Source organism: Allobaculum sp. JKK-2023 (assembly GCF_034745455.1).
Lineage (GTDB): Bacteria > Bacillota_I > Bacilli_A > Erysipelotrichales > Erysipelotrichaceae > Allobaculum.
Map to the genome: position 1 here is coordinate 1,499,459 of NZ_JAYERV010000003.1, position 57,671 is coordinate 1,557,129.

Consider the following 57,671-nt stretch of genomic DNA (forward strand, 5'->3'; position numbering starts at 1 on the left):
AAAAGACGTCAATCTTTTCGTTGAGTTCCGCCGGGGTATCAAAATAGAAGCCGGTTTCGTCCTCGTCAAGCAGTTCCGTTAATACCTCATCGCGCCGGCCAAAGACCATCTTGCCAGCCGCCATCGCTTCCAGATAGGTCATCCCCTGCGTTTCCGATAACGAGGCCGAAACAAAGGCATCAAAAGCGGCGTAGTAAAGACCAATCTCGTCAGGAGCAGCAGCCCCTAAAAAGTGAACCCGGTCTGTGCCATGCATGCTTTCCGTCAGATTGCGGTAGAACTCCTCATCCGGTCCGCCGCCGACAATTGCCAGGTGAACATGCGGATTGGGATTCTGAACAATTGCTTCAATCGGAATTTCAAGCGATTTTTCCTTGGCCAGGCGGCCAACAAACAACAAAATCAGATCTTCTGGATCTGCACTGACCTGCCCACGGATCTGATGGACCCGCTCGCTTTGCGGATCCACATTCATGAACTTATCCAGATCCAGTCCGGTTGGCACGACATAAATTGGAGCGAGCACTCCATAGTCAATCAGCGCTTCCTTGGTTTTCTGGCTGGGCGCTACGACAGCCTGCGCATTGTTGCACACCGCCCGGCTCGCCGCCTTGATGGCATCCTTCGATACCCGGTCAAACCCTTCAAATCCTCTTGGATTGATGTAATGCGTGTAGTCCGTATACATCGTGTGATAGGTATCAACCAGCGGAATATTCATGGAATTGGCCAGATATTGTCCATACAGACCCACGCCAAAGTTTGTCTGTAAATGGATCACATCCAGATTCATCTCTTCAATATAGCTGCCCGCCCCGACATTAATGGGCGAAGACACTTTATAGCCATAAAAACTTTTGAGTTTAATCCCTGGAAGCCGCAAGACACCATCTTCAAATTTAATGCCGGTTCCGGCATGGTTGGTAATCACATAAACTGTATGGCCTGCTTTTTCCAGAGCGTTTTTCAGGGTGACTGTGGAACTGACAACCCCATTGATATCTGGAAGATACGTATCCGTAACTAACCCGATATTCATCCTGTCCCCTCCTTTTCTGGATCCTTCTCGGATGGAAAAGCCTGTTTTGGCTTTGATTTCCACTTTTTTCAATCCACTGCATCCGAACTCAAAAAAGTGGAAATCCAGACGCACCTGACTTTTTGGGCGAAGATCAGACCAGATCAGCCGCCAAAAAGACAGTCCGCCTTTATTATGCCTGTTTTCCGGGTGGCTGGCATAAATGATCGTTTCTTTGCGTTCTCTTTCAAATCGATCCTGCACTTCCAGCAAGCCATCCCTCATTGTGCGATGAAAAAGGCAGTATCTTATTATAATAAAATCTCGGAATAAACCAAAAGACAAAAAAGACGGCCAAGCTCCCGGCTCAGGAAGCTTGGCCGCTTTAAAAATTTGAATGCGGTTTTGAAGGGGGAGCCGACTCTGGCCCAGCCAGCTGGTGAACCACTTCATCATCCAAAGGCACCATAGGCGTAATCGAATGAATCTTGCCCGCCTGTGCGCTTTGTGAAGCGGATATAGAGCGTTTTGGAACATCCGGCAAAGGCTCTTTGGGCTTCTGTCCATCTTCTTTGGAGTCTTCATGATTTTTAAATAACAAGAAAACTAAAGCACCAACCAGAACCGGTAAATAATAGGACGAAAAACGCCACAACAGTAAAACAGCACCAGTCAGACGACCCAGCATGTTCTGGAAGAGCATCGTAAAGAAGACTTCCGTTCCGCCCGTTGCCCCTGGCAGCGGGACAAAGCAATTTGCCATCGTCACAAACGAGGACAAAGCCAGGGTATCAACCAGCTGGACAAACTTAAGCTTGATGCCAAGGGCAAGCGAAACAGCAAATGGCAGGGCAAAATACAAAGTCAGCCGGACAAAGTTAAGCAGGACCAGCTGCAGGATCATTTTTTTATCTGTTGAGAGCTTTTTGCTTTCGGCAGTAAAGCTGGTTACCTGAGCCACCCAGGTATGCTTCTGTCGTTCCGGGTCTTTCAGAATGTGGAGGCGGCCTAAAAATTTCACTGCCCATCCCGCCAGTTTAATGTAAAACTTAGGAAACAAGGCGATGGTATACAGGGCCAGAATGACCACAACGTTGATCAGATAGCCCACAAAGACAATCCAGAACCAGGCACTGACATTCACGTAGTGGGTAAAGCGCAGAATAAATAACAGAGTGACATAGAGCATCATCGTCGTCTGATAGATGATGAAATCCGCCCACAGCAGGCTGATCCCATCGGACATATCAATCCCCTGCTTTTTTAACACGTAGGCCTGGCCAAACTGACCGCCCGTAGAAGAAGGAGTAATGCCCGCAAAAAACGTTCCGACAAAGGCGACGATGATACCGTCTTTGAGGCTGTACTGCTTCTGGTATCGTTTGCCAAGCAGAGTATAGCCCGCTCCGATCACCACATTAATGGCCAGCCCCCAGGCCAGAATGACCAGTAAGGAGAAGAAATTCATCTGGCTGATGGCGTGCATGATTGCTCCAAAGTTATCGCGCAAGGCGAAATACATGGCAATCACCGTCACGGTCACAATCAGCACAACATTCCAGAAATATTTTTTATTGCTCGAGTTCATTGGTGGTTTCCTTTAAGGAGCCATCGGCCAAAGCCCATTTTTCCTTGAATTTTTCTTCCCAGGCTTCGACATAGAACTTCTTCCACATTTCCAGAACGTGTTCACGTGAATAGAAATTCGACAGATCTGTACTTTTAGAAGACCAGAACTTATACATCTCCGGGTCATTTTTCAGCCCTTCCAGCAAAGAGTGGAATTCTTCATTGGAATTGCCGCGCAGATAATCATCAAACAGAATATCGCGATACAGATCCAGATCTCTTGTCACCAGTGGAATCCCTAAGTTGACGGCTTCAAGGATCGTCATTGGAAACAGTTCGTTATAGCTTGGAATAAACAGCACATCGCACATGTTATAGATCGAAACCATATCATCGCGATCGACAATGCCGGTAAAGGTAACGTTGGCAGGGGGATTGTCCATGATTGCCTTGAGCTGTTCATAGCCTTCAGTCATCGGACCAAAAGAGAAACCGCCGGCCCAGACAAAGTGCGCATCTGGCATCGATTTCGCTGTTTCGACAAAATCCAGCACTCCCTTGCGGGTCTGGACCTGCCCACAGCCTAAAATCACAAATGCATCCCGGTCGATTCCATATTTATCCCGCCATTCATTGCGGGCGTCTTTGCCAAGCGGATGGAATTTTTCTTTGGAGACGAAATTGGGAATATAGTAAATTTTCTTGCGGTCGATATCGTACTTCACCAGTTCATTGATAAAAGATGGATTTACTACAACCAGCCGATCCGCTGAGTTGTAGAAATTAATGATATATTTCTGGGCCGCCGGAAACAGAATCTTTGGAATTTTCAAAGAACCTTCCAGCGTGTCCGGCAGAAAGTGACAATACGCGATGTTGACCGCATGCTTATCTTTGATTCGCAAAAGGAATGCGGGGTCAATGGTATGAAAATGCTGGATATCCGGATCGGATGTCCATTTATTGATTTCGACATCAAACAGTTCGGGGGCTCCGGTTTTGACCAGGTTCACCTGTTCGTGATAGGCACTGCCTACTCCCTGGCCTGCAACTGAATCAGCACTGGAAAACATCGTAATCAACAATTTGTCATGTTTGTTCATATCCTCAACCTCCGGACAAGTATAGCATAGACAGAATAGTACCATCTGCCGTTCAGAACCAAAGAACATTCAGAGAACAGTTTCGAAAGTTTTGCTTAAGTCAGCCTTTAAACCGGCGCTTTGTTTCCAGATAGCTGCCTGTTTCTCTGCATGTTCTTCGGTAAACCTATTGTGAGACGAATAAAGCCGGCTTTCGCCGGCCATACTCAAGAAAGTTTTTAAAGAAAGGGAATATGATTGAGAAGCGAGCTGTATTTCTGCTCACCTGTAGTCTATCATCGCCCCTTGCAAAACCGTCGCTTTATGCCTGATTGATCAAGCGGGGCACTTTCTGCTCCCGACAAATCCAGTCAGGTCTTTTTTCATTTTCTGCCTGTAAAACAAGGAATGTATCCGCTTAGGATTGAGACCAACTCGCAATCCAGGCCAGAACCTCTTCATTCTGTCCTGTCTTCTTCTCATCTTGATTCAATCTGTCCCTTGGATCTGCCAAAACATCGGCAAGCTTCAAATCCGACTTTCGGTTCAGGATAACCGGGATGAACTGGTACAGGCATCTTGATGATCACTTTCAATGAACTGACAGGCATTGTAAGGCAGAATTTCTGATCAATCCAGTTTTTGTTCTCATGATTTTCAGGCTTTCAGAATTTGAAGGTCATTCTTATGCACTTAAAGCGCTGCCTGCCAGCATCACGTTTCAACGGATTTTAACAGTTCTGCCAAAAATCTCACTCCATTCAATCGATGAGTTCTTTCCTAAACGCAGGAAAGGGAGCCCCGAAGGACTCCCTTTACCGCATAGAAAGGAATTTGATTATGAAGTGAGCTTTATCTTCTGGCTCCTTAAGGTGAATTCGCGGCGGGCCTGGAACCTCGAATTCGTTTAAGGCTTTGCTCGACCTTATAGTATCAGACCCGGTCTTCGAATTTGTGAGCAGAAAATGTGAAATACCGCAACTTTCTAAACGTTTTCTTACCACTCCGCGCTTTTTATAAAGATTTTCTTGACTATCCGCGCATATTCAGCATGAACCATCAACTTGAACCTTCTTACGATGATCGAATGCCCGGACCATTGCCCCAAAGCAGGCCTTTGACTTTGAAAGCAGCACCTGTTGATTCATCGTTTTCGTTCCGGCATGTGGCTGCCAGGCCATGAAGTTTTGTTCGCCATCCACCATCATCCATCCAGACAAACAGACCAACAGACAAAAAGCGATCATCCGAAGACAATCGCTTTTGCAGATTCATTTTTTCAATCTGATACTTATGTTTCTGATGGGTTTGATCTGATGCGTCAGAGATCCGCTATCCTTCAAAGAACATCAGTCCCTGTTCACTCTGGGCTTTCAGGGTTTTGATCAGCTCTTGATCGGTATCCACTAAATCTTTGAACACCAGAGCCGCCAGAGCTGTTGGAACACTTGCTCCCATCACAAACAGAGTTTTTTTCATCAGACCGCGTTTTTCCAGTACAAGCCAGGCTTCCCGGGCAACGCTGCTGGTCGAGATATCGCAAAGCAGCAACAAGGAGTCATGATTATAAACGGTGTTGCACACCGAATCAAAGTTGCGACGGAACTCCATCAGATTACTGCCGTCGAGCGCAAACGTATTTTCGTCAGCCTCCCGCTGCGAAACAACCAGGGCACTTTCCAGTAAAGCAGGGCCAAAATTACCTTCACCGAAAAGAACCAGTTTTCTCATTTTCCCTCCCGCTCTCTGCGTGCTGCCGCGCGTCTTTCTTTCCGTGAACGGAACGTTTCTTTACGATTCCGTTTCCATTCCACTAACAGCGCATCCACTTTCAGGGCTGTTGCCTTGGCAACCGGAAGTTCTTGAGCCTGGTTTAACAGGATGTAGCTAGATTTAAACCAGCCTTTTCCGATATTCACCCCGCGGATGTTTTTAAACTTGAGAATCTGGTCTTCATAGACCAGGGCGTCTGGTGAAGAGATCAGAACGCTGTCCATCAAGGCTTCACCAGCCATCGCAAACGCAAAGATTCCAAGACCGATGTAAACAACAGCCTGGGAAATCCGGGTATTGACATCAAAGTTTTCAGAAGATGGCGATACTAACAGCCAGATGCCAAGTGCAACGCAGAAGGCCAGCATCAAAAGATACAGCCAGGTGCGTGTCTGCCCATTCTTGATGACTTCTGCATCTGGATGGGTTTCCAGAAACTGCTCGCGCAGTTTTTTTGCTTTAAAATAGGTTGACCAGTTTGTGTATCCGGTGTAGCCGCCCATGCCAACCAGAAGAAGTGCGATCACCCAATAAAAAATACTCATAAATCTTCAGTTCTCCCTTCTTCAGCCAGTCCATGCCGGCTCTGGCTGCTCAATCTCTTCAGTAGTTTTCCTTTGTCATTCTAACAGAGATTTCTCTCGCTAGTTTACCGGAAAAGGAAGCCGATTTCGTATCCTGGACAAAAATCACATGAATTTTTATCGGAGCAGGTAATTTGTTGCCTGCAAAAACAAGTTTGGAAGAAAACGCCAAGTTTTAGGGCATCTTTTTTATTCTGTTTCTTTACCTGATTTAATTTCCTGCCTCAACCTCTTCCTTATTTTTATTTCTCTCCATTCCCTTCTCCATCCTCTGTCCTTTTTGGTTTTTACATTCACGCTCAGAAAGTTCAGTCTACAGTCAAAGTCCGGTCAGATAAACAGCTCGAAAAAGGTCAAACTGCATCCATTTTCAGTCATCGCACAGTCAGAAATCTGTTAAAGTTTTCGAATCGGCATAAACTGTAGCCAGCATGAAATTTAGAAATTAGAAAGCAGGATTGTCATCGACTATGGAAGAACGTTTTGCTTACATCAAAGATCGCCTCAATCAGAAAAACCGCTTTTTGAGATCTGCCAGGCTGCGGATTGCGGATATTGAACAGGATCACGTCATCGTCAAACTGGATGCCGGTCCCGATGAACTCAACATCTACGGCATGGTTCACGGCGGCGTCTATTTCACACTGGCGGATACCGCTGCAGGTGTGTGCGCACTGACCAATGGTGAAGATGTGGTGACCCTCGATTCCTCCATGAACTTTGTCCATGCCGGAAAACCAGGAACGCTGACCGCCCACGCCCGAACAGTGCATGGCGGAAAAACAACTGGCGTCTATCAGGTGGAAATCTTTGATGAGGACAATGTTCTTCTGGCCACCGCCCTCTTTACGATGTACTTCTTTCGCCACAGCAAGCCCCACGCCTGATCATTGGGACCTGCAAAGAAAAGGACTGGGAATCCCAGTCCTTTTCTTTATGTAGAATAGCCGCCTGAACTACAGGTCAGCTTCCTTGCTCAGTTATTTCAGCGGCTGTATTGGGGTTTCAAACAAATCTTCGTCCAGCAGGCTTTCTTCTTTTGCCTGGTCAGCCAGTTTCTTGAACTCTTCTGCTTTTGCGCAGGCATCTTCTGCTTCCAAAGCAGGTTTGCCTTCTGCCTTATCCAGTTTGGCTTCATCTTTTTGCAGCTCATGTTCATTGCGCTCTAAGACATGCTCTTCATGATCCAGCTCGACTTTGCGGATTTCTTTTTCAACGAAATTTGTTCCTGGATTGTCTGTGTGTTCTTCGATCAGTTCTTTTTCTGTTTCAATTTCATTTTTATGATGGTCGATTTCGGCCTGGAGTTCACTTTCGTGAAGTTCATGGAAAATTTCTGACATCTTTGATCCTCTTTCTTGAATCGGGATGACCGCTGGATTCTGGATTCAGCTTCAATCCAAAATCCGGCAGCTCCACATTCTTAAATCTCGAATGACTCTGTCTTTATTATGAAAGAAGTCCGAAATCAGAAGTCAGCACATGCTCAAAGATCACCATCTTCCTTTTTTGCTTCCTTCTCTGTTCTTTTCGTTGTTCTCTTCTCTTTTCCAGTGTAGAAAAAACGTAAAACCAGTGAAAATTGAACAACAATCTTTCCAAATCCAGTTTCATCGACCCACATCAAATCCATACCCAAAGCACAATCAAGTCATGATTTGATCTCATCCTGTCTTACAAAGCTTGAAAATTAATCACGTTCTTTTAAAATGATTTTCGAGGATCATCGAAGTGCTTTTTACAAATCAACCTTACTTACAGAGTATTTCGCCTTTTCCGCTTTCATGCCAGACAATTTTTGGGCATGCAGCTTGTCCTTCGGCATTTTAAGCGAAATTGACATCCTTCCCACTAAAATCTAAGATAGATTTGATTCACTTTAATTGTTCTGAAATAAACTGAAGTCGTAGATTTCAGTTTGCTGATTTCAGAGCATCAGAAAGGATATTAACCACATGAAACTTGCAAAGAAATTCCTCTCGGTTGCAGCTGTACTGGCGATGGGGACTTGCGTATATACGGTTCCGGTTTTTGCGGAAGACCAAGCCTCGAATGTTCAACCTACCCCTGTAGAAGAAGAAACTGGAGACGGTAATATTAACCAAAATCCTGGTTCTGGCAATGGTAACGGTAACGGTGGCTCTGAGAACCCTGGTTCTGGTAACGATAACGGTAGCTCTGAGAACCCTGGTTCTGGTAACGATAACGGTAGCCCTGAGAACCCTGATTCTGGCAATGGTAACGATGGCTCTGAGAATGAGGAGCCGCCCACTATCGACCTTAAAAATTATGTCACTTACGGCACCACCTCAATTACCTATAAGAACAATCAAGTTAGAGTAGAAATGATCATTAAAAATGAATTACCTGCTGATCTGATTTACGAAGTAACTTGGCCTAGCGGAACTAGAAAACTATTACAACCTTCCATCTCCTTTAACGGTACTCCTATTACTAATTTTGATACAAAAAACCTTACTTATTCAGAAGAAACAGCAACTATCGAAGAAGAAACAGCAACTCCTGATTCGGAAATCGATGAGTTCTTTTTCGAAAATGAGACTGAATCGGTAAAAACACGTAAAGGAATTCGTATCACAATTGGAAAAGATGACCTTACTCCAAAAAGTGAGAAAGACAATAATCTAGTTCTGACTTACAATCTTGAAAGTAGCGATAATTCGTCTACTCAGCCATTTGAATTAAGTTCCAAACTTTATCTTGCTGGTCATGTCAAAGAGGGTGAAACAGAAGTAGTTAACAAGGACATCACTGTTAATGCGATTGGAGAGTATGAATACAATTCCTACTATGACGGAGCCGCCAATACCCTCACTCTTAATATGACAGTTCCAGAAGCAGTCTATACTGGTAATGATGACTTATCTATGATGATTGGAACTCTGGTTGGAGTTCTTCCAAATAGCGATATTTTACAAGGCATTCAAAGCTTAAAAATTGGTAAGAAAACATTCACAGACGAAGCCTCCATCAAGAAATTTACCCAAACAAGTCTTGATGATTCTCCTCTTCTGGAAGATTTAGATCTGTCCTCTCTTATTCCTAAAGCTACGCTTCTGAAAATCACCTCCGATCAGATTGCGGAAAACATGAATAAGGACAATGACACAATCACAATTGTATTCAAAACAGGAGAAGTTCCTTCTAACGCTACAGTCTGTGCCTACTCTTGGACAAGTAGCCTTCGTGGTAAAGAAGCCTATACATCTCCTATCAAAAACTACACTATTACTGGCGTTTACAATGCAGACTTAAATACTTGGACAGTAGGCGTTCAGCCTTCAAGCACTGTGGTAGCAGACTCCCAAAAGAAAACAGTTATTACAATTACCTCTAATCCAAATGTGATGACTAAACTGGATAGTCTGGTTATTGGTACTACAGAAGTTCTCAACGATACAACCGGTGAATCCACTGACAAGACCACTCAATCTTCTGAAGATTCTTCTACAGCTTCTTCCGAAAACTCTACTCAGCCGTCTTCTTCCAATGAAGCTGGTGAAACTTTTACAGCCGATCTTAAAAAGATTTCCAACGGTTATGCGATCACCGTGTCCAATGCTAATCTGCAAGATCTCAAAAGCAGTGACTGGATCAAAGCCCAGTTTTCCGTTGAAGAGAACTTTGATACTTCCAAGATGGAAGTAACCGCTGAAAGCGGTGATTACAAATCTGGAACTTATGAAAAAGAAATCAAAGCAGAAATTGGTGATACCAACAATGCGACTTTCAAAGGTTCTCATGATTACGACAGCTCCAAACAGACTTGGACGGTCAACCTGGCAATGACTGGCAGACCAGACAAACTGGATCTGACATTCACCCAGACTGAAGGTACTGCTCTTGGCAAACCCACCTCCATTACTGTGGATGGCAAAGCCGTATCTCCAACTGTCAATACGAAGATGTCTGGTTCAACGATGAGTGAATGCACCGTTGACTTCCGTAAAGAAGATCTCGATCTGATCAAGGCTGACTCTAAAGTTACGCTTGTCTTCCCGATCGATGGTTCCAAAGAACAGTCGGAACGAATCTTAATGAACGTTGATCTTGGATCCTCCAGCAAGGATTTAAGTGCGAAGTTCACAGTTAAGAAATCGTCCACTCCTTCTTCTTCCAGCAATGTAAACACTGCAACCGAAACGAACATGAACACCATCATCATCGTCATGGTTGTTGCTCTGGCAGCCTTTGCGATCTTCGGTGTTCTAGCATTCAAAAAGAAGAAAACAAAATAAACAGGCCATAAGTCGCAAATTTGAAGCCGGTTTTCAAAAGCTGGATCTCAGGCAGATCCGGCTTTTTGTTTGCCAATGTGTTTAAAAATATGAGATATGTCAGCTATTGTCGATTTTGGCATTGAAAGTCTTGCCTAGTTATCCTGAAAGTTAACCCGTAAAAAAAGCCTCAAGTCCGAATGCAGCATCTGCATTAGACTTGAGGCTTTTTGTTAATAACATATAGATTCAAGAATGGATCGAGATCTGGTTTGATCGGCCTGATCAATCAAATCTCAAATTCAGAGGCCCAACGGCGCCAGTCAGGCATTGCCTTATCCATATATTCTTCATGAAGTTTCTGGTTTCCAAGGTCAATCAGCCGACACAAGGCGCTGGCTGCGCAATATTCAACACATCCTTCAGGGAACTGGGACAGAGTCGGGTTGATGGAAATCATGCCGGTTTCCAGGTCAACCGAAGTCGGTGTTGGCAGATATTCGACCAGCTGGATTGTTGGCATCTTCTCTGGCAATTCTTCAAAGCGGGTGAGGTAGTAGTTGAGGTAACTCTCAAAGACAACCTGGGTTCGAGCTTCCAGCTCCTTTGTAATGGCTTTGACCATTTCAATAATTTCTCCGCCATCTTCCGGAACTGTAATCACACATTCCCGATTCTCGAAATCGACCCGATAGTAAGGCTTATACCACTCCCCAACTTTGTAGTGCAGGGGATAAAGCTGTCCAAAAAACAGGACACCATCAGAATCATCCATCGTTTTGAGCACCCACATGCTCAGCAGGCGGTCGTTGGCAATTCTGGCCTGCTCATAAACCGCTTCAATCTGAGGCCGTAAAGTTTCAACGGCCTGGTCAGTCTGCTCAAGATCAAAATCTTCTGGAACTGTAATATGAATGGACAGATCGGCACGCGCTTCAATGGACAAGTTCACTTCCTTAAACATGGAGCGGTGAATAAAGAGTTCAATGGGCTGACCATGGATCTTAAAGGGCTTCATATAAACTTCAGCAGCGCTCTGGTCTGTCAGAAATTCATCTTTCAAACCATGATCATCCGCCAGATCGTCATCGAAGATATCATCTACATCTATTTCGTACTGTTCTATGTCTTTTTTAGTCATAATTTAATCAATCTTTAGTGTTTTATCACATATTGAAGGTTGTTTTCAAAACATTATTTCTGGTCTTTCAGATAATTGTTTTCTGTTCGCGGATGGCCAGTTATAATATAGACCTCAGCGTCTGACCACTGGAAACAGACCATTTAAATGGCAATGAAAACCCACAATTTTCATTGCCATCTGATCCCTTCCAGAGTGCTGAGAGCGTCCTTCCCCTCTTGGAGACGCTGACCGTGAGGCCTTGAGCAATCCAGCTGGGAACGGAGAACTCACCAGGCCCTGGTCATTGGTCGTACCTATTTTCCTGAATCCAGGCGTGTACTCTGCCCTGCTTTTCGATTGTCGCCAACAAGGCGGTTCGAAAAAGCAGTTGGCCTGCGGTTCAGGAATTTTTCATTCTGTGGCAGTCACTGGCTACACTTGGCTGGAATAGATCGATATCTGAGACAGATTTCCTGTCCCAAAGATACATAGGCGTACAGTGTACCCAAACTTATGTCAGAATTCAAAAACAATTCTCAATTTATGCAAATGATAGAATGAAACAGTCTGTATTCAGAGAATGTTAGAGCTTACAGGATAGTATTTCTTCATCAAATTTATATCTGTATTTCCTTAATCAGATTATATTCAATCTTATATTCGATTCATCTCCGAATTCCGTCTTCTTTTGCGCGTGCTTGTTCCGTTCTGTTTTCGGCTTATTTTCAGATTCCTTCTACACTGATCCTTTTTCAAACCAGAAGATAGTTCCACTATTGGATCCACGTCTTTCAAGCCGGACCAAAAACCAATGTCATTTAGCTAGAAAAATATGACTTTAAACTTTGTCTCAAAATTGAAGACAAAGTGAATGATCGAGACTGAATCCGGTCCTCATCCATTCATATGCACCAAATAAGCACAAAATATATTGATTAATCTGGATGTATTCGTCCAAATAGGTGCACTAAAAACAACTCTTTGATAAGAGCTGCTTTTAAGAAATTAACAAGCACATAACATTCATTAAATGCGCGTATAACGCACTTATCGGTAAGTGAACCATATCAAACGATTGGGATGGAGATTTCGTTTGAAGCTCCTCTCTGGTCGAACAGGTAGTTTTTCTCTGAGCAGCTCCTCAGTCAGAGCCTGAAACTCCGCTTTTGTAATTTGACGAATCGTTCGATTCTTCGTCCACTTCGGGGTGAACGTGTTCCTGATAGCCCGTATCGCCTTAGTTGTATTGATTTGGTATTCATAAGTTGTCTGATTCTCTTCTTTATTATCTGATTGAGATGATTCAAGAACACACTTTTTGATCTCGGAAACCAGATTGTAGAAGATAAGGGATGAATAAATCTCCTGAATGATGTATTCTGCTTTTATCGAGTGGATACGTTTCATTCCTATTCCATATTTAAGCCAGGAGAAACTCTGCTCGATTCGCCACCTTAGGTGGTAAATAAATCCAAGAGCCTCCGGAGGAAATTCTGCTTCATCCAGATTGGTAATCAGTCCTTCCCAGACGTTGTCGCCAATCTCGATAGCTACCACCCTGCAGTCAAAATCAATAAATTCAGATTCTGGATCAATCTGTCTCATTGATTTTTTGACCAGGTATTTCATCTGGGGGTTTTCTTTTTCTCTTTTTCTTTGGTGGTGGGTAAGAATGCGGCTGATCTGCTGGTCTTCTGTATGGTCAAGCTCTGTATAAGTCAGGCAGCTATACTCTCGTTCTTTCATACGTATGAGGTATTTGTGCCCTAAGGATTCAATAAGCTTACATAATGGGTAAGAGAAATACCCTCTGTCCATGACAAAGAGAAATGTCTCGCCAGGATAAGCTTCATGAATCTCCTTGACCATTTTCATAGCAGCGCCCCGTTCGTCTTTGGACCTCTGGTCTTGAGTGACGATGGCTAAAAATTTGTCATTAAGTACGTCATAGGCTGCGTTAACGTGAATACCGGCCCGGATAATGTTTTCCTTGTTCTTGGTATAAATGATGTAGTCAGGTTCATCTTCATTTGGCGCAACAGGTTCATTGGTTCCGTCAAAAGCGATTACCCTGTGTTCTTTATATTTTTTATCCATGGAATAAAGTGCCAATGTGGTTTTGTGCAGTGCTGAAAATACGCTGACTGGAGTTTTGGTTTTTGTCTGAACAAGTGCTGAAGCAGATGGTCTTACACTGCCCATGCCGAAATAGTTCATGGACAAATCAGAGAGTGTTGCCCCATTCCCGATAATGGATGTATTCAGGAAATGGAATAAGTTTATTTTTGATGATCGATAATGACTGCGTGAGAAAGCTCCTGTTTCAGAAGCAAGAATCTTCTCCTGTTTGTAGGCAAATTCCTCAAGGGATTTCATGAATTTTTGATAAATCGCGGACGGCGAAGTAACTTTAGTTGCCATATTTTCCTCCTTATAAAGTTATGTTTTCAACGTGATAAGGATTAAATTAGATAATTATGAAGTTATTGTCAAAGTTAATTTTCGTTAAACCAGAAAACATAAAATCCACCATCTGTACACGGATGGTGGACAAAAACTAAGCTAAATGACATTGGACCAAAAACTTTAAATCATTCCATTCTGTCAAAAATAGAATGTCCTGCAATAGGCGACTCTACATTCTCTTTTAAAAAGTCCATTTTTTTAAAAAGCCTGTTCTTTGGATTGGAACGATTCCATTCATTCCAGTCGATGCAATCCAGAAAGAATCGTATGCTTCTGCTTTCCTGGATTGGTTACAAAAGAGAGTTCTTTCAAAAAAGCCAATTCAAAAGAAGTTCAAAACAAACTCAACAGGAAACAGCTGCGAGATTCCTGGTCTGACAGATCTGGAACGCTGGCTGGCCAAAAGCAGGCAACGAAAAAAGACTGATCCCCACCGATCAGCCTTTTTCCGTATTGTAAATTGTTAGTTGTGTTCGCTTCTCTCTCGAAGCGAGTGACACTTAGCATCCAAGTTCTTTACGTTTTTCCTGGATCAGTGTGTCTAGATCATTGAGCGTTTGGCAGTCATCCAGCGACTTGATGAAACTCTTCGTGATTTCTAGTGATGTAGAACGAGCCAGGCTTTCTCCCATGTACTCTGTCTGGGAAATAATTGGCCGGAAAGTTCTAGTCAGTGCGTTTTTGTGATATCCAAATCCAGCAACTTCGATAAAGCCGATTGTCTGAAGTTTTTTCAGAACGATCTGAATCGTATTGCGGCTCAGGTCTGGTGAAGCTGTCAGGATGTCAAACGCGGAGAGTGGCTGGTCACTCTTCCATAAAACGTTCATGATCTGGGTTTCTCGTTTTGTGAGGCCGGTCTCTTTCATCGTACTCTTTTGTCCCCCTTGTAAAAATCGAATTCCTGTTGCAATAAATATTCCGCCTCTATTATTCTAGTTAGAAACTGGCAAATCGACAACAGATTGCCCCAAATGATGTATCGAAAAGTCCGGAGTTTTAGGAGTTTGATGGATTATCTGTACTTTTTTCCACTTCCTTGGTACCAAATGACAAATAAGGCGCCAATAAAATCTTGCCAGTTCCCCTGAAAGTGTTCACAAAGCCTTCACCCGAAAGCGCTGTGGAGACCATGGTCTTTCCCGAATTTTCAACGGTAAATTCCAAAGAGCTTGACCAGGCAATGGCAAAATTGCCATCCACTTTGAGCACATCATCTTCCAGTTCAATGAGAACAAGTGTCTCTTTCGGACAAGGAACTCGCAAAGCCGCAAAGCCCTGGCCCTTGAGCGCCATGGAAAACAGGCCCTCATTGCCAAGCGCCGTGGATGAGACATTGCTTCGCATGACAGTAGATTGCTGAACATCGGCACTGCAGGCCAGAAAAAGCCCCTTTTCAATGACAATGCCTTCCTGCCAGTCCTGCAGATTCACCAGCATGATGTCTTCATCAACCGGTTCCAGAACCAGCGTTCCACTGCCAGAATATTTCGGCGCAATGCAGCTCTGGCCGGTGGTCTTGCCGCGGATCTGCTTGCCAAGATAGCCAAACAGACCATTGGCATCACTGACCATCTTGCACTCGCCAGCCATCCACTGCATCATCCCGGCTGCAACCAGGACAGCGGACTGATTGAGCTGGCAGATCAGCTGTCGTTTACGATCCATCAGCAGGCCCGCATAGTAGGACTCCATCATCGCCCCGGGGCGGTTTTCGAGGTTTGGAGCCAGGTTTCTCAGGTGGGTGATCACCGTAAATGGGCCGAGTTCAGCACTGACTTCAACGTTGTCACTGCTTTTCAGGTTATAAATCCGATACATTCTTACCCTCACTTTCTTTTGAGTATATTTGAGAATTCACGTTGTGTTTCATTTTTTTGGATTCTGGATGCAAATCGGCAGCGTTTTTTAACTTATATCTGCTTTTTTCGAATTCATTAAACACCAGCCGCGTTTTTTTGGGTCGTCCTGAATTGAAAAGAAGCCCTCCAGCAGGAGCTTTCTTCCAGTCGGACGCTTCGGTCAAGCCGAATCCTTTCTATCTTAACCCAATCTTTATAAGATTGTTCAAGAATCCGTTTTCTTATTGTTCCTTCTCTTCGATTCTTCCCATTGGATTGAAGAGGCCGCAAACCTGACAGCGCTTTTTTGGACAATCCGGATTGCTTTCCGGCCTCTTTGTGCCTATGATGGCAATATTGCGAACAGAAAGGAAGAAAACTCATTATGAATTATGGACAGATAAAGAAATTTGATATTGCTGATGGCAATGGAGTGCGTGTCTCCCTGTTCGTCTCTGGCTGCTCCAACCACTGTCATGGATGCTTCCAGCCTGAAACCTGGGACTTCAACTATGGACAGCCTTATACGAAAGAAACCGAAAAAGAAATTTTCGAGGCTTTACGCCCTGCTTTTATTGAAGGACTGACCATTCTTGGCGGCGATCCTTTTGAAATTGCCAACCAGAGTGAAGTTGCAAACTTAGTTTCCATGGTCCGTCGCGAACTTCCAAATAAAGATATCTGGATGTACACCGGCTATATTCTGGATCAGGATCTGCTGGATGGCGGTCGAATGCACACCCCCTATACCGACACCATTTTAGAAAATATTGACGTTCTGGTCGATGGGCCATTCGTAGAATCCTTAAAAGATCTTTCTTTAAAATTCTGCGGTTCCAGCAACCAACGCCTGATCAATGTTCCTGCTTCTTTAGAAAAACAGGAAGTTGTTCTTTTCAATCCAGACTTTTTCAAATCTGACGACGAGTAGTGCTGACATCAGCGACTTTCCCTGCCGATGAAATGAGGTGCAGTCAATGATCCGTGACTTTAATGTCAGAGAGTTCAGAATCGTCCGCCACGGAATGGATGATGCTCGTGAACTCTTAGAGATGGGCGAACCGAAAAGCGCGCTGGCGGCCTTGAGAGAGCCTAAAAAGATTCTGGAAAGGAAGATTAACAACATCAGAATCCTGGCCATTCTGCTCATTGAGGAGGCCGAAATTCTTATTGCGCTGCGTCGCTTTTCCAAAGCAGAAGCCGATCTGGATCGGGCATTGGAAGTTCTGGACGCTATTGATGACCATGAATCCACAATCCGCGAAAAGATTGCTGATTTGTATAACCGTCTGAAAGACTGACGATCTATTTATTCCTGTCGATCTGCAATCCAGCATAGAACCCCTCCAGTTGAGCGGCCGACATTTCTTTGCCAGCATAGAGGAGTTTCTCCATCTCAATCTTAAACTTCGAAACGCCTCAGCCAATTTTTGGTTCTCTGAAAAAAGTGGCAGGTAGCTCTGCCCCGAGACCTTGCGGGAATTTATCGCAGAGGCGAAACAGCTCCGCTCCCCAATCCATGCAGTATATCCTCGATAGATATGAAAAACTCAATAGCAGAAAGTAAGCGGTCACGGTGCTGACCGCTTTATTTGTAATTTTTTGCGTACTCCTTGCATAAATCCCTCAAAGCGGATTTGCTATAAGTAAGAAAGTTAGAATTTACTATTTTCAAACCTCAAAGCAAAGGAGATGATCGTATGCTGGCCGAATTACGTCAAAAATCCCAGATCACAATTCCAAAGGAAATCATCGTTAAACTCGGTCTGTCCGAAGGCGATAAACTGGACATCTTCGAGAAGGACGGTTTCATCTGCATTATGCCGGTGGTTGTCTACCCCAAAAAATATTTAAGCAAACTTAAAGAAGAAATTGGGGAGATAAAAGCAAAAATCGCATCCGGAGAGCAGCCTGTCTTTGACAGCGTGGACGCCATGTTTGACAAATTGGAGGCAGAATGACGGCGTATGAGTTTACCTTTACGCCTCGTTTTCAAAAGCACTTTAAGGATCTGACCGCACAGAAGAAGAAGCAGCTTAAAAACAAGCTAAAGCTTCTGGCCGAAAATCCTTCCCATCCATCGCTGCGCACCAAACGCATCCAGGGAACCACGACATATTAAAGCAGTTTTAAGCAACAGGGGGGGACGCTCTGACAGTGTGCCGCCTTTTGCTGCCTTTCTTTTGTCTGGAAGGCTTTTTTTCTACTAGCTGACAATGGTCAGTGCTTATTGGGCTGGCTGCAGCATCTCTTTAGCAAGCAGATCCTGCCCGTAGTTCAGACGATTCCAGACCGCATTGGTGTCCCGGTCGGCTCCAGCTCAACCTTAAATATCGAAACGCCTTGACCAATTTTTCCCAAATTCAGAAAATCAGCCAAGACATTTTTCTTTTCGATTAATCAAGTTGGTGTCAACCGTGGCTCTTATGCAAACAATGTGTTTAGTTATCATCACTATTATCGACGGCAGCAATTGCCGCTAAGCCCGATAACCCAAAATGCGATAGGCAAACTCATCTCGAATTAGGTATTGTTATTGAATCAACAATATGAATGATGCAAGCTTATTCATTCGCCAGGATTATTAGTTTTAAAAACCACATTTGCGTAAGATCCTCAACAGTTCCTGCTCATCGCTATAGAATTCATTTTTTGAAGAGTGCATCAAAGACCGGAAAGGTCAGCTCAAAGATTTCTTACTTCTTTTAAATGCTGTCTGATCAGAGGACATCCGAATCAAAATATCCCTTTTCATAAAGCCATTCGAGCATATCCGAAAATAAACGAGCTTTTCCGTCTTGACTTTCAATATGTTCCCGGAAGATATATTCTTTTCCATCTTCACCACACTCATATAGTGCCTTTGCTGTTTCAGTACAATCTGTGATCAATGGTCCTATGTCAAGATTTAGTACAACTAAAATAGAGGTTTCTTATCAGTAGAAGCCCTAACTATTTTTTTCTGCGGCTTTCCTTTAGCCTTATTTGTTCGTTTTCCGTTTCGCCTATCGGCGACCAGCCTCTGCGGCTGGACCGCAGCTCGCTCCGGTGAGGTGTGTGGGACTTTCACTCGTCGCTTGCTCGATGACCATCGTCGCACATTCGGTCTACGGCTGAAAAGGGCCGCTGTCGCTTAAACCCTTGTCAGCCTACGACCGCCTGTGCACTCAGGTCTTCCATCGAGCGAAGCGACGGTGAAAGTCTTTCAAGCTATCTATGATGCCGTATGACAGCTCACGTTCTTGAGCGGCTGCGCCTTTCGAGAACTGGATCCTGGCAACGCGGCTATCATCCTCCACTATCCGTTTTTTCTGCGGATGCAGTTTTCTGTTTTTCATTTGTAAGTGGTTGTGCATTAGAACTTGCCTTCATCTGCTCAAAGGTGTTTGGAGACAGGTAATTGCAGTGGCTATGAATTCGTACCGGGTTATAGAAACTCTCGATATACTGATCGCATAAGCGATAGACCTGCCAGTAATTTTCCAGCTCAAATCGGTTAAGCCACTCTCTTTTGATTAGAGAATGGAAGGATTCAATGCAGGCATTATCGTAAGGGTACCCTTTTTTGGAGTAGCTGCGAATCATATCGGAAGTCAGATTCTGATAGTGGCTGCAGGTAAAATGGATACCCTGGTCTGTATGCAATACAATTGGCCGATCGGATTTTCGCCTGATTTTAGCCGTTTCCAGCGCTTCCAGAACATCTTCAGCCTCCATGGTTCTGGATAACTTCCAGGCAATAATCTTTCTTGAAAAGAGGTCCATGATACAGGTTAAATAGACAAACCCTTCCTGTCGGGTGTGAATATAGGTAATATCAGTACACCAGACCGCATTTGGTTGATCAGGATTGAACTTTTGCTTCAGAATGTTTCTGAGCTTTTGATCCGTTCCTGGGATAATTGAAGGCCGCTGTGGCTTTTTTATCCATTGTGCCCGGATACCCATCTCTTTCATATAGGTACCGACGGTTCGATCTGTAATCGTGTAGCCTTGCCTGCGTAGAAGAACTCCAATCTTCGGGGCACCGTAATTTTGGTGACTCTGATCATATATTTTTTGTATTTGTTTTTTCACATCTTCTTTACGTATCGCCTGATTACTGGGTTTTCGATTGAGGCAGGCATAATAACCAGATCTGGAGAGGCCGAGTAGTTTAAGCACTCTGGCCACGGAGAAGTCTTCTCCTTTTTCGCTTTCTTCGTGTACCAGGCTATAGAGCGTGGAGTTTAATTTCCCAGAATGCTTATAGCTTTTTTTAAGATCTTTAGCGCCTCAAGAGCATCTTTGAGTTCCCTTTGGAGACGGGCATTTTCCTTTTCAACTGGATTGGTATAATGACCAGATCCAATAAATTCCGGTTCACCATCCTCTGAGCGTTTGGCCCGTGTCTTGAATCGACTCAAAGTGCTCAGCCCAATTCCAAGGTTGTCTGCGCATTCTTTCATCGTCAGATCGGGATGGTCTTTAACATATTGAAGAGCGTCTCTTCGCTGCTCTTCAGTAATTTGTTTCCGTTTGTTTGCCATAGAAATACTCTCCTGTTCGTTTCGAATTGTAACTCTATGACATAGAACCGGTTAGGAATAAACTCTATTCGGTTTGTCCACTAATTATTCTAACTTCACAAAGTAAATCGACTATTTTTTAGATTGGATTCATTCAAATTTAAGAGTTCTATCGTTTTTTGAGCTCGCTCATTCTCTCCGAATATATTTCCAGAGCTATCCCAGGAAAAATTGCTTTCACAGTCTTCTTCTAACGGAGATACATAGTTTACCGTTATTGATTTTCTATCTTTATATTTTCCGCAAGTTGTCAATGAGTTACAGGAGGCAACAATATTCTGATATCTCATAGATTCCTCTGGATAATCTGTTCGAGATTTTAAATGTTCATTGTGAGATGATCCATCTTTAATCTCTCTGGAACAATAGCAGCATAATCCACCTTGCTCTTCAATCAATGAAGAATGGAGTATTTGCCGGGCTTCCTTGCCATGTTTTATTCTGTCCAGTTCTCTGTATTGAATTCCAGGATTCTTTTTTATCAACTTTTCCCACTCTTCTGGTGGCTTACTTTTTATGATTCTTTTCATAGATAATTTTTTCCCGTCGAATTAAGCCAGTTAGATGAATCACCTGACTATAATTATTCCCAACAACCTCTTTAATTTTACCCAAGATCTTCTCAGCTTCATCGAACTGATTTTTATGAACAGAATTTTCAACCTGTTGAACCAGTTTACTAAATTCTGGATTAACAGAATCCGTGTTCATAAATTCGCGAAGAATATAATCTGAACTGAATCCATCGAGTCTGTTGATCTTTTCAGGCTGAACTTCAAAATCTGTATCAACAGACAATAGATATATATTAAAATCGTCGCTGACTTCTCCGAGAACCTGAGGAGAATGGGTTGTGATTAAGAACTGAATATTCGGAAATGTCTTTTTTAAAACAGGAAGAATCATTCGCTGCCAGGTTGGATGCATATGAAGTTCAATTTCATCAATGAGTACGATTCCTCTTCCTTCAAGCGGATTGCTGCGCTTCTGGTTAGCCAGAGCCATTCTTCGCGCTAAATCTCCAATAAGGGCAATCGTACATTTCTCTCCATCCGAAAGCTGGTCAACACTAAACTCTTCCCCGCCTTTTGTTACAACCATTCTTAGAGGCTGTCGGCGAACATGTAAGTTGCTAAAATCAGGCAGCATATTTTCAATAGCTGTCCTGACGCATTCCAATGATTTATCGCGATGGTTTAAATCGCCGTATTCCCTGATCAATTCAGCTTCATAGTCTTCTTGATTCCGAAACCATTCAAAGAACGTCCGAAAGTCAAGTTCATTCTCAATTGCTCTTTGAAGAGCAGTCCATTTATCAAATTCATGTTTATTTCTGATTCTTAATGGAATATCCAATACAGATCGATTTGTGCCATAGTTGACAAAAATGGGTATATCCTGATCTTCTTCGTCATACAAATCAAGATATCCATCGATGAATTTGTCATACATCTTTTTATTTGATTCAACGACTGCATTTTTTCCTGGTTTCTTTTTGGTGTATCCTTTTTTTAAAGTGAAGTACTGATTATTCAGAAGAAAGTCTCCCTGGATACTCATTTTATCTGAACCAAAATGAACCAAATCTTCATTTAACGATTTAAAAGCCGTTCCTTGTGCTGGGTTCATTCGATTCAACCAGCCCCAGCTAAGGAAACAGACCGCATTTAAAACAGAAGATTTTCCTGTTCCATTTTCCCCAAAAAACACACAGGATTTACCATCAATATTCAAGTCAAGATGGGTAAAGCTTTTAAAGTTTTCAAGTATTAAGCGCTGAATTTTCATAAAAATCACCATATCACTATATTTAAAGCAATCCTAATCTTCTATAGATAGATTCCGCTCAATTGGAACCTATCTAGCCGCCATTTATTTTAACCTGGATCTGGCGTAAACTTTTCCGATTTAAGGCCTGTGAACAGCAGAGAAGAAAAACAGGAATCGCGACTGCAGCTTCTGAGGCCAATTCACTTTTCTACCTTTGATCCAATCAAGCTGAATACTTCTTCTCTTTCTTCAGCTTAATGATATTCAAATCATTAGAAATTACAATCTCATCCATTCTCTTGGCATACAAAGACTACATCCACTTTTTATCATTCATAATCAACGAAATAACCTAAGGAACTGCAAAGAAACAAAATCCCATCCCCTCAGTCGTTTTATTGGGGATTAATATCAAGAAATTCCTAATCTCATTTCTCTGAACAGCAATTCTTTTCATAAAACCATAGGGGACAAGCGAAGCCGATTCATCTTCACTTTAAAAGAAATGCTTTATCCTTCCAGATTGATACGACAAAACCGATGCAGCAAAAAGCCGATGAGTGAATGGATTTTCCATCCAGATTCATCTCATCGGCTTTTCAGGATTCTGAATCGATTTTAGTCAATAGCAGTAACTGCATAACCAGCATCGGTTACAGCATGAGCTAATGCTTTGGCATCCAGATCTTTTCCCTCGACAGTTGCAGTGCCATTAGCCAGATCAACTTTGACGGAGTCAACACCGGCAACAGATGCAAGGGCTTTTTCAACGCGGGCCTGGCAGTGCGCGCAGGACATTCCAGCAATTTCCAGAGTCATGGTTTGGTCTCCTCCTTTCTGTTCTTCGTGGTTCATTTCAAATAAAGCTTTCTCAATTGAAGCCAGCTCGACAGCAGACTGCCCGCAGACTTCAAGGGTATGTTTTTCAAGGTCGACCCAGATCCAGGAAATGGATGGTTTTTTCATGCTTTCAACCAGCTTGCGCCATTTTTCAATATCGGCCTTGCAAAGATCCGCATTGAGATTGAGTATCTGACACTGATCGCCGACTTCAACTTCATAGCCGGCATCATCAATGGCTTTTACAAACGCCTCTTTGGCAATCGGCTTCACGCTTTCCACATAGGCGGTTCCCGGATGCAGGACCACTTTGATACAGGTCACGCCATCCAGACCTTTCAAAGCCTGCAAGACATGATTGACGCAATGCATGCAGCTCATGCCATTGACATTAAACATCGTAATGGCCTTGGCTGGTTCAAGAGCCTGGGCAAAGTAAGAAGCACTTTCAGCCGGGGCATCCTGAGCGGTTTGGCTGCTGGAACCCGTGCCGGCTGGAGCATTGAGATCTGCCGGGTTTGGAACCGGGTTGGATTGGGAATAGAGAATCAATGGCTTTTTCTTGAGACCGGCAGGAATTGGTTCTTGCTGAGACTCTTTGATCGGTTTGACAGCCTGGCCGCGTTTGGGTTCAGCAGCCGGGTTGAGATGCGGGGCATCCGTCCGACGGCTGGTGTATGGCTCAGACTGATTCTGATCCAAAGCCTGACTGGCAGCCGCTGCCTCTTTCTGGTCCGGATCTTTCAGGCTTTCAAAGGTGACCTGGGCAGCCTGAGCGGCACTGTCTGTGACTTCAGCCTTGGCCGGCTTGAAGAAGCGCAGGCGTAAGGCGTTCAGGCAGACAGTAATGGACGAGAACGACATGGCAGCCGATCCAAACATTGGGTTGAGCAGCCAGCCAAAGAACGGATAGTACAGGCCAGCAGCAAGAGGAATTCCCAGAATGTTGTAGAAGAAGGCCCAGAACAGGTTTTCTTTAATATTGCGGATGGTCGCTTTGGAAAGCGAAATCGCAGTGACGACGTCCATCAGGTTGTTTTTCATCAGGACAATATCAGCAGCATCAATGGCAATATCGGTACCGGCACCAATCGCAATGCCGACATCGGCACGCATCAGGGCTGGCGCATCGTTGATGCCATCGCCAACCATAACCGTCTTGCGGCCTTCCTTTTGCAGTTGGCGGACCACAGATTCCTTATCCGCGGGCAGAACGTCCGCAATGACATCCGATAAATCCAGTTTCGAGGCAATGGCCTGCGCCGTCTGGGCATTGTCACCAGTTAACATAATGACTTCAATGCCTTCCTTGCGAAGCATGCTGATGGCCTGGCGCGAGGTTTCACGGACCTCATCTGCGACACTGATCAGACCGGTCAGTTTACCATTGATCGCAAAGTAAAGGGGTGTACCGCCAGCTTTGGCTGCCTTCTGGGCCCGCTGGGTGATGTAGGCGCTGATGCCAATGCCCTGTTCTTTCATGAAAGCAGGGTTGCCGGCCGTAATGGTCAGGCCATCTACATCGGCCTTCAGCCCACGGCCGCCAAAGGCTTCAAAATTCGAAACCGGAAGCAGCTGAAGATCTAAAACCTTTGCTTCTTCCAGAATGGCTTTGGCCAATGGATGTTCAGATCCGGATTCAGCCGAAGCGGCTAATCGCAGGAATTCTTTTTCGTTTAAAGCGGAGTTAAAGAGCGTAATCGAAGCAACCGCGGGTTTGCCTTTGGTGATGGTGCCAGTCTTGTCGAGAACAACCGTATTGATCTTCGCCAGCTCTTCCAGAGCGGAAGCCGATTTGACCAGAATTCCATTCTGGGCGGCTTTACCCGTTGCCACCATAATGGCAAGCGGGGTGGCCAGGCCCAGCGCACATGGGCAGGAAATAACCAGGACCGAAATCGCGCAGTTCAGCGCAAAGCCAAAACTCTGGCCGGCAATCAGCCAGCCGATCAGGGTCAGGGCTGCAAGAACCAGGACCGTTGGAACAAACACCGCCGAGACCCGGTCTGCCAGTCTGGCAATCGGCGCTTTGGAGTTGCCGGCTTCATCCACCAGCGAAATGATCTGCGAAAGAGTTGTATCATTGCCGACTTTGGTGGCGCGGAAAATAAAGGAACCATTCAGGTTGGTCGTTGCGGACATGACTTCATCGCCCGCTTTTTTATCGACTGGAATCGACTCACCGGTTAAGGCCGCCTGATCGACTGTACCGCTGCCAGAAACAACAACCCCATCGACGGGAATGGTCGCTCCCGGAACAATTTTAATTAACGTACCCGTCTGGACAGCATCCACTGGCGTCTGGGCAAATTCTCCATCCGCCTGCTGGACAAGAGCTGTTTTTGGAGCGAGCTTGACCAGCTTGGCCAGCGCATCGCCAGTTTTGGTTTTGGAGCGGGCTTCCAGATATTTACCTAAGGAAACCAGCGTAACGATCATGGCGGCTCCTTCAAAATAGAGAGCATCCATGGCCGAGTGAATCATCTGATGGTCCATGATGCCATAGCCATAGGCCATTTTCAGCAGTCCATAGAAACCATAGACAAAGGAGACAGAAGAACCCAAAGCAACCAGCGTGTCCATGTTCGGATTGCCATGGAACAGCGTCTTAAAGCCATGCGTGAAAAAATCCCGCTGGATAAACAGAATAATTGTGGCTAAAAACAGCTGAATAATACCATCGACCATCATCCAGTCCATGGACATCAGAAAACTGAAGACACCCATCATCGGCAGCATTGAAAAACACATCAGAATGGCCAGCAGAATCAGCGAGCTGACCAGAACTTTCTTTTTATGTTTCATCTCGTCCTGCATCCGCTTCGAACGCATTTCGTAGTCATTGGCGGCTTCACTTTGGTTTGCGGCATTTTCAATGTTCGTGACCGGTGTTTTAAGCGCGGCATCATAGCCAGCCTGTTCAACCGCCTGAATGATCTTTGCCGCATTGACTTTGGCTGGATCGTATTCCACTTTCATGGATTCAGAAAGCAGCGATACGTCGGCTTCACTGACTCCCGGCAGTTTCGAAACTGCCCGTTCGACAGCAGCCTGGCAGGCTGCACAAGTCATCCCCATCACATTAAATGTCTGGGTTTCAGTATCCACATACGTTTCGACTGTCTGTTTTTCCATATCAACCTTCCTTTCCTATTTCATTCTTCTGAAGACTTTCATCCTTCTGAAGACGTTTTTTAACTTTTCAAAGACCTGATCTATCGCTTCAGGCCCCTCAAAAGGGTTCAGAAACCATAAGTTGGCTCAGGCTTACTTTCCATTATAGTCAACTTTGCAGGTTTTCGCTTTGGAGCGTTCTTCCTCATTTCTTTTGCCGGTCCGTCACTGGACGGCAATTACTGAACGACACCTTGCCACAACAAAAGCCAGCCATATGTCCGTCAGGAAAAAGAAAGAAAAAGAAGAGGAACTTTGCGATTCGATCATCCGGGATTGACCTCTTTTCTTCAATTCTTACGCCCAGTTCTTATCAGGCAGATTCTGCCCGTCTGCATAGAAAAAGCGAGATCTTTCTTCGTATCTTCAGAAGAAAGATCTCGCTGTTGTATTTTTCGTTTTATCGATCGTTTTTCTGGATTTTCCAAATTATCGATCGTTTTTCTGGATTTTCCAAAATTCCCAGAAAAGACATGCCGCCCATTTTTCGATGCCTAAAGTCTTTTTACAAAAAACCAGCCATCTTCAGGCTGCCATTAATTAGCGTTGGAGATGACCACTTTAATCCGGCTCCACAGATCGGCAATGATCTTACGAGCCTTGGCATTGTATTCGAAGACTTCATCGTTGGCATAGCCCGTGCGCGGGATATAAGAATCAATGCCCGCAAATTCGGTATTGGCCAGTTCTTCTTCCGCTTCTTTGTTGGTTGCGGTATAGCCGACATAGGAAGAGTTGAGCATCTGGGCTTCATAACCAGCCGCATAGTTGATAAAGGCATAGGCCAGTTCTGGATTTGGCGCACTCTTTGGAATACACATCGCATCAGTCCAGAGGTTGGTTCCTTCATTGGGCAGGAAGTAACCCATCTGGTCGTTTTCCTGAATGACATAGGTGGCATCCCCGGAATAGATCAGGCCGAGTGCCTTACGGGCATTGGCCATGTGGTCGATGATTTCATCAGTGACAATTTCCGGCTCCATCGTCGTACCGACTTGGGCCAGCCAGTCGTAAGCAGCCTGCAGCTCCTGTTCATTATCCGTGTTCATGGAATAGCCAAGATTTTTCAGGGCCGTCATGAACTGGTCACGCTCAGAGTCATACATGAAAATATCGCCTTTGTATTTTGGATCCTGGAAAACCGCCCAGCCTTCCCGTTCAAGATCTTCAAGCGGAACTTTTTCCTTATCGTAAACGATCCCCACAGTGCCCCAGAAATACGGAACGGAATACTGGTTGCCCGGATCATAGGCCAGATTGAGAACTTTGTCATCGAGCTGAACCAGAGCTTCATCGACTCTGGCCGGATCCAGTTTAGTCAGCAGATCTTCCTGAATCAGGCGCTGAATCATGTAGTCCGAAGGAATCAGCACATCAAAGGCTTCGCCGTTGGCAACCTTGATATACATCTGCTCATTGGAATCAAAGTTATCCACAATGACTTGCGCACCCGTCTGCTCTTCAAAGCCGGCAAGCATTTCATCAGAAATATACTCGCCCGGCAGATACAGATGCAGCGTCTGGCCGGCAAACGCCTGGCTGCCGCCATCGGGTCTGAAAAACACCAGAAGCAAAGCCATCGCCGCAATGATCGAACCGATGGTGATGTTGCGGGCTGAATGGTTGGTGGCTTTTGGCACGTAGTCTGGATCGGCTTCGCGCTTTCTGGCTATTTTCTGGCGGATGACGGGGACAATATTAACCAGAAGCAAAATCACAGTGATCAGTAAAACAAGCAGCGTGGAAATCGCGTTGATTGAGGGATTGACACGCTTGGCCATGGTGTACACCATGATCGACAGGTTCTTGACCCCTTTACCGGTCGCAAAATACGAAATGATAAAGTCATCAAAACTCATCGTAAAGGCAATCAGGGCTCCCGAAACAACGCCCGGCATGATTTCCGGGACGATGACTTTGGTCAGGGTCTGGAAAGGAGTCGCTCCAAGGTCCATCGCCGCATCGGCCAGGTTCGGATCGAGCTGACGGATTTTCGGGGTAACCGAAAGCATGACATACGGGATACAGAACGCAATATGAGCCAGAAGCAGCGTCATGAATCCCCGCTCGATATGGAACGTAATAAACAAAAGCATCAGGCCGATGGCGGTCACGATATCTGGATTCATCATTGGCAGATCGTTGATCTGGGTGACGTAAGCCTTGACCAGCTTGCGGGAATAATTGAGCCCGATGGCGGTCAGCGTCCCGATGATGGTTGAAATCAAAGTTGCAAGCACCGCAATGACAATGGTGACGTAAAGCGAGTCCATCATGTCATGGGAAGCAAACATCTGCGCATACCAGCGCATGGAAAAGCCGGTGAAACTGGTCAGTGATTTTGAGCTGTTAAACGAGAAAACCACCATGAAAACAATGGGCAGGTAGAAGAAGATGATCGTTAAAATCGTCATGATCATACCGACTGGACGTTTTTTCTTCATGCATTCTTCTCCTTCTGGCTGGCCTTGCGGTCAGCCTTGCGAACCAGGGACATCAGCAGCATCATGATCATGGCCATGATGACAGAAATTGCCGAACCGAAATTCCATTCGCCAACGGTAATGAACTGGTTTTCAATGACGTTACCAATCAAGAACCATCCGCCGCCGCCCAACAGTTTCGGGATAAAGAAAGCCGAAATAGCAGGCAAAAAGACCAGCGTAATTCCAGAAATAACGCCTGGAATCGACAAGGGGAAAATGACTCTCCAGAATGTCTGGAAAGGCGACGCCCCCAGATCACTGGCTGCTTCTTCCAGGGATGGATCCATCTTGGTCAGCGAAGAGTGAATCTGCAAAATCATGTAAGGCAGATAGTTGTAGACCATGCCAATCAGAACCGCTGCCTGGGTATAGAGGATTTCGGCATCCTTGATACCAAACCAGCCAAGCACAATTGAGAGCGGTCCGCCTTTGGACAGAATGCCAATCCAGGCATAGGTGCGCACCAGCATGTTGATCCACATCGGCAGCGTAATCGCCAGAACCATCAGATTCTGCGTCTTTTTCGAGCAGCGGCTGATCCAGTAGGCGATTGGATAGCCAAGCAGCAGACAGATGGCCGTGGTTTCGATCGCGATGGTCAGCGAGCGCCACAAAATCAATAAGAAGTCCGGATCCGTAAAGAAGCGGATGTAGTTATCTAAAGTAAAACGAAACGTCGTAACTTCGTTGCCAGGCTGAATGAGCGAGTAAAACACGATCAAAAGCATCGGCAATAAAAGCATGCCAGTTCCCCAGATCAGATATGGGATGGCAAGACGGCGCCAGGTCTTCATGAGATAAAGCCCTCTTTTTCCATGACATGGATATCTTCAGGTTTGAAGTCCAGACCGACTTCCACACCTTCTTTGACATTGGCCGTGGTGTGAACCTTGAATTCACGACCGGTTGTCCAGAATGTAATCGGGTAAATCCCGGTTTCGATATTTTCCGGATCAAAGTCATAAGTCACAGTCAGATTGACACTCTGATCTTCGTTATCGAGCTTCCAGCCCTGCGCGTTGGCCCAGGTCTTCAGATCGGTATCAAGCGCAATGGATTCCTCAATTTCGTCTTTGGATTTAAAGAAGTCAAATGCGGACACGCCTTCGTTTTTCTTCTGGTTGCGGACAACCTGCTGGTCGACCACCTGAATGGTCTTGGTAATCGACAGATTGTTCTGGGTTGTAAAGGTGATCGTATAGGTACCGATCTTGTCTTCAAGGTTGGTTTCCACTTTTTCGATCGACAGCTGTTCATCGGTTTCATCATTCCAGGCCTGGGCATCCGCACGGGCGATCAGATCTTTTTCCTCGATGCCTTCCATGTCTTCAACATCCAGATAGAAGCTGTTGCCGGAAATATGGATATGGCCGTCATCGACCTGGTTGGCGCTTTCTTCGGTGATATGCATATTGACCGTTACATGGGTGCCCGGAACCGTTTCGACGATGACTTCATTGAGCATGCCTTTAAATAACACACTTTCGACCGTTCCATTCAGTTTGCCCTGGTTGTAAGGAACCAGGTTGATATCTTCAGGGCGAATCACCACATCGACCGGTTCATTGGTTCTGAATCCCTTATCAATACATTCAAAGTCGGTTTCATCAAAGCGAACGAGTTCATCTTTGACCATGATGCCGGGAATAATATTGGATTCCCCAATAAAGCTGGCCACATAGGCGTTGGCCGGTTCATTGTAAATTTCGGTTGGGGAGCCGACCTGCTGAATTTCGCCCTCTTTCATGACGACGATCTTGTCGGACATGGTCAGCGCTTCTTCCTGGTCGTGGGTAACGAAAATAAAAGTAATGCCGACTTCCTGCTGAATCCGTTTCAGTTCGTACTGCATTTCCTTGCGCAGCTTTAAATCCAGCGCGCCAAGGGGTTCATCGAGCAGGAGCACATTGGGTTCATTGACCAGTGCGCGGGCAATGGCCACCCGCTGCTGCTGTCCGCCAGAAAGCTGGGTGATTTCTCGTTTTTCATAGCCCTCCAGACCAATCAGGCGAAGCATACGCATGACTTTCTGTTCAATGATGTCATCCGACACCTTCTTGAGTCGAAGACCGAACGCGATGTTTTCATACACGTTCATATTTGGAAACAGTGCATACTTCTGGAACACTGTATTCAACTCACGTTTGTAAGGGGGAAGTTTGGTAATGTCCTTACCGTCAACCAGAATTTCTCCTTCATCCTGGTCAAGAAAACCGCCCAGAATGCGAAGCAGGGTTGTCTTTCCGCATCCGGAAGGCCCAAGCAGAGTGACAAACTCGTTTTCATAAATGTCCAGATCAATTCCCTTCAGGATAATCTGGTCATCAAAGCTTTTCTGGACGTTTCGAAACTGAATCAGCTTCTTTTTTTCGTTTTCCATCCTCAATTCCTTTCCAGAGCCTGCCGGCTAGAAAACCGGCGGCGTCGAAATCCACAGCAGCTGCGCATTGCTTTTGCCGGTATTGACGATCTGATGACTCAAGGAGCCATCCATATAAAAAGTCTCGCCGGCATGAACAGTTGCGCTGGTGCTGTTTTCAAATTCAATCCGGACAGTGCCGCGAAGGACATATCCGAACTCCTGACCATCGTGATTGGAAACTTTCATGGATCTGCCTTTTACAGGCAGCCGCAGCAGGATCGGTTCCATCTCGTTTTTCTGCGCATTGGGAACAATCCAGCTGATTGAATATTCATCCTGCTCATCTTCAAAAAAATCGTCCTTGCCAAACACGATCCGCTCGTCGCTTTCCTCCTGGAAAAACTCTGCCAGGCTGGTCCCGAGGGCCTCGAGAATGTTTTCGAGCGTCGTGATGGAGGGGGAGGTCAGATTTCGTTCGAGCTGAGAAAGAAAGCCTTTGGTCAGTTCACTGCGGCTGGCCAGCTCTTCCAGAGTCAGGCCGCTGGTTTTGCGCAGTTTCCGTATTTTTGCACCAATATCCACAGGTCCCTCCGTTTAGTATCACTAAACAAACGATAATCTTTAAATAAACGCAATGCTTATTATATCGATCGCGCCGCAGGGATCAATTGAAAGGACAGAATTTGGCAAAGTTGTCCTTTCTGAGGCCTGCCATTCTTCAAAAGTGTTGCTTTTGCGCTCCAATGTCAGGCATTTTCTGTTTGCCCGTTCTATCGCCTGACTTGACAGGAACAAAATCCGGCGGATTCTGGCAAGTTTTCAAGGCTTTATCCAAAGATTATTTTCATATCCAATCCGGATGGCTTCCACTTTTGCGCTCTGAAACCTTACGGCAGTGTTCTCAAGCGGCATTCATGGACGGCTTTGAGGGCTGCGGAGGTTTTGTTTATCTTTTTAGCCCCCTGTTGTCTGTCAAGAAACAGTAAAGTTGGTAAAATTCTGGAAATGTAAACGGAACGAATCGGCCGCCTGTCTTACTGCCTGGTAAAATCTGCCTTACAATGCGCCCATCTTTCGCGTTCCGCCATTAAATTTAGTAAAATGCCTTTCGTCAAAAGGAGACCTTCTGTCAATGAATAAATCATCTTTTCTAATGGATACGCTTCGCGGCATGGTCATCGGCATTGCCAACATCATCCCTGGAGTATCCGGCGGGACCATGATGGTGGCCATGGGCATTTACGATAAGCTCATCTATTCCATCACCCATCTGTTTTCCGATTTCAAAAAATCGATTAAGCTGCTGATTCCGATTTTTGCCGGCATCCTGCTTGCGCTGGCCCTGCTTTCCAAACTGATCGAATACTGTCTGCTTCACTGGCCGATCGCAACCAATCTGGGCTTTTGCGGGCTGATTCTGGGTTCTGTGCCAGCGATTGCCCACCATGTCAGACATAAAGGCTTTTCGCCTTCCATGGCGGTCTGCTTTGTGGTGTTTTTCGCGCTGGTTGTGGGCGGAGCTTTGATGACTGAATCCTCTGCGTCCAACGTGACCCTCAACACCAGTTTCATGGGGCTGGTCATGTTGTTTATCGTCGGCGTGATCGCGGCGGCCACTATGGTCATTCCCGGTGTTTCCGGTTCAATGATGCTGATGTTAATGGGCTATTACGAACCCATCATCAATCTGGTCTCCGAAACGGTGGATTCTCTGGTCCACTTCAACATGGCCCAGTTCGGCCATTGTTTCTTACTGGCCCTGCCCTTCGGCCTTGGCGTCATCCTCGGTATTTTTGCGATTGCCAAACTCATTGAATGGATTCTTTCCAGGTGGCGCCTGCAGACGTATTGGGCCATTCTGGGTCTGATCCTGGCTTCCCCCTTTGCCATTCTGATCAAGACCGACTGGGCGACTTTCTCGATCTGGCAGCTTCTCTTTGGTATTCTTGCCGGCCTGGCCGGAGGATATGCGGCCAGCCGTCTGTCGGAATAACCCCCAGCTTTCCGGTTCAAGTTGCTGTTTTCATTCATCAACTGAAAATCACAAGCTGAAAAAATAAGCACCGGTTCAAACCGTTCCCCATTTAAAACCGTTTCGAATCTTATGGGCTGCTTTTTGCAAATCTTCCTTTTGCAAAGAGCAGCCCTTTTTATGTCTCGCTTTTGTATGCCGCCAATCTGGCCAAAAAGAAAAAGAGGCACCCGGTCTGGATGTCTCTTGCAAGTTTTCTATCTGTCAAAATCCGTCTAGCTGAATCTGCCAGTCTGGTTTGCCGCCTTGCGTTGCCATGCAGGTTTCGATTACGAGAATGGATGAACCAGGCGCAGCTCAATTTTGTATTTTTCTGGCGTATCCAGGCTTTGACGGATAGCTTCCGCAATTTCTTCAGCCGTTTTCTTCTCTTCGTATGGGACAATCAGATCGAAGAAGAGATGTGTCCGTCTGGTCCGCTTTTCAATCCGGAAGTCCTGAATGGTCCAGTGATTTCCCATTCTGGCCACACTGCTGGCCACTTTATCTTCGAGCAGATTGGTCTGAATATCGTCGAGAATGACAGGATCAACATGAGTAACCAGCTCGATGTTCATATCCTTATAAACCTTCCGTTCAAGCCGGTCGACTTCTGAATGGACATCAATCAGTCCAAGCGTTCCATCGACTTCGACATGCGCTGTGGCGTAAGTATATTTTGGACCGTAAGAATGAACCGCAATGTCATGAACATCGATGACCATCGGGCTTTCCATGATCGTATCGATGATCTGGTTAATCTGGTCGGCCGATGGGGCTTCTCCAAGCAGAGTGTTGATGACATCTTTTAAAAGTCCCCAGGCAGAAAACAGGATAATCCCCGAAACGATGATGCCGACAACGCCATCCAGATCGTAATGAATCAATGGCGAAACAAGGGTGGAAAACAGAACCAGCAGGGTTCCCATCGTATCATTTCGGGAATCCAGCGCATTAGCCAGCAGCAGGTCGCTCTTGTATTCAACGCCGTATTTATGGTTGTAGGCATACATGTACAGCTTGACGCAGATCGATAAGATCAGCACCGCAACGGCTGCCCATTCAAAGTGAACAGGACCTGGATGAATGATTTTCTCGATAGACTGCTTGAGCATTTCAATGCCCAGATAGACAATGACCATGCCCATGAACAGCGCCGCAATGGTTTCCGTGCGCTCATGGCCATAGGGATGCTCTTTATCTGCTGGCTTTTCGGCAATTTTGAACGAAAGAATCGAGATGATATTGGACATGAAATCCGTCAGGTTGTTGATGGCATCTCCTTTAATGGCGACCGATCCCACCATATACCCAATCGAGTACTTCGAAGCAAACAAAAAAAAGTTCAGTCCAATGCCCACATATCCAAGCAGTTTGCACACCGCATACCGGATTGAGCTGGCATCCTTCTTATTGTCTGTTTTTTTGTCCGTTATCAGCTTGCGAATCAGAAAGGAAATCATAGATTTCGACCTCATTTCTTTAAAATTACGATTTCTTATGATAAAGTATTGAAACATACGGAGACGTATCGAAGTGGTCATAACGGGCCTGACTCGAAATCAGGTAGTCTTAACGGGCTCGTGGGTTCGAATCCCACCGTCTCCGCCACTATGAAAAGTGCAGCCGGCCCTGCCGGCTTTTTTTATGCCTTCTTTTTGGATTCGAGTCTATCGGTCTCAAAAGAAGGCTTTTTACATGAGCTGAAATCACTCCTGTAATAGAAGAGTATAAAAGAATTCAACCAGACCGGCATAAAAATGCCCGTGCCTTCCGTTACAAATCGTTTCTTTTCAATGATTTCCTCTCAGCCTTTTTTGGACTGCCCCGCTCCATCTTCTGCTCATCTTTTCTCATCGCCCCAACAGGATATAATAGGCAGGAAAGGAAAAGCTGCCTTTTGACAGCAGGTAAATCTATGTCTGATGAAGTTATTATTGTATTCAATTCCAGCCGTTTTGGTCAGGGAAATCCTCAGCTTGGCGAAAAACTGATGATTTCCTTTTTAGAGTCTCTTGCAGATCAAAGCGCAAAACCACGCGCCATTCTTCTGTACAATTCCGCTGTGGTTCTGGCCACCAGCCAGTCTCCAGCCAGCACCCAGCTTGATACTCTTGAAAAAATGGGTGTGGAAATCCTGGTCAATGAACAGAGTCTGGCTTTCTATAACCTTGGATCCGTTCGCACAGTTGGTAAACCGGCCGATATGACCGCGATGACTGAGCGGATGCTCAACGCCGGTCTGGTCGTCAAGCCATAGTCTCTTACTTTTTTCTTAAAACAGGCAATCCCCCTTATTTGTAGGATCGCCACCGTTTCGTTTCCGCTTACATCAGCTGAATTTGACAATTATTGAAATTTTAATATCCTATCAAAGATGCCAGCTGATGAATGTTTGCAGGCAGATAGAAAGGAACTTTCTGATGGAAAAATGGACTCAGGATCAGTATGAACAGACCCTTGCACGCAAAAAGCAGGAAGCTCACGATGCTATGCAGCTGTACATTCTGATCAATGCCAAAGATCTGCAGGATGAATGCGAACCAGGCGTAAAAAATCTGTCTGCTGCATGCAAAGCCATGCTCAACCAGATGCTTGAAGGCGACGGCTTTGAAGTTGAACCAAAAGTCAAAAGCAAAATTGCTGGAAAACTGACTGTTCGCTATTATGTCGACAACCTCGATCCGTCCCGTCGTAAATACTCTGAAGTCAATCAATAATCCGACTTCCAAGCCGTCTCAAATGCAGCTTTCACTCCATTTGAGACGGCTTTTTAATGCCTTGATGCTGTTTTCTGAAGCCCCGCTTTTCTGTCCCTTCTTTTCCCTCAAAAAATTCGTCTGATTTGATTCTGGTCTTGTTCTCCTTCATTCAGTATCAAGTTTCATTGTCTTACTTTTTTCTCTAACCAAGCCATTTTCAGGCAAGCCATCCATCTATTTGTTCATCCTTAGGATTTTCAGACACCCGACTCAAAAAGAAAAGGCTTCTGGCTATCAGAAACCTGAAAGCCAGAAACCTTTGACTGCCAACAAAAGCAATATTGTAAGTTTAATGTGTTAATCTGCGACGAGTTTAAACCAATCAACTGAGTTTAGTTTAAGAAACTGCATTCTTCCTGTCAACACATTTTTCTATATGACCGCCAAAAAGCAGGAACACCATGTGAAAGTCACTTCACTTTACCGTGTTTTAGCTTCTGCCCATTTGGTTTTAACAGATAAAAAACAGACAAATCGTTTTAAACATACTCTACTCTGAACTGTTGTTTTCAAGCGCGAAAACGTGCTGTGAATGATTATTCCTGCCCCCACATACGAGCAGATCTGGAAAGATCGTTTTCCTTCCCTGCTCATTTTTTGCAAATCTTGCTTTCAGAAAATTGCCGTCTCTCAATAAAGGATTTCGAAATCAACCGTTTTTCCTTCTCATATTTCATCTCGCTATATATTTTAATTAGTTTTTTATAAATGCAAAATATTGTTTAATAACTTGATTTTTCTTCCTGTTTTTCAATAACAGTCCCCAAAACATCACCCTGATGATTTCGTAGATTAACACAAATTACGAAATCCAAAAACGAGAACGGCGCAATCAACATATCCACAACATCAGGAAAGGAAGAAAAGGAAAAATGAGAAAAAAGCATTTGCAGCTGCTGCTTACAGCGGTTCTTGCCGGAACAACAGTTTCCACAATGGCAGCTGGACTGACGGTACCTGTACAGGCAGAAGGAAATGACACCAATGACGATAACACTCAAGATGCAGTTGCCTCAATTGGTGAAAAAACCTATGACAGTCTTGAAAGTGCATTAAATGCAGTGAAAGATAATGAGGAAACAACGATTCAATTATTGAAAGATGCTTCTCCTAAATCTGGAAATTACTATTTCTTAGTTGAAGCCAACAAAAAAATCATTCTGGACTTGAATGGCCGCAACATTAGTAATAATGATTACTGCGCTCTTTATGTACAAAATGGAGGCCATCTTACCATCACTGACACAGCAGGAAACGGAAGTATTACAGCTACGCCTGCTCAAGCAGAAGGTTATGCTATTTTTAACCGAGGCCAATTAACAATCAATGGAGGAACCATTGCAGGAGGATCGGAGGAAAAGGGTTATTCCGTATTTACCGCAAACGATGACGGAAATACCCTGGACAATATCAAGACGACGATTGTCAGCGGAACACTCAAGGGTTTATGCACCAACGGCAATGATAAAAATGTGGAAATTGAAGTCCAAGGCGGCGAATTCAATACTCTCTCTTATTTACCTGCCCAAGGTACTTATACAATTCGGGGTGGAACTTTCAAGTGTACCGAAACCGCAGATGGCTGGAATAAAGCTTGCCTTGCAGTCAAAGCTGGAACCCTCAATATCGAGGGTGGAACTTTTGAGTATCAGCAGACGTCAGACCAGCAGAACAGCAATAGTACTTCAACTAATAATAATGGACCTGACGATTTCTATGGAGCGATCGTTATCTCCAAACCAACTGATGCAAACGCTGAGACCGCCTATGCCGATGATTTGACAGTTACTATTAGTGGCGGAAGCTTTACCACTAATAAAGGGGACGCCATCGTCGTTGCTAATTATGCAAGCGAGGAGAATGGAACTGCTATAAAATTAAACATTTCGAATGCAGACGTAACTGGTAATGTTGACTACTATATCCCTAATGATGCAACTACAAAACCCACAACAGTTGCCATCACAGGCGGCAGTTTCACATCCAATCCTTTGGCTTCAGAAACATTAGAGAGTGTATTAACTGACTCTGAGAATACGCCTGTTGCTTCAACTGGTTCTGAGGAAAGCAAAACCTTCTATGTTGGTCCTGTGCGCATCTCTCAAGCAATGAATAGTGCAGCTTCCCAGACAGAATTTACCATTACCCAGGGAAATTTAGATCTTTCAAGCGTTAAAGCTGGTATCAAAATTAAAAATGAAGGGGACGGAACAGTTAAGATCAACAATCAAACAGTCGCTAAAGATGCGGAAATCACTACGAGCGGACCGTCCACTTCTGGTGGATCTTCTGGATCATCAGGGGGAAATTCTCCTGTAGACAAAGTAACTTCAGTAAGTATGCATCGTCTCTATAATCCTAATTCGGGAGAACATTTCTATACAAAAGAAGCCGCCGAAAAGAACCATCTGGTCTCTCTGGGCTGGCAGGCAGAAGGCGTGGGATGGACTGCACCAAGCACATCTACCCAGCCTGTCTATAGACTGTATAATCCGAATGCTGGAGATCATCACTACACCATGAATGCCGCTGAGCAGAAACACCTGATCTCTCTGGGATGGAAAGATGAAGGCATTGGCTGGTATTCTGATGAGGCCAAGACGATTCCACTGTATCGGGAATACAATCCTAACGCAAAAGCTGGAAGCCATAACTACACAACAAGTCAGGCTGAACACAATCATCTGATCAGCGTCGGCTGGAACGATGAAGGTATTGCCTGGTACGGTGTAAACTAACGTCCCCAATCAATAAAGCAAAAAAACTGAACAGGAATTCAGAACGGTTGCAGCTAAGTAAGAGAACTTCTGCTGGCTTGTATGGTCAACAGAGCGAATGCCCAAGCGGAAACGGACTCCAAATAAGAGTTCAAAACAGAACGATCTGAATCTACTGAAAGTGATATTGAAAAAGCCACCTTTTCAATTGGCATAAACAATCGGGCCTCTTAACGGAGGCCTTTTTATTTTTTGGATATGATGGCCACCAAACAAGAGCCGGAAAAAGTACAGTCTCAAATTATTGTATGCAAAAGAGTATCTCTATCTTGCATATTTTTTATAAGTCATCGCTGGTTCTAATAGTACCTATGGTTAGAAGTTCATATTGAACAACAAACAGAAAACAATATTTAAAACATTGGGGAGATCCATCAGTCTGATCGTAGTTTGCAGGGATGTATTCTCATGGACATGTTTCATAGGTCATAATGGAGTACTGCCGATTGAAGTTTCTTCAACTAGAACTTTCCCAGTCAGTAGAGCTATACGAGAGGTTATCCTAACACTTTTTTAGGACAACTTCTTTTCTTTAGGCCTGTTAACAACCAGAATTTCTGAAGGAATTGTCATATTTTAACCTCTTTATGTATCGCTCAATTGCCCATAACACACCGATTATTGAGCTATACATCAAGAGAAATCGCGTAAAACTTGGACCTTAAAATCATCTCATTACAGCCTTGACAGGAAATCTGGGACTTCAAAATATCCATTTTTAGAAACAAAGAGCCCAAAAGCAATCCTGATCGGTGGCTTTTAGGCTCAATATCGTGGTAATCGTATAGCTCAACTGACTGGGAAAGTTCTATTCAACAGTGCTGATAATTTCTATGACATTTAAGCTGGTAACCAATGGAATCGGCAAGACGATCAAGCAAGCCAAGAAAAAAGCAACGATTCATCCGGTGACCATCCAAGCTGAATGTTTTCGTAAAAAAGCAACGCAGATGTATCTTGCATACCAACATAAAGGAAATATCTACCTTTTAATCGTGCCAACATCGCAGCAAGCCTTCGCAAAAATTGAATCAATCGTATCAGAATCGCACCTAATCGCATCAGATGGCGAATTTATCGTGTCAGAACTGAATTTATCGTGTCATAATCGAATCAGATTCTGACCTGATCTGATCATTCTATTAAAGGCGAGGGGGGAGAAAAAATGGTATTTCAAGAAAGTGAAAATGTTGAACTCAAAAAAATTGTTGTAGACGACATTAAAAAAGAGATTATTGCCTTTGCTAACTGTGACGGAGGAAAACTGTATGTCGGTGTTGGAGATGATGGAACCGTAACGGGAGTCCCTGATCCAGATAACGCATCTTTACAAATTTCTAATATGGTCAGAGATGGAATTAAACCAGATGTAACAATGTTTATTCATTATCAAACACTACAAGAAGCAAAAAAAGAAATTGTCGCAGTGGATGTACAGCGCGGAACCAATCGTCCCTATTATCTTGCCAAGAAAGGACTTCGTCCAGAAGGTGTTTATGTCAGACAAGGTTATTCTTCGGTGCCTGCCACTGATACAGCAATTCGACAGATGATCAAGGAAACGGATGGTGATCGTTTTGAAGCCAGACGGAGTTTAATGCAGGAACTCACATTTAATGCTGCAAATAAAGAGTTTGCACTCCGAAAGTTGAAATTTGGTCTTTCACAAAGAAGAACTTTGAAATTGCTGGACCAAGATAATCTGTATACCAACTTGGGTTTACTTTTATCTGATCAATGTACTCATACAATTAAAACTGCTGTCTTTCAGGGAACAGATTCAAGAGTTTTCAGAGATCGTCAGGAATTTTCAGGGTCTCTTTTGCAACAAATGAATGACGTTTATGCGTATATTGATATGCATAATCAAACGAAAGCAACCGTAGAGAAACTATATCGGATTGATGTGAGAGACTATCCAGAAACTGCCATTCGTGAAGCTTTATTGAATTCACTGGTTCATCGGGAATATTCCGTGAATACAAGTTCATTCATCAAGATCTTTGCTGACCGTATTGAATTCTTATCCTATGGCGGATTAGTATCTGGACTTGAACAAGAAGATATACTCACTGGACTTTCCGTATGCCGAAATCAGGATTTGGCCAGTGTATTTTATCGCCTGCAATTGATTGAAGCCTATGGAACTGGAATTCAGAAAATTATGGCGGAATATGAGGGTTTTGAAAAGCAGCCCTTAATTGAAACAACAGCGAACACCTTTAAAATCATTCTGCCAAACCGAAATACTCAATACGAAGAAAAACCTGATAATCTCACCGAAAGCTATAAAGAAGTATGTTATGAAGAAAAACTACGCTGTAAAGAGGAATTAAATATCAAGGGAAAATTGAGCAATGAAGAAAAAGTAATCAAATTTGTCCAAGAACATGGGTCTTTGAGAAAAAGTGATGTTATCGCTTTGCTTGGAGTGAGTTCTTCTACAGCGTCCCGTCTTCTTCGAAAGCTGAAAGATAATAAACTTCTTAAACAAACAGGTAAAGCGCGAGATACTTACTACGTGGCAGCTGAGTCATAGAATATTTTTTACCGACTGGGACGCTTTCTGGAAGGATCAGGAAACCGGGGCCCACGGTAAGGTTTAAGTAGAGGATAACCTTTCAAACAAATGCGCCAAGAATTCCCTGGCCATCACTTTCTCTACCCAACTTAAAGAATCAGCAGTAAAAATTTGGCAGTGTAGAATATTAGAATGTCCGTCATTAAAAACAAACAGCCTAAAAGTAATCCGATCGGTGACTTTTAGGCTGTTTTTCGTATTCATCCTATCGTACAACTAACTAAGAAAGTTCTATTTGGAAAGTTCTATTTGATTGTAATTCTCTGAATTTCAGCTGTCTAAGCCGCCTCGATACTTTTACGGGAGCTGGCAATGACTGTTTATGCCAGTAAAGAAATTTTTGAGAATTCGTTTGAAGAAATCTCTTCCAGCCATTCTTCTTTCCATCTCCAAACTGGATGTTCCATCCCGTCTGGACCTTTCTGATCCCTGTGGTCTTTTAATAAAACTTAAAGCCTGCTTTAATTTTCGGTCAACCTTATTTGGATACATTATGAGCGTGCTTACGGGGCACGGCGGCAAAACAAGCCAAGCAGCCCACCGAGCTTAAACAGATTTGATTCTGTTCGATCGATATACAACCGCCACCAGGCGACAGATCTTAGAAAGAAGAAACATATGAACTTAAATAGAAAACATTTTGCGCTGTCCGCGATGATGGCGGCAGTCCTTGCTCTGACTGGATGTTCTACTGCACAGGCCCCAGTCGAAAACCAGGCTTCTGAAACAAAACAGGCCGTTGTCAAAGACAAAAATGCCCAGAGTGACAAGACACAGACGACAAAGACAGAAACTGAAGATAAAAACGATGACGTAGAGCTGGACAACCTCACAGCTGTAGAGGGAACGACTATTTCTTTAAGTGATGCCAAAAGCAATCTGCTCATTAACAAAGGCGGAACCTACACATTAAAAGGCAAAACAAACTACACCATTGTTGTGGATGCTAAAGATCAGGATGTCACTTTAATTCTTGACTCTGCGACCATTGATGCCAAAGATCTTCCAGCCATCTACGTTCGCAATGCGAAGAAAACAGTTGTAGATGTAACTGGGAGTTCATCATTAAGCAGTACTTCGCACACTGCCCAGGACGGACTGAATGCAGCTCTGTACGTTTGCAGTGATCTGGATTTAAAAGGATCCGGTACATTAACCATCACAGATCCAAATGGACATGGCATTAAGGCCAAAGGCGATATAACAAGCCGGAGCGTAACGATTAAGGTGCAGAGCGGTCAGGATGGCATTCACGCCAGCGACAACCTTACTATTAACTCCGGTACATATTCCTTCACTGCTGATGATGAAGGGATCGAAGTCAATGAAGCTTTAACTATCAACAACGGTACTTTTACAGTGAATTCCAAAGGTGATGGCCTGCGGGCAGAAACCGGCGTGGCCATCAAGAATGGTACGTATACCATCACAACAGAAAACGAAGGCATTGAATCCAAGGCGGATCTGACCATTGAAAACGGAACCTTCACAATTAACGCAACAGACGATGGCAGTAATGCTGGAAATGATCTAACCGTTAAAGGTGGAACATTAAATGTTGTATCCACCTCTAACGATGGTCTGGATGCCAATAGCAACCTGAATCTTGAAGGCGGAACAATCAATGTTACGGCTTTAAAAACACCAGAAGGTGCCTTTGATGAAGATAATGCGAAATTCAAGATCAGCGGCGGAACCATTGTTGGTCTTTCTGCAATGGCCACTTTACCAACTGATGTAACTCAGAATACGGTCATGATCAACGCCAGCTCTTCCTTCAAAAAACTGGAACTCAAACAGGGTGGCAAGACCATCCTGACTTTCAGCAATCCATCCAGCTCCACAACAACCTCAAACAAGACAAGTGAAGCAACCCAGACAACATCCAATGACCAGACCGGCAACTCTTCTGAGTCGACTGATTCTGCCAACAAAGACAATTTTCAGAATACCAAGCCGGAGATGAGACAGGGCGGCATGCCAGGAGCTAACGCCTCCACAGCCGTACTGACGCTTTCCTGCAAAGATCTCAAAGCTGGATCCGAAGCCGAACTCTATCTCGACGGTGAACTGGCTGAAACCTTTACCGTCGAAGAAGGTCTGACACAAGTCGGAAACATTCAGACCATGGGCGGTGGCATGCCGGCTGGTGACTTTGGCGGCCGCGGCGGCCAGATGCCTGGCAATTTCGAAAATGGCCAACGTCCAGAAATGCCTGAAGACTTTGACTTTGGCAACGGTGAACGCCCGCAAATGCCTGAAGATTTCGAAAACGAAAATTCCCGAAAACAGAAATCCGGTCGTTCCAACAAAGGCGGACAGAATAACCAGAATACACAGGAAGACACCACTTCCTCTGCAACGAAAACAACTGCAGCTCTTTAATTGAAGTCTTAACGAAAGAGCCGCAGTCAACTCGATTACGTCTTACAGATGAAATAAAAATCATCTACTTTCCTTCCTTCCCTTGCCAGAACCTTTCCCGGTTCTGGCTTTTTGTTTTTCTGCTTTCCAAGTGATTTCTTATCACTTGTCAGAAAATATGAGCAGCTATCTGGATTTGTTGGCAGTAATAGAGATTGCTGATTATATGAATAACCTGAATATCCAAGAGATTGAACCTTAAACGGGATTAGAGTCAGACAGATTGAATCTTAAACCCTAAATTCCCCACTATATACAGAGATGTAGTGGTCCGAAAGTCCTGATATTACTTTTTATAAAGAAATATCAGGACTTTTCTCTTGACTTATTAAGTATGTATAATCTATAATATTTACAAGTTATACATAGGTTTTGGAGGCCTGCTATGTCATCTCAAGTGAAGGTTAAAGGTAAAAATGGTCGGATTTATGTTTATGAGGTTGAGTCATTTTGGAACAAAGAGAAGAAAAAACCTGATTCTCATCGTAAATGCATCGGCCATATCGATGAACGGACGGGAGAAATCGTTCCGAATCGGCCTAGAGCTAAAAATGGAAACGGACTTCGTCAATCTAAACCAGAGTCACAGATTACTGTAACTGGCAGCGGCAGTTTTTCGATTGTGGATAAGGCCGCTCGTGAAACGGGGTTAATGGACTGCCTTAAAAAAGTCTTCCCAAATCACTGGCCTTACATTATGACCTGCTGTGAATTTCTAGCCTCTACCGGTGATCCGCTCTACTTAATTGACCGCTGGTCTGCTCATAATGAAACCTACCTTCCTAATGGTTTAATCAGCCAAAGAGTCAGTGAGCTTCTGCAATGTCTTACCTTGTCAAAGCAGCAAGAATTTTTCAGAACATGGATAGCTCATAATGAGTCTAAAGAATACTTTGCCCTGGACATCACAAGTGTTTCATCCTATTCCGAATTCATTTCCATGGTGAAGTATGGCTATAACCGCGATCATGAACCTCTTCCCCAGATTAATCTTCTGATGATTACAGGGCAGAAAAGCAAGCTTCCTATCTATTTCATGCCCCTTGATGGCAAGATCAAGGATGTAAAGGCACTGAAGTCCGTTTTGGAGAACCAGACGATGATTACCCCAAAAATGCTTTCTTTGATCATGGATAAAGGATTTTTCTCGTTATACAACCTGGAGGCTCTCTATAAGGACCATTTTCACTTTGCGTTAGGTGTACCTTTTACCAGTAAGATCGCCAAAGAAGCTGTAGAAAAATACAGAGATACGATTGAAAGCCACTACAATGTGGTGAGTGTTGCAGGTGATGAGGTTTATGGAGTAACAGAGCTGCAGAAATGGGAAGGCCATCGTCTCTATCTCCATATTTATTTTGACAGCGATAAAGCTGCTGGAGAAAAGAAAGCATTCAATCATAAATTGCATACTACTTACCAGGCGCTCTGCAACGATGAAAAGGTAAATGATGAGAAATTCGTTGAAACGTATTTCACCATAAAAGAGACAAAAGTCAGAGGACGCAAGGTTCTCTATAACGATGCGGCCATCGAAAGCCATCTAAAAAACAGAGTGGGCTGGTTTGTCATGGCCAGTAATTTCATCAAGGATAAAACAGAAGCATTGACCATCTACAGAGAGAAAGACTGCGTTGAAAAGTCATTTGATGACCTGAAAAATCAGATGGATATGAAACGATTGAGAGTCCACAGTGAAGAGACAATGAACGGGCGGATATTCATACAGTTTCTGACATTGATCCTGGTTGTTTGGATTCGTCAGAAGCTTTCAGAAGTGAAATGGTCCAATAAGTATTCCTATCAGGAAATCATGAATGAGATTGGAGAACTTAAGAAAATCAGCGTGGAAGGAAAAAGAAAAAATCTGACTCTGCAGACAACCAGTCTACAGAATCAGATTATGGAACTATTCGGCCTTTAATGGACATGTGTATAAAGGCGGGAATTTAGGTTAAACACGATTAGAGTCAATCAGATTGAGTCTTAGGGCTGATCAGAAAGAAATCTTTCATCCAGGAAAAGTTTGGACCTTTCTGTTTCCAGATTTGAAAGGACTCTGGTCTGCATTCCTATTTCAATCCGACCCCAAACCATTTAAAAAAACCGATCCGAAGACCGGTTTTGAATAGACTGAAATTTAGATTGCGAAGTATGGAGAAGCAAAGTAGATCACGAAGATTACCATCAGGATCCATACTGTCGGATGAATTTCTTTAGTTTTGCCCGCGGCGATCATTGCAACTGTGTAGGCAATGAACCCAAAAGCAATACCGTTGGAGATTGAATATGTCAGAATCATGGAGATGACGGTGATGAACGCTGGAATTGCGATCACCAGATCATCCCACTGGATGCTGCGCAGCTGCTGAGCCATCATGACACCCACGATGATCAGGGCAGGAGCTGTAACCGCATTGGTAATCAGGCCCAGAATCAGTGGGGAAATGAAGATGGACAGGATAAACAGTACACCCGTTGTAACAGCAGTCAGACCTGTACGTCCGCCTACACCAACACCAGAAGAAGATTCAACGAAGCTGGTTACAGTAGAAGTACCTAAAGCAGCACCGATGCAAGTTCCGATGGAGTCAGCTAACAGAGCCTGTTCTGCATTTTCAAGTTCACCTTTCTCGTTAACCAGACCGATTTCGTTACCGATGGCAACTAAAGTACCAGCTGTATCGAAGAAGTCTACGAATAAGAAAGAGAAAATAATAACGACTGCGTTGAATGGGTGAGCAAACAGTTCGCCAAATCCGCTCATGAACGCACCAGCAGCACTCATGTTGAAGTGAGTGGTGAACAGTCCATTGAGTGCAGGCATTCCGTCAAAGCCGCAAAGACCAAGAATAACCCCGGCAATTGCGGTGATGACCAGACCAACGAATACGCCGGCTGGAACTTTGCGAACCACGCAGACGATTGTAGCCAGAACACCGAAGATGGATAACAGAACGGTTGGATCGGACAGATCACCAATTCCAACGAAAGTGGATTCGTTGGCAATGATGATTCCGGAGTTTTTCAGGCCGACGAAGGCGATGAAGAAACCAATACCAGCACCGATCGCAAGTTTGAGCTGGACAGGAATCGAGTCGATAATTTTCTTACGGATACCAGTAACCGAAATCACAACGAAAACGATACCGGAAAGAAATACAGCCGCCAGAGCAGCCTGCCAGGAATATCCCATACCCAGGCAGACAGTATAGGCAAACAGGGCGTTGACACCCATACCAGCAGACAGAGCGACTGGATAGTTAGCCAGAAAGCCCATCAGGAAGCAGGCAATTGCTGAAGAAAGGGCAGTCGCCATGAAAACAGCTTCTACATCCATTCCCGCATCGGACAGGATCATTGGGTTAACCCCCAGGATGTAGGCCATTGCAAGGAATGTTGTTAAGCCGGCAATAAGCTCAGTCTTAACTGTCGTTTTCTTCTCCTTGAGATGAAAACATTTTTCAAGAAATGACATATTTTCCTCCTCTAAGTCTATGTTCATTCTCTGTGTTGCACGAAAAACAGTTTCAAGTATAAAGGAGAATTTATGCCAAAATCAATTTGTGCAAATTATGTTGGAAATATGGAATGAAATTGTCGCTTTTCAGCCCTTATTTTAGCGGTTTAGGCCGTTCCTGCCGGATTTTCAGGGCTTTTAGCCGCGCTTTCATTTTTCAATTATGGTATCCGATCAGCGGACTTCAATCATCTTTTTAAGAGTGAAAGAGTAGATCCAGGCACTGATTTTCTGATCAGGTCGAATCTGTTCCATCGCCTGTCGATAGGTTTCTAACTGGCTCCGATATTTTTCTAACAATGTGTGATCGTCAAACACATTGTCGGATTTGAAGTCGACAATGACCGTTTCCGATGGCAGATCGACCACCAGATCCATGAAACCATGCACATACGCATTGTCTTGCCGGGTGCAATACGGGCATTCAAACCGATGCGGCCTGCTCATCCAGAAGCGGTATTGTTCGTTGTCATTGAGTGCCAGAATCTGTTCGACTGTCTTGTCATCCAGGCTCATCCCTGCTTGTCCGGCGAAGTCTTCAATGTCATTTTTCTGATAGGGATAGGCAATGGAGCCGGTGATTTCGTGAATCAGCGTTCCTCTTGCTCTTGCTTCCAGAGAGTTTCCCGGCAGATTGGTGTGCAGCGATTTCCAGCTGGCTGTCTTTTTGGATTCACTGGCGGTCTGCGAACTGATCACGGAAACTGGCAGCTGATAATGCTGGAGACGCACTTTGCGATTGCGGCTGCTGATTGACTGGTTGGGTCTGTCATAGAGGGATTCAACCAGCTCAAAGTGGACATCCTCGCTCAGATCCGTATGGAAGGTTCTGAAAAACCAGCTCGTAAACCCTTTGGAACAAAGCAGGCCATAGACATTGAGCGGTCCGTCATACATGTTTTCATTTTTCAGGCTGTCCACAAATACAAGCTCTTTTTCGGCTCGGGTGCAGGCGACATAAAGCAGCCGCATCTTTTCCTGAAGTTCTTCCATGAAGCGTTTCTGGCTTAAGGCCAGCGCCGGCGCACTTTTTAATTTGAGATGATGAGACACATCCAGCCCTTCAAAGCCCAGGCCTAAATCCGCATCAAAAACAATTGGGTTGCCGCTTTCCATATCCCGGGTACTCTGGTCACTGAGCACGTACACCACTTTGTACTGCAATCCTTTAGAAGCATGGATCGTGGAAATCCGAACGGCATCTTCTTCTTTACCAAACGGAATGGCCTCACTGGTTTTATCCAGGTTTTCCTCCAGCGTTGCCGAGTCCAGGAAACTATCCAGATCCATCAGGGTGCTGGCTTCCACAGCTTTTTGCAAAAGCAGATCGAGGTTGGTTTTATCCTGTGAGGTCGTATGCTGCTCATAAAACTGGTTATATCCATACAGAGCCACGATCATTTCGGGTAATGTTTTTTCCTTAAGCGGTCGCAGATCGCGGACAAGTTTTAACATCTCATAGCCCTGCGGCGTGCTGCGCAGCCGCTGGTAAAGACTTTCGTTAGGTTCACGTCCTGCTAACAAGGGCAGAACCTGCTGTTGCTCGATGCCGGTTAATGGAGAGCACAGGGCTGCCATCAGGGCGATATCATTACGTGGATCCTGAATAATGCGCAGCGCCGAAAGGACAATCTGAATGGCTTTGTTGGTGTAAAAGCCTTTGCGGATATGGTGAATCGCACGGATTCCCCAGCTGTCCAGCACCTCTTTGAGTTCATCATGCGGCGTTGAAGAACGAGTCAGAATCGCAATGTCACGATACGAATACTTGCCGGAAGCGACTTTCTGCTCAATATCATGGGCAATCAGATCATAGCGGTGCTTGTTATGAACCGACTTGGCTTTGCGAAGATCCGCTTTATCACTGGTCGGATCCTGCCAGGTGCCATATTCGGTAAACAAAAAACGCACCTGGGCCTGGTCGCCTTCGCTTTGGGCAGGCGTTCCCGGTTTGGCAAAATCGATGGCCGAAAACTGCGAAGGCAGGCCTTCAATATTCATCAGCCGGTTGAAAAACTGGTTGTTAAAGTCAATCAGCGTTTTGGTCGAGCGATAGTTTTCCTGCATCGCAATGACTTCATCATGCTCACCGACATGTTCAAGGTGATCCTTCATCAGTTCCGGTCTTGCCTGACGGAAACGGTAAATTGACTGTTTGATATCCCCGACCCGAAAGACATTATTTTTACGGGCAATCGCCTGAATGATCGATTCCTGCAAATCGTTGGTGTCCTGGTATTCGTCGATCAGAATCAGCTCATACTTATCGCACAGCTCTTTGGCAGCGGAGGGATTCTGGAGAATCTGCCAGGCGTATTGTTCCATGTCTGAGAAGTCGATAAAGCCAGCTTCTTTTTTCAATTCCAGAAAACGTTCCTGCACCCGGATGGCCAGATCCGTAAAAGTTTTCTGCAAGCCGATCGTGCTTTCATTGGCGGCTGTGAACTGATCCGGAGTAAACAGGTTTTTGGCAATCTCCCCCTCCAGTTGGCGGGAGTCCGCCTGAATTTCCTTGAACGACTGCTTATTGATGGTTGGTGTAAACTTGCCAGTCGTTTCAATATAGGCCGTAAACGCATGGGCAAAGGCGACGTAATTTTTCTGTTCCAGGGCTTGGCGACAGGCTTCAAGCTTGTGGACCTTGCCATTAAAGAGCGTCAGGTACTCATCCTGCTTAAGCTGTTTGGAAAAGCTCATCTCTCCAACTTTTTCGACAACTTCTTCAAAAATATCGATCAAGGCCTGAATGCGGATCTTGAACCAGTCGTAAAAGAAAGCGGCAATCCGCTCATCGGCTGTGGCACAGGATTGAATCCAGGCTTTCCAGTCCGGTTTGGAGCGAGCCAGTTCCAGGAATTTGAGCAGCACTTCCTGCAGGTCTTTTTCTGTTTTTGAGTAGGCTTCCAGATACAGACTCAAAGCCGCACCTTCTTTGGCATCCAAAGAAGCAATTCCCTCTTCGATTGCCTGGGCGAGCGCCTGCTGGTCAGCCAGGCCATTATCTACATGGGTCGCCGTGGAATAAGAAAGATCGACGAGATAGTAATAACGGCCGACAATATCGAGACAAAAGCTGTGAATCGTGCTGATCGAGGCCGTTTCAAGCTGCGAAATCTGCATGTCGATCCAGGGATCGCCGCTTTGGAGCATCAGCCGCTGCTTGAGGCGCGTCTTCATTTCCCTTGCCGCATCTTCGGTAAAGGTCATCGCCAGAATAGAGCTGATGGAAATGCGTTCTTTTAAAACAAGCTGGCAAAGCCGTTCAACCAGAACCGCGGTTTTGCCAGCACCCGCTGAAGCACTGACCAACAGGTTCTTGTTGCGGGAGTCGATTACGGCCTGCTGGGCCGAAGAGAACTTCAGTTCAGGCTTTGAAGCCGGAACTGATGCAGGTTTTGCGGCGAGGGCATCTACAGCTGCGGGGGGGATCTGAGTCATGCTTATTCACTCCTTTCAATAGCCGCATTGCGACAGATCGCCTTATAGGCGCAATACTGACAGGCACTCGGCTTGTGTTGCGGGATAAAGTCATTGGCTTTGATGCTCTTGGCAAACTGATCAGCCTGGGCAAGCACTTTGGATTCCCTGGCTTCATAGGTTGGGACTTTCTTGCTTAAAAAGCTGCCGAGCGGATTGGTCTGGACACCAAGATTTTGCGCAACCATGGCACCTTTGAGATATTCCATCTGTCCTTTTTCTTTTGCGTCCTGCAAAGAGACTGGACAAGCCGTTCCCTGTGCGCCTTTGTTATAGGAAAGCGAGAAGGCCGGCCGCTCCTGCGCTTTGGGCTGCAGGCGCAGATCCAATGTGGCCGAAGGGTGATCGAGCATGGAAAAACCTTCCGAAGCCTGCGGATATAAGTTAAAGGCGGCATGGGAAGCCGAATGGCGGGTCAGCGAACCTTCAATCTGCATTTCAATGCCCTGGATTTCTTCCTTGCGATCCATATGGTAGTCCGCCTGAACAAAATCCAGATTCATATGAGTGGCAAGCGGTGCGAGGTTTTCAAACAGCCAGACAATCTGCGCGGTTGTCTTGGCAGCCAGCGTATCGAGTTTCTGCTTGCGGTCCGGGAAAATCTGACGCGCAAAGCCAAACTGGATATTCACCAGATCGGCCACTTCCTGCTTAGAAAGCTGATAAAAGGACTTGCCATAGCGCTCAAAGCCATCCCGCATGATTAACGGCAGGATTTCTTTGACCTGAAGCCGGATAATCTCTTTGGCCAGAATTGGCTTGCGCAAATGCAATCCATATTCCAGCAGGTTTTTAAGGGGACAGTCCTCATAGGCCTGAAGCTGTCTGACCCCGGTTGTCAGGGGGCTGTCGGGCTTTTCATACAACATCTGCGATTTCATCGTGTCCAGCTGAAAAGACGGGCGCCAGTTGATGCTTGATTCGGCGCTGACTTTAAACTGAGGGAGCACTTCGAGCCAGGTGTTGAGTTCATGGCTGTTTTCAACGCTCTTGCCTTCATAGTCCGACTGCGGCGTCAGAAAATAAACGCTCTCCGGGCCCATAAACACGCTTTTGAGCTGCTCAAGCTTGGCCGACATACGACTTTCAAGGGATGGAAAATCAAGCTGTTCAAGATAGTCTTCGCCAAACACACCATGGCTGACACTGTGGCCAGGGAAATTGGTCGCATCCGCCCCGATATAAAAGACATTGTCAAACAGGCTGGAAACCTGGTCACGGTTTCCAATGAGGACCCCCTTTAATTCCGGCAGAGCGCTGGAAGGATGCAGAGCATCGAGCGAACGCAAAAACAAATGAAGATCTTCGCGGGTTTTGACGCGGTCTTTGATCTGGTTCCAGCCATCGACAACCCCGCCAAAAATCCGGACGTCATCTTCGCTGGGCTGGGGGAACTGATCCATGATTAACTGGCCGATCGCTTCCATGGAATTGAGATCCCATGCCTGAATCTCGCGCAGCTTTGTGCGCCATGGAGTGCACTGCATTTCCAGCGCCTGCAAGTCGGCGTAGTCCTGCTCAGAAATCAATGGATTTTCGACATAAGGAATTTCGGAAAGGTTGCTGTCGGCATTCTCAAACAGATCGAGATACCGGCGCAGATCATAGCCGCTGACTGGAAAGAAGGTCTTTAACAGATCCATGCGCGTCGTTTCATTGGGGTCAGCCAGATAGCGCAGGGCACTTTTCCAGCAGTCAAGTACTTTGGAAGTCGTTGGCTGGCTGACAAAGGTATAGGGAATGCGCCGGGAATCTAAAGCCTGGGCCAGAGCATATTTCTCTTCGGGTTTGGCCAGCGCAATAAAAACGGAATCTGCCAAAAGTTTGTTGGCGACAATCGCATCGGCTGCCACTTCCATTTCCTTACGGGGGTTGGAAGCAGCCCAATAGTAAAAGTGGCGGTGTCTGGGCTGGGTAAGTTCTTTTGCTCCTTTGGATTTGAGCAGATCGACCCAGTACTGATTGAGGTCATTGGTTTCGGTATTTAAAATACGCAGCTGGCTGGCATCTTCAAAAGGCAGCGTTTTGGCTTCTTCCACCCAGAGTTCAATGGGCATCAGTCGTTCGATAATCGCATACAGATCCTTTTGGCGCTGGTCGTCTTGCGGAAAGTTTTTGATATCATGCAGTTTGACCAGAACCATGAAATCCTGACAGGCTTTCAGAAAGTCATAGTCCTTGCGCGAGCCATAAAACATATTGTCTTTGGGCAGCGAGTTTAAAGCCGCTGCATAATCGTAGAGCAGACTGGCCGTAGAGGGCTTAGGTTTATGGAGCTTGCGGTTGAGGTAGGCTTCAAGGGACAGCACGGTAATATTCAGGCAGCTTCCCTTCTGTTTGAAGATTTCTTCATACAGCCGCAGATGCAGCGCACTGGGCGCAATGAGAATGGTGTTGTCTTCAATCTTCATACAAAATTTCCTTTCTGTTCTGTTCCGGTCTGGTCTGAGATCCATATATTTATTGATCACATTTATCTTTATCGATCGTAATTTAATTTTTATCAGATCAGACGCATATCTTTGACTGCTCAAAAGCAGTCTTTGAGATTGATTTCAAAAAGCACTTTGTCCTCCCTGCTCATTCGGGCAGGCCGACTGAAAATTGGCGTTACAAAGTGCATGGTATAATTCGTGAGGTGATGTTATGCAGACTTTTCTTCGTAAATTCAGCTGGAAAACACTGTTTTCTATTTTACTGGGTAACTTTTTGGTGGCTATTGGTACAGTCTTCTTTATTCTGCCCGAAGACATCCTCAATGGCGGGGTCACAACGGTAGCGATTCTTTTACGGGGTTTATTTGGCTGGAACGAAGTTCTGGTCATCTATATCGCCAATATTGGGCTGTTTTTTCTTGGCTGGGCTTGCCTGGGTAAAAAATTTGCGGCAACCATTGCCCTTTCCACATTTATTTACCCCTTCCTTGTCTCCCTGCTTTCACCGTTAGACACGGCACCTTTTGCCAATATCGACCCGATTCTTTCTGCTTTGTATTCCGGGATTATTACCGGTGCCGGACTGGGGCTGGTTTTCCGTGTCAACGCCAGCACGGGCGGAATGGATATTCCGGCCTTGCTGATGCACAAATACCTGCATATTCCCACCGGCCAGTGCGTCATGATCGTCGACTCCATTACCATTCTGTCCGGACTGCCAGTTTTTGGTCTTAACTCCGTATTAATTGGCCTGATTTCTGTCATGTCCATGACCTTCATGATCAACCAGCTTCAGACCCTTGGTTCCGAATCGGCCATGAGTGTCATGATCATTTCGGAAAAATGGCCAGAGATTCAGGATTATCTGCTTGAAGATATCTCCCGGGGTGTGACAATCTTACAGGGTGAAGGAGCCTGGTCCAAACAGAGCCGGCCGGTTTTGATGTGTGTCATCAATACGCGCCAGTATGCCAAGGTACAGCGTGAAGTCGGCCTGATTGATCCAAAAGCCTTTTTAATTGCCAACAATGTTCACGAAGTCCGCGGAGCCGGATTTACCTATAAGGATGGTGATCTCTAATGCATATCCAGGAAATGATCGTCGTTGAAGGTCACAATGACACCAATACCCTGCGGCGTTTTTTTGACTGCGATACCATTGAAACCGGCGGTGACCATGTCAGTGCCGAAACGTTAGAACGAATTGCCCAGGCACAGAAAACGCGCGGGGTCATTGTCTTTACTGATCCGGATAAAGCCGGCAGCCATATCCGCAGTGTCATTGAACGCCATGTTCCCGGCGTCAAGCATGCCTATATTGATCGTTCCGTTGCGCATACGGATAAAAAAGTCGGAGTTGAGCACGCACAAAAGAAAGATCTTGAAGAAAGCCTCGCCAATGTGGTGACCTTCAACGATGCTTTGCATACGCTCGATTGGGACGAGTTTATCTCGCTTGGCCTGATTGGCGACGCAGCCCGGCGCAAAAAAGTCACCGATGCCTTTCATATTGGCAAATGCAACGCCAAAACCTGTTTTAAACGACTCAATCAGCTAGGCATTACACGTAATGCAATCGAGGAAATTTTATGATTGAAAATCCAATTGCTTCCAAAAAACGGACCCGGCAGATTCAGGAAACCTGGAATGCATCCACTAAGAAAAGCTTTGGCCAGAACTTCATTGTTGAAGCCGGGGTCGTCGATAAAATTGCCAAAGCCGCGGTTGGTGACCCTGATGGGGTTGTCATTGAAATCGGCCCGGGTATTGGTGCACTGACTCAGTTTCTTTGTGAATACGCCAAACGCGTCATCGCCTTTGAAATTGACCCGCGTTTTCCGCCCATTCTGGAAAAAGAAATTGCCAGTGACCACCTTGAAATCATCCAGAAGGACTTTCTGGAGGTTGATGTCAACGAACTGCTCAAACCATTTGCCAAAAATCATACTCCAGTTTATTTTGCGTCCAACCTGCCTTATTACATTACGACCCCCATTCTCTTCAAGCTGTTTGAAGCCAATGAGCCGATTGCAGCCATTACCGTCATGATGCAAAAAGAAGTGGCTGACCGCTTCATGGCCAAAGTGGGAAGCAAAGAATACAACGCACTGTCCGTCATTACCCAATACCGCTGTCATCTCAAGCGCATCATGGACGTCAACCGCAATGTTTTCTGGCCATCGCCAAATGTTGGCAGCACGGTGCTGCAGTTTACCTTCCGCACCGATCAGCCCAAAATTGATGAATCCCGTTTTGTCGCTCTAGTCAAAGCCTGCTTTGTTCAGCGCCGCAAAACGCTGCTCAATAATTTACAGAGCTGGCTGGAAAGCAAAGACAAAGCCCTTGCTCTGTTGGAAGAAGCCGGCATTGAACCAGCTACCCGTGCCCAGCAGCTTGAGGTCAAAGATTTTTTGCGACTGTACGAAAGTCTGACCAGACTGGAGCCTGCATGGAAGGATACAGCCGATCAAAACGAACCAAACGAATCAAAACAGGAGGGTCAGGTATGAAAATCAAAGCCCATGGCAAAGTGAATCTGGCTCTGGACATCTTAGGGGTCCGTGAGGATGGAAAGCACGAGATGGATATGGTCAATGCCCCCATCAATCTGTGCGATGAAATCGAACTGGAACCCAATGGCAAAGAAATCGATGAAGTCTTCTGCGACAACGAGCTGCTGCCACCTTCCAATACGCTCTCGCATACGCTCAAAGCCCTGCGTAAGCATGGACTGAAGGAGCATTATACCATTCACCTGACCAAGGTCATCCCGATGCAGGCTGGTCTTGGCGGTGGATCGGCTGACGCGGCTGCACTGCTTTGGGCACTGGATGTGCTGGAAGATTTGCAGCTTTCCCTGCCCCAGCTTGAAGAGATCGGCTTTGAAATTGGAGCCGATGTTCCGTGCTGCCTGCACAATGACTTTACCCGGGTGCAGGGGGCTGGTGAGCGGGTAACGGATCTGGAAGTCGACTGGTCGATTCCAGTCCTGCTCGTTCAGGGCAAACAGGGCATTTCGACTGCCCAGGCTTTTGCAAACTTCGATGCTGCCGAACCACGCCCTTTAGATATCGACATTGTCCAGGATGCCGTACGCAAACGCGACATCGGCCTGCTGTACCAGACCATGACCAACGCTTTTGAAGGACAGGCGTTTGCGGCCATTGAAGAACTTGCCCAGATGAAAGAAGACATGCAGGATGCCGGTCTGGTACGCGTCATGATGACGGGGTCCGGAAGCTGTCTGATGGGCTTTTCAGTCGATGATGAAGTGCTCGAAGACGCCTGTGAAACACTCAGAAAAAAATATCCGTTTGTCTGGAAAGGAAAGATCGGCCTGTGATCTCTGTTGACTGGATTTTATACATCGTCGTCTACGCGACCTTTTTTGCCTGTTCCTTTTATGCGCTGAGCTGCGTGGACTTTGCCAAGTTTTGCAAGATTCACAACATGGCCAAAGTCAATCTGCTGGTTTTTCTGCTTTCACTGGCTTTAGCCTGGATGTGCACCGAAGCGGTACTGACACTGACCTGGCGGCAGGGCTTTTAGCTTTCAGCTTTTAAACCGGAGTGGGATTCAGTTTCTGCTTCCAAACACACAGACCCAACAGAATGACTCAACAGGGTGCTTTCAAATTGAAAGCGCCCTTTTCTGTTGTGGGGATTCTCTGTTTTGGAATGCTTTCTGTTCAGTCCTTTTCAATTCTCAGTCTGGCCTGGCCGATCATGATCCCAAAAATCCTTGATGGTGCGCAAAGGCCGTCCAAATATTTGTTACAATGGCAAAAACTCCACTCTTCAATCCGGCTTAGAAATCAGGCCAGACCCGATCGATCAATACGGACAAAATGGGTTCAACTCTGAAAAGAGGCAGGAGTCTCAATAGCGGGAGGATGCGTATGTTTGAAAGCAGTTATCTGATTGATCCCGGTGCTCACATGACCCGGATGTATGATCCCAAAACCAGATCGGTGGTTTCGGTGCGCTCCTGCCGACTCGCCAAATGTCCCCAGGTGGTTGGCCAACAGGCGCTCGAACAGTCCTGGCAAGGAAATGACCGGCTCGTTTATCCCTTCAGTAAAGAAAAAATCAAAGTTGATCCTGCTCCATTGATCAAGAATCTGTTTGCGCAGGCCCCGGCTGATCGTTACCTGCTGGTGCCAAGAGCGGGGATTCTTTCCTATGGGCCGGTGGATGAAGAAAGAGAAAAGGAATGGCAGCAGCTGATGCGGCCGTTTCATTTATCCAAAGTCTCTTTCGTTTCAGCTCTTGAACCTGTTGATTCAACGCCGTCTTTTCACATTCACGCCGGTGCCTCCCTGATTCATTTCATCACCACCAGTGACCAGCAGATTCTGGACTACTATGCCCTGCCATTAGCCGGCCTGAAAATCGATGAAGCCATTTCCCGTGAGATTACCCGGGTGTTCCAGTGTCTGATCTCTTCCGAAGATGCCTGTGCCCTCAAAGAGGCTGTCTCCAATGCCCTAGGCCAGGGACGCAATCCAGTTCTGTCGGTTACAGGACTCAACCAGCACAACGAATATGTCCAGATCCGCTTTCGGGCTGCGGATTTATGGGGCTGCATTGAACCTGTTTTGCGTCGGATTGCGCAGGAAGCTTCGCGGTTTGTCTGCCGCAAAGGTCCTGAAATCATGGAACAGGTGCTGCGCCATCCAGTCCTGCTGACGGGTGGACTGGCTTCGTGCTATGGCTTTTCAGATCTGCTTAAACAGTCTTTGCATTGTGAAGTCCAGATTCCAGACAATCCCGCTGAATGGGTTCTGGAAA

45 protein-coding genes and 1 tRNA gene (2 of these 46 running past the window's edge) are annotated in these 57,671 nt (G+C 45.3%); 21 read left to right on the top strand and 25 right to left on the bottom strand.

What is annotated here, in order from left to right; all coding sequences use genetic code 11:
- The 6 genes from U4956_RS06155 to U4956_RS06180 form a co-directional block, all read right to left on the bottom strand.
- A protein-coding gene (locus U4956_RS06155; protein WP_323089672.1) for a glycosyltransferase crosses the window boundary here: on the bottom strand, positions 1 to 1,039 show its 5' portion. Its footprint begins 926 nt before the window's first position; 1,039 of the gene's 1,965 nt are visible here — the first part of the coding sequence; it begins with the start codon at positions 1,037 to 1,039; its stop codon lies off the left edge, out of view.
- A 364-nt stretch (positions 1,040 to 1,403) separates the two neighbouring features.
- Complete coding sequence (locus U4956_RS06160) at positions 1,404 to 2,606, bottom strand: lysylphosphatidylglycerol synthase transmembrane domain-containing protein (protein ID WP_323089673.1); 1,203 nt, start codon at positions 2,604 to 2,606, stop codon at positions 1,404 to 1,406.
- Positions 2,590 to 3,690, bottom strand: coding sequence for a glycosyltransferase family 4 protein (locus U4956_RS06165; protein ID WP_323089674.1), 1,101 nt, complete (start codon positions 3,688 to 3,690; stop codon positions 2,590 to 2,592). Before U4956_RS06165 ends, U4956_RS06160 begins: the two co-directional genes overlap by 17 nt.
- Before the next feature lie 1,053 nt (positions 3,691 to 4,743).
- Entirely contained in the window at positions 4,744 to 4,944 is a 201-nt protein-coding gene (locus U4956_RS06170; RefSeq protein WP_323089675.1) for a hypothetical protein, read from the bottom strand.
- A 57-nt stretch (positions 4,945 to 5,001) separates the two neighbouring features.
- Positions 5,002 to 5,400 carry a hypothetical protein gene (locus U4956_RS06175; protein WP_323089676.1) on the bottom strand — a complete coding sequence of 133 codons (399 nt, stop codon included), beginning with the start codon at positions 5,398 to 5,400 and terminating at the stop codon, positions 5,002 to 5,004.
- Positions 5,397 to 5,987 (bottom strand): hypothetical protein, encoded by a 591-nt coding sequence (locus tag U4956_RS06180; RefSeq protein ID WP_323089677.1) that lies wholly within the window; start codon positions 5,985 to 5,987, stop codon positions 5,397 to 5,399. Before U4956_RS06180 ends, U4956_RS06175 begins: the two co-directional genes overlap by 4 nt.
- A 509-nt stretch (positions 5,988 to 6,496) precedes the next feature.
- On the opposite strand from U4956_RS06180, the gene U4956_RS06185 reads away from it, so the two are divergent.
- Positions 6,497 to 6,913, top strand: coding sequence for a PaaI family thioesterase (locus tag U4956_RS06185; RefSeq protein WP_323089678.1), 417 nt, complete (start codon positions 6,497 to 6,499; stop codon positions 6,911 to 6,913).
- A gap of 93 nt (positions 6,914 to 7,006) precedes the next feature.
- On the opposite strand, the gene U4956_RS06190 is transcribed toward U4956_RS06185, so the two are convergent.
- On the bottom strand, positions 7,007 to 7,369 hold the full coding sequence (locus tag U4956_RS06190) for a hypothetical protein (protein WP_323089679.1): 363 nt from the start codon (positions 7,367 to 7,369) through the stop codon (positions 7,007 to 7,009).
- A gap of 612 nt (positions 7,370 to 7,981) precedes the next feature.
- On the opposite strand from U4956_RS06190, the gene U4956_RS06195 reads away from it, so the two are divergent.
- Positions 7,982 to 10,285 (top strand): hypothetical protein, encoded by a 2,304-nt coding sequence (locus U4956_RS06195; RefSeq protein WP_323089680.1) that lies wholly within the window; start codon positions 7,982 to 7,984, stop codon positions 10,283 to 10,285.
- Between the two features lie 268 nt (positions 10,286 to 10,553).
- On the opposite strand, the gene U4956_RS06200 is transcribed toward U4956_RS06195, so the two are convergent.
- The 4 genes from U4956_RS06200 to U4956_RS06215 all read right to left on the bottom strand — a co-directional run bounded on the left by U4956_RS06200 (position 10,554) and on the right by U4956_RS06215 (position 15,674).
- The gene (locus U4956_RS06200) at positions 10,554 to 11,405 is read right to left on the bottom strand and encodes a YgjP-like metallopeptidase domain-containing protein (RefSeq protein WP_323089681.1); all 852 of its coding nucleotides are present in this window, start codon (positions 11,403 to 11,405) and stop codon (positions 10,554 to 10,556) included.
- 1,029 nt (positions 11,406 to 12,434) lie between these two features.
- A complete protein-coding gene (locus U4956_RS06205; protein WP_323089682.1) occupies positions 12,435 to 13,808 on the bottom strand; it encodes an IS4 family transposase in 1,374 nt (457 codons plus the stop codon).
- Positions 13,809 to 14,353: 545 nt separating this feature from the next.
- A complete protein-coding gene (locus tag U4956_RS06210; RefSeq protein ID WP_323089683.1) occupies positions 14,354 to 14,722 on the bottom strand; it encodes a BlaI/MecI/CopY family transcriptional regulator in 369 nt (122 codons plus the stop codon).
- A 130-nt stretch (positions 14,723 to 14,852) separates the two neighbouring features.
- Positions 14,853 to 15,674, bottom strand: a complete 822-nt coding sequence (locus tag U4956_RS06215; protein ID WP_323089684.1) for an AIM24 family protein — start codon at positions 15,672 to 15,674, stop codon at positions 14,853 to 14,855.
- Between the two features lie 405 nt (positions 15,675 to 16,079).
- On the opposite strand from U4956_RS06215, the gene nrdG reads away from it, so the two are divergent.
- The 4 genes from nrdG (at position 16,080) to U4956_RS06235 (ending at position 17,816) form a co-directional block, all read left to right on the top strand.
- A complete protein-coding gene (nrdG, locus tag U4956_RS06220) occupies positions 16,080 to 16,625 on the top strand; it encodes an anaerobic ribonucleoside-triphosphate reductase activating protein (protein WP_323089685.1) in 546 nt (181 codons plus the stop codon).
- Between the two features lie 46 nt (positions 16,626 to 16,671).
- A complete protein-coding gene (locus U4956_RS06225; protein ID WP_323089686.1) occupies positions 16,672 to 16,995 on the top strand; it encodes a hypothetical protein in 324 nt (107 codons plus the stop codon).
- A 399-nt stretch (positions 16,996 to 17,394) separates the two neighbouring features.
- Complete coding sequence (locus tag U4956_RS06230) at positions 17,395 to 17,655, top strand: AbrB/MazE/SpoVT family DNA-binding domain-containing protein (protein ID WP_323089687.1); 261 nt, start codon at positions 17,395 to 17,397, stop codon at positions 17,653 to 17,655.
- Complete coding sequence (locus U4956_RS06235) at positions 17,652 to 17,816, top strand: hypothetical protein (protein ID WP_323089688.1); 165 nt, start codon at positions 17,652 to 17,654, stop codon at positions 17,814 to 17,816. Before U4956_RS06230 ends, U4956_RS06235 begins: the two co-directional genes overlap by 4 nt.
- A 1,166-nt stretch (positions 17,817 to 18,982) precedes the next feature.
- Here U4956_RS06235 and U4956_RS06240 read toward each other — a convergent pair.
- From U4956_RS06240 to U4956_RS06280, 10 genes are all read right to left on the bottom strand, one after another.
- The gene (locus tag U4956_RS06240; protein ID WP_323091464.1) at positions 18,983 to 19,906 is read right to left on the bottom strand and encodes an IS3 family transposase; all 924 of its coding nucleotides are present in this window, start codon (positions 19,904 to 19,906) and stop codon (positions 18,983 to 18,985) included.
- A 17-nt stretch (positions 19,907 to 19,923) separates the two neighbouring features.
- Positions 19,924 to 20,223 carry a hypothetical protein gene (locus U4956_RS06245; protein WP_323089689.1) on the bottom strand — a complete coding sequence of 100 codons (300 nt, stop codon included), beginning with the start codon at positions 20,221 to 20,223 and terminating at the stop codon, positions 19,924 to 19,926.
- A 64-nt stretch (positions 20,224 to 20,287) separates the two neighbouring features.
- The gene (locus tag U4956_RS14400; RefSeq protein ID WP_416347419.1) at positions 20,288 to 20,338 is read right to left on the bottom strand and encodes a Hok/Gef family protein; all 51 of its coding nucleotides are present in this window, start codon (positions 20,336 to 20,338) and stop codon (positions 20,288 to 20,290) included.
- Positions 20,319 to 20,792, bottom strand: coding sequence for a retron system putative HNH endonuclease (locus tag U4956_RS06250; RefSeq protein ID WP_323089690.1), 474 nt, complete (start codon positions 20,790 to 20,792; stop codon positions 20,319 to 20,321). Before U4956_RS06250 ends, U4956_RS14400 begins: the two co-directional genes overlap by 20 nt.
- Positions 20,770 to 22,050, bottom strand: coding sequence for an AAA family ATPase (locus tag U4956_RS06255; RefSeq protein ID WP_323089691.1), 1,281 nt, complete (start codon positions 22,048 to 22,050; stop codon positions 20,770 to 20,772). Before U4956_RS06255 ends, U4956_RS06250 begins: the two co-directional genes overlap by 23 nt.
- 600 nt (positions 22,051 to 22,650) lie before the next feature.
- Positions 22,651 to 26,007: a heavy metal translocating P-type ATPase gene (locus U4956_RS06260; RefSeq protein ID WP_323089692.1), complete on the bottom strand. Its 3,357-nt coding sequence runs from the start codon at positions 26,005 to 26,007 to the stop codon at positions 22,651 to 22,653.
- A gap of 575 nt (positions 26,008 to 26,582) precedes the next feature.
- Positions 26,583 to 28,490 carry an extracellular solute-binding protein gene (locus tag U4956_RS06265; RefSeq protein WP_323089694.1) on the bottom strand — a complete coding sequence of 636 codons (1,908 nt, stop codon included), beginning with the start codon at positions 28,488 to 28,490 and terminating at the stop codon, positions 26,583 to 26,585.
- On the bottom strand, positions 28,487 to 29,326 hold the full coding sequence (locus U4956_RS06270; RefSeq protein WP_323089695.1) for an ABC transporter permease: 840 nt from the start codon (positions 29,324 to 29,326) through the stop codon (positions 28,487 to 28,489). The genes U4956_RS06265 and U4956_RS06270 overlap by 4 nt, the downstream gene beginning before the upstream one ends.
- Positions 29,323 to 30,912, bottom strand: coding sequence for an ABC transporter ATP-binding protein (locus U4956_RS06275; RefSeq protein WP_323089696.1), 1,590 nt, complete (start codon positions 30,910 to 30,912; stop codon positions 29,323 to 29,325). The genes U4956_RS06270 and U4956_RS06275 overlap by 4 nt, the downstream gene beginning before the upstream one ends.
- A 27-nt stretch (positions 30,913 to 30,939) precedes the next feature.
- On the bottom strand, positions 30,940 to 31,476 hold the full coding sequence (locus U4956_RS06280) for a helix-turn-helix domain-containing protein (protein ID WP_323089697.1): 537 nt from the start codon (positions 31,474 to 31,476) through the stop codon (positions 30,940 to 30,942).
- Positions 31,477 to 32,026: 550 nt separating this feature from the next.
- Here U4956_RS06280 and U4956_RS06285 point away from each other — a divergent pair.
- On the top strand, positions 32,027 to 32,887 hold the full coding sequence (locus tag U4956_RS06285; protein ID WP_323089698.1) for a DUF368 domain-containing protein: 861 nt from the start codon (positions 32,027 to 32,029) through the stop codon (positions 32,885 to 32,887).
- Positions 32,888 to 33,195: 308 nt separating this feature from the next.
- Here U4956_RS06285 and U4956_RS06290 read toward each other — a convergent pair whose 3' ends face one another.
- Positions 33,196 to 34,368, bottom strand: a complete 1,173-nt coding sequence (locus tag U4956_RS06290) for a cation diffusion facilitator family transporter (protein ID WP_323089699.1) — start codon at positions 34,366 to 34,368, stop codon at positions 33,196 to 33,198.
- Positions 34,369 to 34,427: 59 nt separating this feature from the next.
- On the opposite strand from U4956_RS06290, the gene U4956_RS06295 reads away from it, so the two are divergent.
- The 8 genes from U4956_RS06295 to U4956_RS06330 all read left to right on the top strand — a co-directional run bounded on the left by U4956_RS06295 (position 34,428) and on the right by U4956_RS06330 (position 45,373).
- Positions 34,428 to 34,516: transfer RNA gene (locus U4956_RS06295), tRNA-Ser, on the top strand.
- Between the two features lie 307 nt (positions 34,517 to 34,823).
- Entirely contained in the window at positions 34,824 to 35,165 is a 342-nt protein-coding gene (locus U4956_RS06300; RefSeq protein WP_323089700.1) for a hypothetical protein, read from the top strand.
- 163 nt (positions 35,166 to 35,328) lie between these two features.
- On the top strand, positions 35,329 to 35,625 hold the full coding sequence (locus U4956_RS06305; RefSeq protein ID WP_323089701.1) for a hypothetical protein: 297 nt from the start codon (positions 35,329 to 35,331) through the stop codon (positions 35,623 to 35,625).
- A gap of 914 nt (positions 35,626 to 36,539) precedes the next feature.
- Complete coding sequence (locus U4956_RS06310) at positions 36,540 to 38,405, top strand: hypothetical protein (protein ID WP_323089702.1); 1,866 nt, start codon at positions 36,540 to 36,542, stop codon at positions 38,403 to 38,405.
- An 872-nt stretch (positions 38,406 to 39,277) separates the two neighbouring features.
- Positions 39,278 to 39,568, top strand: a complete 291-nt coding sequence (locus tag U4956_RS06315; RefSeq protein ID WP_323089703.1) for a hypothetical protein — start codon at positions 39,278 to 39,280, stop codon at positions 39,566 to 39,568.
- 41 nt (positions 39,569 to 39,609) lie between these two features.
- Positions 39,610 to 40,983 (top strand): RNA-binding domain-containing protein, encoded by a 1,374-nt coding sequence (locus U4956_RS06320; protein ID WP_323089704.1) that lies wholly within the window; start codon positions 39,610 to 39,612, stop codon positions 40,981 to 40,983.
- A gap of 660 nt (positions 40,984 to 41,643) precedes the next feature.
- The gene (locus U4956_RS06325) at positions 41,644 to 43,410 is read left to right on the top strand and encodes a carbohydrate-binding domain-containing protein (RefSeq protein WP_323089706.1); all 1,767 of its coding nucleotides are present in this window, start codon (positions 41,644 to 41,646) and stop codon (positions 43,408 to 43,410) included.
- Between the two features lie 424 nt (positions 43,411 to 43,834).
- Positions 43,835 to 45,373: an IS1634 family transposase gene (locus tag U4956_RS06330; RefSeq protein ID WP_323089707.1), complete on the top strand. Its 1,539-nt coding sequence runs from the start codon at positions 43,835 to 43,837 to the stop codon at positions 45,371 to 45,373.
- Positions 45,374 to 45,589: 216 nt separating this feature from the next.
- On the opposite strand, the gene U4956_RS06335 is transcribed toward U4956_RS06330, so the two are convergent.
- From U4956_RS06335 to U4956_RS06345, 3 genes are all read right to left on the bottom strand, one after another.
- Positions 45,590 to 46,927 carry an NCS2 family permease gene (locus U4956_RS06335; RefSeq protein WP_323089708.1) on the bottom strand — a complete coding sequence of 446 codons (1,338 nt, stop codon included), beginning with the start codon at positions 46,925 to 46,927 and terminating at the stop codon, positions 45,590 to 45,592.
- 216 nt (positions 46,928 to 47,143) lie between these two features.
- Positions 47,144 to 50,407 (bottom strand): UvrD-helicase domain-containing protein, encoded by a 3,264-nt coding sequence (locus U4956_RS06340; RefSeq protein WP_323089709.1) that lies wholly within the window; start codon positions 50,405 to 50,407, stop codon positions 47,144 to 47,146.
- 2 nt (positions 50,408 to 50,409) lie between these two features.
- Complete coding sequence (locus U4956_RS06345) at positions 50,410 to 52,857, bottom strand: hypothetical protein (RefSeq protein WP_323089710.1); 2,448 nt, start codon at positions 52,855 to 52,857, stop codon at positions 50,410 to 50,412.
- 235 nt (positions 52,858 to 53,092) lie between these two features.
- Here U4956_RS06345 and U4956_RS06350 point away from each other — a divergent pair, with 235 nt between their 5' ends.
- The 6 genes from U4956_RS06350 to U4956_RS06375 all read left to right on the top strand — a co-directional run.
- Positions 53,093 to 53,962 (top strand): YitT family protein, encoded by an 870-nt coding sequence (locus U4956_RS06350; protein ID WP_323089711.1) that lies wholly within the window; start codon positions 53,093 to 53,095, stop codon positions 53,960 to 53,962.
- Positions 53,962 to 54,474: a ribonuclease M5 gene (gene rnmV / locus U4956_RS06355; protein ID WP_323089712.1), complete on the top strand. Its 513-nt coding sequence runs from the start codon at positions 53,962 to 53,964 to the stop codon at positions 54,472 to 54,474. Before U4956_RS06350 ends, rnmV begins: the two co-directional genes overlap by 1 nt.
- Positions 54,474 to 55,391, top strand: a complete 918-nt coding sequence (gene rsmA, locus U4956_RS06360; RefSeq protein WP_323091466.1) for a 16S rRNA (adenine(1518)-N(6)/adenine(1519)-N(6))-dimethyltransferase RsmA — start codon at positions 54,474 to 54,476, stop codon at positions 55,389 to 55,391. Before rnmV ends, rsmA begins: the two co-directional genes overlap by 1 nt.
- The gene (gene ispE, locus U4956_RS06365) at positions 55,388 to 56,224 is read left to right on the top strand and encodes a 4-(cytidine 5'-diphospho)-2-C-methyl-D-erythritol kinase (RefSeq protein WP_323089713.1); all 837 of its coding nucleotides are present in this window, start codon (positions 55,388 to 55,390) and stop codon (positions 56,222 to 56,224) included. The genes rsmA and ispE overlap by 4 nt, the downstream gene beginning before the upstream one ends.
- Positions 56,221 to 56,430 (top strand): DUF1146 family protein, encoded by a 210-nt coding sequence (locus U4956_RS06370; protein ID WP_323089714.1) that lies wholly within the window; start codon positions 56,221 to 56,223, stop codon positions 56,428 to 56,430. The genes ispE and U4956_RS06370 overlap by 4 nt, the downstream gene beginning before the upstream one ends.
- A 349-nt stretch (positions 56,431 to 56,779) precedes the next feature.
- Positions 56,780 to 57,671, top strand: the 5' portion of a protein-coding gene (locus U4956_RS06375) for a rod shape-determining protein (protein WP_323089715.1). It continues 32 nt past the right edge of the window; 892 of the gene's 924 nt are visible here — the first part of the coding sequence; the start codon lies at positions 56,780 to 56,782; its stop codon lies beyond the right edge, outside the window.

Coding starts and splice junctions, on each gene's coding strand:
- U4956_RS06160 (WP_323089673.1), bottom strand. CDS start 2,606: ATGAACTCGAGCAATAAAAAATATTTCTGGAATGTTGTGCTGATTGTG.
- U4956_RS06165 (WP_323089674.1), bottom strand. CDS start 3,690: ATGAACAAACATGACAAATTGTTGATTACGATGTTTTCCAGTGCTGAT.
- U4956_RS06170 (WP_323089675.1), bottom strand. CDS start 4,944: ATGAATCTGCAAAAGCGATTGTCTTCGGATGATCGCTTTTTGTCTGTT.
- U4956_RS06175 (WP_323089676.1), bottom strand. CDS start 5,400: ATGAGAAAACTGGTTCTTTTCGGTGAAGGTAATTTTGGCCCTGCTTTA.
- U4956_RS06180 (WP_323089677.1), bottom strand. CDS start 5,987: ATGAGTATTTTTTATTGGGTGATCGCACTTCTTCTGGTTGGCATGGGC.
- U4956_RS06185 (WP_323089678.1), top strand. CDS start 6,497: ATGGAAGAACGTTTTGCTTACATCAAAGATCGCCTCAATCAGAAAAAC.
- U4956_RS06190 (WP_323089679.1), bottom strand. CDS start 7,369: ATGTCAGAAATTTTCCATGAACTTCACGAAAGTGAACTCCAGGCCGAA.
- U4956_RS06195 (WP_323089680.1), top strand. CDS start 7,982: ATGAAACTTGCAAAGAAATTCCTCTCGGTTGCAGCTGTACTGGCGATG.
- U4956_RS06200 (WP_323089681.1), bottom strand. CDS start 11,405: ATGACTAAAAAAGACATAGAACAGTACGAAATAGATGTAGATGATATC.
- U4956_RS06205 (WP_323089682.1), bottom strand. CDS start 13,808: ATGGCAACTAAAGTTACTTCGCCGTCCGCGATTTATCAAAAATTCATG.
- U4956_RS06210 (WP_323089683.1), bottom strand. CDS start 14,722: ATGAAAGAGACCGGCCTCACAAAACGAGAAACCCAGATCATGAACGTT.
- U4956_RS06215 (WP_323089684.1), bottom strand. CDS start 15,674: ATGTATCGGATTTATAACCTGAAAAGCAGTGACAACGTTGAAGTCAGT.
- nrdG (WP_323089685.1), top strand. CDS start 16,080: ATGAATTATGGACAGATAAAGAAATTTGATATTGCTGATGGCAATGGA.
- U4956_RS06225 (WP_323089686.1), top strand. CDS start 16,672: ATGATCCGTGACTTTAATGTCAGAGAGTTCAGAATCGTCCGCCACGGA.
- U4956_RS06230 (WP_323089687.1), top strand. CDS start 17,395: ATGCTGGCCGAATTACGTCAAAAATCCCAGATCACAATTCCAAAGGAA.
- U4956_RS06235 (WP_323089688.1), top strand. CDS start 17,652: ATGACGGCGTATGAGTTTACCTTTACGCCTCGTTTTCAAAAGCACTTT.
- U4956_RS06245 (WP_323089689.1), bottom strand. CDS start 20,223: ATGGCAAACAAACGGAAACAAATTACTGAAGAGCAGCGAAGAGACGCT.
- U4956_RS06250 (WP_323089690.1), bottom strand. CDS start 20,792: ATGAAAAGAATCATAAAAAGTAAGCCACCAGAAGAGTGGGAAAAGTTG.
- U4956_RS06255 (WP_323089691.1), bottom strand. CDS start 22,050: ATGAAAATTCAGCGCTTAATACTTGAAAACTTTAAAAGCTTTACCCAT.
- U4956_RS06260 (WP_323089692.1), bottom strand. CDS start 26,007: ATGGAAAAACAGACAGTCGAAACGTATGTGGATACTGAAACCCAGACA.
- U4956_RS06265 (WP_323089694.1), bottom strand. CDS start 28,490: ATGAAGAAAAAACGTCCAGTCGGTATGATCATGACGATTTTAACGATC.
- U4956_RS06270 (WP_323089695.1), bottom strand. CDS start 29,326: ATGAAGACCTGGCGCCGTCTTGCCATCCCATATCTGATCTGGGGAACT.
- U4956_RS06275 (WP_323089696.1), bottom strand. CDS start 30,912: ATGGAAAACGAAAAAAAGAAGCTGATTCAGTTTCGAAACGTCCAGAAA.
- U4956_RS06285 (WP_323089698.1), top strand. CDS start 32,027: ATGAATAAATCATCTTTTCTAATGGATACGCTTCGCGGCATGGTCATC.
- U4956_RS06290 (WP_323089699.1), bottom strand. CDS start 34,368: ATGATTTCCTTTCTGATTCGCAAGCTGATAACGGACAAAAAAACAGAC.
- U4956_RS06300 (WP_323089700.1), top strand. CDS start 34,824: ATGTCTGATGAAGTTATTATTGTATTCAATTCCAGCCGTTTTGGTCAG.
- U4956_RS06305 (WP_323089701.1), top strand. CDS start 35,329: ATGGAAAAATGGACTCAGGATCAGTATGAACAGACCCTTGCACGCAAA.
- U4956_RS06310 (WP_323089702.1), top strand. CDS start 36,540: ATGAGAAAAAAGCATTTGCAGCTGCTGCTTACAGCGGTTCTTGCCGGA.
- U4956_RS06315 (WP_323089703.1), top strand. CDS start 39,278: ATGACATTTAAGCTGGTAACCAATGGAATCGGCAAGACGATCAAGCAA.
- U4956_RS06320 (WP_323089704.1), top strand. CDS start 39,610: ATGGTATTTCAAGAAAGTGAAAATGTTGAACTCAAAAAAATTGTTGTA.
- U4956_RS06325 (WP_323089706.1), top strand. CDS start 41,644: ATGAACTTAAATAGAAAACATTTTGCGCTGTCCGCGATGATGGCGGCA.
- U4956_RS06330 (WP_323089707.1), top strand. CDS start 43,835: ATGTCATCTCAAGTGAAGGTTAAAGGTAAAAATGGTCGGATTTATGTT.
- U4956_RS06335 (WP_323089708.1), bottom strand. CDS start 46,927: ATGTCATTTCTTGAAAAATGTTTTCATCTCAAGGAGAAGAAAACGACA.
- U4956_RS06340 (WP_323089709.1), bottom strand. CDS start 50,407: ATGACTCAGATCCCCCCCGCAGCTGTAGATGCCCTCGCCGCAAAACCT.
- U4956_RS06345 (WP_323089710.1), bottom strand. CDS start 52,857: ATGAAGATTGAAGACAACACCATTCTCATTGCGCCCAGTGCGCTGCAT.
- U4956_RS06350 (WP_323089711.1), top strand. CDS start 53,093: ATGCAGACTTTTCTTCGTAAATTCAGCTGGAAAACACTGTTTTCTATT.
- rnmV (WP_323089712.1), top strand. CDS start 53,962: ATGCATATCCAGGAAATGATCGTCGTTGAAGGTCACAATGACACCAAT.
- ispE (WP_323089713.1), top strand. CDS start 55,388: ATGAAAATCAAAGCCCATGGCAAAGTGAATCTGGCTCTGGACATCTTA.